The following is a 56,118-nucleotide window of genomic DNA, read 5'->3' on the forward strand; positions in this document are numbered from 1 at the left end:
CGGGACCTCGGTCAGCGGGCTGGTCGCCGGCCCCTCGAGCACCGAGCCGTCCTCGAGGGAGAAGGCGCTGCCGTGGCACCGGCACGGGATCTCGCCCTCGGAGCTCGAGCTCACCAGGCATCCCTGGTGCGTGCAGACCGCGCTGAAGCACTTGAACTCGCCCTCGGCGGGCTGGGCGACCACGAGCTTGAGGTCCGGGTAGACGGCACAGGCGCCGACCCCGATGTCCGCGGTCGAGGCGACCGCCACCCCGCTGGGCGGCGCCTCGTCCGGCACGGCGGTGTGGTCCTCCGCGGTGTCGTCGCCGTCCCCGCCGCAGGCACTGAGCAGCGGGATGCCGATCCCGGTCAGGGCGGCCCCGGCGAGGGCGGCGCGTCGGCTCGGTCCGTCGATGTTGGTTCGGGGGTTCACTTTTGACTCCTGGGGGCGATGGGCGAGAGGTGCGTTCTCCCGGCGAGGATAGGGGCCAGGAACCTGCCGGTGTGGCTCTCGGGGACGGCCGCGACCTGCTCCGGCGTGCCCGTGGCCACTACGGTGCCGCCGCGCGAGCCCCCTTCGGGGCCCATGTCGATCAGCCAGTCCGCGGTCTTGATGACGTCGAGGTTGTGCTCGATGACCAGCACCGTGTTGCCCTGGTCCACCAGCCGACCCAGCACGCCCAGGAGCTTGCGGATGTCCTCGAAGTGCAGTCCGGTGGTCGGCTCGTCCAGCACGTAGACGGTGCGTCCGGTGGACCTCTTCTGCAGCTCGCTGGCCAGCTTGACGCGCTGCGCCTCGCCACCGGACAGGGTGGTCGCGGGCTGTCCCAGCCGGACGTAGCCCAGCCCGACCTCCGTCAGTGTCTTCATGTGCCGCGCGATCGCGGGCACGGCGCTGAAGAACTCCGCGGCCTCCTCGATCGGCATGTCGAGCACCTCCGCGATGGTCTTGCCCTTGAAGTGCACCTCGAGCGTCTCGCGGTTGTACCGGGCCCCGTGGCAGACCTCGCAGGGGACGTAGACGTCGGGCAGGAAGTTCATCTCGATCTTGAGCGTGCCGTCGCCCTGGCAGGCCTCGCAGCGGCCGCCCTTGACGTTGAAGGAGAAGCGACCCTGGAGGTAGCCGCGCATCTTCGCCTCGGGCGTCTGGGCGAAGAGCTTGCGGACGTGGTCGAAGACGCCGGTGTACGTCGCCGGGTTGCTGCGCGGGGTCCGGCCGATGGGCGACTGGTCGACGTGGATGACCTTGTCGACCTGGTCCACCCCGGTGATGGTGCGGTGCCGACCGGGCACGGTCCGGGCACGGTGGAGCTGCTTGGCCAGGGAGGTGTACAGGATGTCGTTGACCAGGGTCGACTTGCCGGAGCCGGACACCCCGGTGACCGCGACCAGCATGCCGAGCGGGAACGCGACGTCGATGCCGTCGAGGTTGTTCTCCTTGGCCCCCTTGACGACGAGCTCGCGGCCCTTGGTGCGCGGACGGCGGAGCTCGGGGATCGGGATCTCGCGCCGGCCGGAGAGGTACTGGCCGGTGATGGAGTCGGGGTGCTCGTAGAGACCCTGGACGTCACCGGAGTGGATGACCTGGCCGCCGTGCTCGCCGGCGCCGGGCCCGATGTCGACGACCCAGTCCGCCACCCGGATGGTGTCCTCGTCGTGCTCGACGACGATCAGGGTGTTTCCCAGGTCGCGCAGCCGCACCAAGGTCTCGATGAGGCGCTGGTTGTCGCGCTGGTGCAGCCCGATCGAGGGCTCGTCCAGCACGTAGAGCACGCCCACCAGTCCCGCCCCGATCTGGGTGGCGAGACGGATGCGCTGAGCCTCCCCGCCCGACAGCGACCCCGACGGGCGGTCCAGCGAGAGGTAGTCCAGGCCCACGTCGAGCAGGAAGTTGAGGCGCTCCAGGATCTCCTTGAGCACCCGCTCGGCGATCTGCTTCTCACGCGGCGACAGCTCGATGTCGCGCAGGAACTCCGCGCACTCGTTGATCGGCAGCGCGCAGACCTCGGCGATCGAGCGGCCACCCAGGGTCACCGCCATCGAGACGGGCTTGAGCCGGCTGCCGCCACAGGTGGGGCAGGCCACCTCGCGCATGAAGCCCTCGAACCGCTCCCTGCTGGTGTCGGTCTCGGCCTCGCGGTGACGACGCTCGATGTAGCCGCGCACGCCCTCGAACTCGGCGTAGTAGGAGCGCTGACGCCCGTAGCGGTTGCGGGTGACCACGTGCACCTTGGTGGAGTGCCCCTCGAGCAGGGCCTTGCGAGCCTTGGCCGGGAGCTTCTCCCACGGGGTGTTCAGGTCGAAGCCGAGCTCGTCGCCCAGCGCCCCCATCAGCCGCAGGAAGTAGTCGGCGACGTGGGCTCCGGTCCAGGGCTGGATCGCACCCTCGCCGAGGGTGGCTTGGGGGTCGGGGACGACCAGCTCGGGGTCGATCTCCATCTTGGTGCCGATGCCGTGGCAGGCCGGGCAGGCGCCGAACGGGGAGTTGAAGGAGAAGGACCGCGGCTCCAGCTCGTCGTGGTCGATCGGGTGGTCGTTGGGGCACGACATCCGCTCGGAGAACCGGACCTCGCGTCCCGGGTCCTTCTCGTCGAGGTCGACGAAGTCCAGGATCACCTGGCCGTCCGCCAGCGAGAGCGCGGTCTCGATCGAGTCGGTGAGCCGCCTCTTGGCGGACTCCTTGACCGAGAGCCGGTCGACCACCACCTCGATCGTGTGCTTCTTCTGCTTGTCGAGCTTCGGCGGGTCGTCCAGGGCGTGCGTCACGCCATCGGTCCGGGCCCGGCTGAAGCCCTGGGTCTGGAGCGAGCGGTACTGCTCGACGTACTCCCCCTTGCGGCCCCGGACCACCGGGGCCAGCACCTGGAACCGGCGCCCCTCCTCCATCTCGAGGACCTGGTCCACGATCTTCTGCGGGGTCTGACGCTCGATCGGAGCCCCGCAGGTGGGGCAGTGCGGACGGCCGGCGCGGGCGTAGAGCAGTCGCAGGTAGTCGTAGACCTCGGTGATGGTGCCGACCGTGGAGCGCGGGTTCTTCGAGGTCGACTTCTGGTCGATCGAGACCGCGGGCGACAGACCCTCGATGAAGTCGACGTCCGGCTTGTCCATCTGCCCCAGGAACTGGCGCGCGTAGGCCGACAGCGACTCCACGTAGCGGCGCTGTCCCTCGGCGAAGATGGTGTCGAACGCCAGCGAGGACTTGCCGGAGCCGGAGAGCCCGGTGAAGACGATGAGGGCGTCTCGCGGCAGGTCGAGCGAGACATCCTTGAGGTTGTGCTCCCGGGCTCCCCGGATGATGAGCTGGTCAGTCACAGATTTCCTCAACACGTTGTTCGAACACGTGTTCGCCATGGTAGCAAGCCGGGGCAAGTACGCTTCAATGGCGGTCATGGATCCTCTAGACCTGCTGGCCGAGGCCACCAACGCGCTGGTGCGCAGCGTCGACGGCCTGGACGCCGACGCCCTGGGGGCACCGAGCGCCCTGCCCGGGTGGTCCCGGGGGCACGTGGTGGCGCACCTGGCCCTGAACGCCGAGGGGCTGACCAGGGCCCTGGTGGGCGTCGTCGAGGGCTCGGACGTCCCTCAGTACGACTCCAGCGCCGCCCGTGCGGCCGACATCGAGGAGCTTGCCGGGGCGCCCGAGGACGAGCTCCGCGCCAGGTTCCTGGCCAGCTGCACGCGGCTGGCGAAGGCGACGGCGGCGCTGCAGGAGGGGCACTTGGACGCGACCGTGCGACGCACCGCGTCCGGCCGCCGCACCTTCGGCGCCCGCAGCGTTCCGGGACGACGTCTGGTCGAGGTGGCGGTCCACCACGTGGACCTCGACGTCGGCCACCGCCGCACCGACTGGCCCGTGCAGACCGCCGGCGCCCTGGTCGACTCCCTGGTGCCGGACCTGGGGGCACTGGGACCACTGACGCTCCAGGGGCTGGACGCCGAGCGGACCTGGCGCCTCGGCGGCACCGACGGCCCGATCGTCCAGGGCACCACCGCCGATCTCGCCTGGTGGCTCACCGGGCGAGGCGCCGACGGCCTCGTCACCGACTCCCCGCCCCTTCCCGACGTGCCGGCTCGCTGAGACCGGCCCTCCCCCACCTCCAGGAGCACGACGTGAACGAGCACGACCCGAACGACGGCGACTACACCGGGCAGGTCCGGCCCGGTGGTCCCGCCCAGACTCGCGAGCTGACGGCGCTGAGCATCACCAAGGTCGCGGTCGACGAGCAGATGAGCAACAACTGCTACCTGCTGCGGTGCCGTGAGACCGGAGCCCAGGTCCTGATCGACGCGGCCGCCGAGGCGCCCCGTCTGCTCGACCTGATCGCACCGTCCGGACTGGACGCCGTCGTCACCACGCACCAGCACTGGGACCACCACCGGGCGCTCGCCGACGTCGTGGCGGCGCACGCTGCCACGGTCGTCGCCGGTGCCCCGGACGCGGACGCGGTCACCGAGCAGACCGGCGTGACCGTGGACCGCCGGGTGGGCCAAGGTGACACGGTCGCGGTGGGGTCCTGCACCCTGCAGGTGATCGCGGTGGCCGGCCACACCCCGGGCTCGATCTGCCTGCTCTACCTGGACCCCGCCGGGCACCCGCACCTCTTCACCGGGGACAGCCTCTTCCCGGGCGGGGTGGGCAACACCTTCGGTGACTCGGACGCCTTCGCCCAGCTCATCGACGAGGTGGAGACCAAGATCTTCGCCGAGCTGCCCGACGAGACCTGGTTCTACCCCGGTCACGGGGACGACGGCCTGCTCGGCCAGGAGCGGCCGCAGCTGGCGCACTGGCGCGAGAGAGGCTGGTGAGCCGTCAGCGGGCCTGGGTTAGGTTCGAGGCATGACGACCGTTGAGCTGACCGCAGCGACCTTCGAGAGCACCGTGACCGCCCCGGGCATCGTGCTCGTGGACTTCTGGGCGGAGTGGTGCGGACCGTGCCGTCAGTTCGCCCCGATCTTCGACGCGGCCTCGACCGAGCACCCCGACATCGTGTTCGGCAAGGTCGACACCGAGTCCGAGAGGGACCTGGCCGCGATGGCCCAGATCACCTCGATCCCCACCCTGATGGCCTTCCGCGACGGCATCCTGGTGTTCTCCCAGCCTGGGGCCCTGCCCCCCGCCACGCTGGCCCAGCTGATCTCCCAGCTCCGCGAGCTGGACATGGACGAGGTGCGGCGCCAGCTGGACGAGGCCGACGACGGCGAGCTGGACCTCGACACCTTCGCCGCGCAGCACGCGGCCGGCGGGTTCGTCCTGGACGTCCGCGAGGACGAGGAGTATGCCGCCGGCCACGTTCCCGGCGCCCACCACGTCCCGATGTCCGAGGTGCCGAACCGCCTCGACGAGCTCCCCAGGGACCGACCCGTGCTGGTCATCTGCCAGAGCGGTAGCCGCAGCCGGAACGTGGTGGAGTTCCTCACCTCCCAAGGGATCGAGGCGCTCAACGTGGCTGAGGGCACTGGCGGCTGGGCCCGTCGCGGCTGGCCCTTGGAGCGCTGAGCCCGGCCTGCTCTAACCTGCTCTGGTGCTCATCTCCGACGCTCACCGCCTGCTGTTCATCCACGTCCCCAAGACCGGCGGGGTGACCGTGGAGACCGTGGTGCGCGAAGGCGTCGACGACCTCCGCGACCTGGGCCCGCGACGCCACCCCAGGCTGCGCTGGGTGCTGACCCAGGAGCCCGGCCTCGCCGACTACTGGACGTTCGGCTTCGTGCGCAACCCGTGGAGCCGGATGGTCTCCTGGTGGTCGATGATCGATCGCTGGAACCGACGCCTCGGCCCCGCCTCGGGCAAGCCCCAGGTGGAGCACGACGGGCCCCGGGGCGGCAACCCGCTCTGGCGCGCGGTCGCCCAGTACGACGGCTTCGAGGAGTTCATCCTGCGCGGCACCGAGGAGCTCCCCCGCCTCGCCACCCCGCAGATCTCCTTCCTGCAGACCCGTGGCCGCAAGGCCGACTTCATCGGTCGCACCGAGCGTCTGGCCACCGACATCGCGGTGGTGCAGGAGCGGCTGGGCCTGCCGGTGGCCGAGCCCCCTCGTCGCAACAGCTGGTCCAAGGGGCCCTGGCAGGACTACTACGACGACCGGACCCGGCGGCGCATCGCCGAGGTGTACGAGCGAGACGTGCGCGAGTTCGGCTACGCGTTCGACTGATCCAGCGACTGATCCGGGCAGCCGGTGGACCCGTAGCCGCCCCGGAAGAACAGCAGCCCCTCCCCGGCGTCGTCGGCGACCACATGGTGCACCCGCCCGATGACGACGTCGTGGTCGCCCGCGTGGTGCACGTCCTGGATCGTGCAGTCCAGGTGCGCCAGCACCCCGGCCAGCACGGGCGACCCGGTCTGGAGGGACGGGGACCACCGGACCCGGGCGAATTTGTCGATGCCCCGCGTGGCCATGGTGTTGGACACCTCCGCCTGGTCGGCGGCCAGCACGTTGACGCAGAACGCGCCGGAGCGGCGGATCAGCGGCCACGCGGTGGTGCTCCGCGAAGGACAGAACAGCACCAGCGGCGGGTCCAGCGAGACGCTCGTGAAGCTCTGGCAGGTCATCCCGACAGGCACCCCGTCGTTCAGCGACGTCACCACGGTGACTCCGGAGGCGAACCGACCCAGCACGTCTCGGAACTCTCGGGAGGAGAAGCCCGGAGGCTGCTCCCGGAACGCCGCGTGGTCCCCCACCTGCGCCGGGAGCCCGAGCTCCCCATCACCGAGCCAGCCCTCGATCAGGTCAGGGCTGGGCCGGGTCGTGGGCCCGTGCTGGTGCCCGGACGCGCCGCGCTGCTGGTCGGTCATCTGACCATTCTCCCCCGTGGCCGGTGCCGGGCCGAAGACCGGCGTCCCGCCGGGGTGCCGGGCTCACCTGCGCGGGACCGGCGTACCAGACGGCCAGCCGGCCGTGCTCGCTGATGGCCTGCAGCCGCTGCTCGGTGGCCTCCCGCACGTCCTCTGGCACCACCAGCAGCAGGTGGTCTCCCGGACGCAGCGACGTGTGTCTGTCCGGCACCGCGATGGAGCCGTCGCGGGAGACCAGGGCCAGCACGGCCCTGGCGGGCAGCCGCAGGTCGTCGGCGAACACCCCGGCCAGCCGGGACCGCGGCGGCACCACGAACTGCACCAGGCTGGCGTCCAGGTCCTCCAGCGGCGCCGACTCGACCTCCACGTCGCGCCCGCGCTCCACCACCACTGACGTGCGCCTCGCCAGCCAGGGCAGCAACGGAGCCTGGATCAGCACGAAGGCGGTGACCAGCAGGAAGACCACGTCGAAGATCATGGTCGCGGACGACAGCCCCTCCGTGATCGGGATGGTGGCCAGCACGATGGGCACCGCACCGCGCAGTCCCGCCCAGGAGATGAAGACCTGGTGACGCCAGGGCACCCGCCACCACACGGCGCACGCCATCACCGACAGCGGTCGCGCCACGAAGGTCAGTCCGATCCCGACGATCGCGGCCGGCACCACCGCGTCGAGCAGGCGTCCCGGGCTGGCCAGCAGCCCGAGCAGGACGAAGAGCCCGATCTGCGCCAGCCACCCGAGCCCGTCGGCGAAGCCGGCGGTCGCCTGGCGGTGGGGCAGCTTGGCGTTGCCGAGCCACAACCCGGCCACGTAGATGGCCATCAGCCCGCTGGCCCCGGCCAGTCCCGCCACCGCGAAGGCCAGGAACATGATCGCGAACGTGGCCAGCGGGTAGAGCCCCGCGGCCGGCAGCGCGCTGTGGGCGAGCAGCACCTGCCCGAGCTTGGCGACCGCCAGGCCCACCAGCACCCCCACGACCAGCTGGTAGCCGATCAGCCCCGCGATCTGGAGACCGCTGGCGGTGTGCCAGGCGTCGCTGGCCACCACGGTCACCAGGATGATCACCGGCGGGTCGTTGAAGCCCGACTCCGCCTCCAGCGTGGCCCGGATGCGCGGGCGAACCGGCAGCCGCCGCATGATCGAGAAGGTCGCCGCCGCGTCGGTCGACCCCACGACGGCGCCGAGCAGCAGCGCGGTCCTGGGCTCGACGTCGAGCGCGAGGTACGCGATCCCGGCGGTCACCGTCACGCTGAGGGCGACACCGAGCGTGGCCAGCAGTGCGGACAGCCCGACCACGGGGCGGATCACGTCCCACCGGGTGCTGAAGCCGCCCTCGGCCAGGATCACCGCCAGCGCCAGGGTGCTGAGCACCATCGTCAGGTCGACGTCCTCGAACTGGATGCCGAGGCCGGCCTCACCCAGGGCGAGGCCGATGGCCAGGTAGAGGAGCAGGCTCGGCAGGCCCGCGCGGGCCGAGACCCGCACCGCGGCGACCCCGGTCAGCAGCACCAGGCTGGCGGTGAGGATCCCCAGGTCGAGGTCCATCCGCTAGCTGGTCCCGCGGTCCTGCACCAGGCGGCGCAGCTCGGTGGTGACCTCGACCTCGGCGGTGGTGACAGTGACGTGCTCCACCCGTACGCCGGGGACGAGCTGCTCCTCCTCCCAGCCCAGGTCGTCGCCGAGCCCGGGCAGCGCAGGCACGGTCCGCGTCGTGACCAGTCGCCGCAGGCGGTCCTCGACGGCGTCGGCGACGGTGGCCGCCAGCGCTTCGGGGTTGCGGGTGCGTGGCCCCTCCCAGGAGTACTCCACCTGCACGTGTGCGGTCACGCCGTCCGTGGTGGTGGCGGTGACGACAGCCCACTGGTGCCGGGCACCGGTGTCGACCGCGACGCGCGGACGCATCCTCGTCAACCAGGTGCCGACTGCCAGCGCGAGCGCCACGGGGACCAGCACGTACCAGATGTCAGGCTCCATGGTTCGAGCATGGCCGACCGTGAGGGAAGAACCCATGGGGTCCTGCACCCATTCGCCGGCCCCTGCGTCGACAGGGTCGACAGGGTCTAGCAGGGTGGTGACCATGTCACCCACCCGCGGTCTCTCGCTCTCCTCCCGGGTGATCGCGAGCAACGGCGTCGTGTTCCTCCTGGGCACCGCGGTGCTCGCGTTCTCCCCAGCGACCGTCTCGCGCCAGCCCGTGATCTCCGAGCTCGTCGTCCTCCTGGTGGGACTGGGCATCATGATCGTGGCCAACTCGTTCCTGGTCCGGGTCGCCCTCACTCCGCTGGACCGGCTGGTGACGCAGCTGGACCAGGTCAGGTCCAACGAGCCGCTGGCCCGGGTCTCCGACCCCGGCGGTGGCCTGGCGCACCGCCTCTCGCTCGCGGTCAACGACCTGCTCGACCGCATCGAGGCCGGACAGCGGCAGAACGCGGTCTCCGCCCTGGCGGCCCAGGAGGCCGAGCGGAGCCGGATCGCCCAGGAGCTGCACGACGGCGTCGGCCAGTCGCTCACCGCGGTGCTGCTGGAGCTCGGAGCGCTCTCGGGTCCGGGTCACGCCCCCGCAGAGCCTGCCCTGGCGCGCCTCCGCGAAGGGGTGCGCGCCAGCCTCGACGAGGTGCGCTCGGTGGCGCGCCATCTCCGGCCGCACGTGCTGGAGGACCTCGGGCTGCGCAGCGCGCTCGCGGCCCTGACCAACGACCTGTTCACCACCGGCGACGTGCTGGTCCGGCGCGGCATCCTGCCGGGTCTGCCCGCCCTGCCGGACGACGTCGAGCTGGTGGTGTTCCGGGTGGCGCAGGAGGCGCTGACCAACGTCGCGCGGCACGCCCGGGCTCGCACCGTGGAGCTCGCCCTGAGCACCGTGGGTGCGCAGCTGGTCCTCGTGGTCGCCGACGACGGACGCGGCCTCCCGCCCGGCGCCGCGGGGACCGGGCTGCGTGGCATGCACGAGCGGGCCGCCCTCATCGGCGCCCGACTCCACGTCGGCCGCCGCGACGGCGGCGGCACCGTCGTCGAGCTCCGCGTGCCCCTGGAGCGGCCATGACCACGACCACGAGCACGACCACGAGCACGGTCACGAGTACCGGAGCCCGGGTGCTGTTGGCCGACGACCATGCCCTGGTGCGCCGCGGCGTGCGCCTGATCCTGGACAACGAGCCGGACCTGCAGGTGGTCGCCGAGGCCGCAGACGGGGCCGAGGCGGTCCAGCTGGTCCGGGACGTGGCGGTGGACCTGGCCATCCTGGACGTGGCGATGCCCCGGATGACGGGGCTGCAGGCCGCGCGGGAGATCTCCCGGCGGGCCGACCCTCCCAAGATCCTGATGCTCTCGATGCACGACAACGAGCAGTACTTCTTCGAGTCGCTGGGGGTGGGCGCGTGCGGCTACGTGCTGAAGTCGGTGGCCGACCGCGACCTGGTGGATGCCTGCCGCGCGGCACTGCGAGGGGAGTCGTTCCTCTACCCAGGAGCCGAGAGCGCGCTGGTCCGGGACTACCTGGAGGGGCTGGCGCGTGGCGAGCGGCTGCCCCGCGCCGTGCTCACCCCACGCGAGGACGAGCTGGTCAAGCTGATCGCCGAGGGGTTCTCCTCCCGCGAGATCGCCAGGATGCTGACCATCAGCATCCGCACCGTGGAGCGGCACCGGGAGAACATCCTGGCCAAGCTGGGGATGCGCGACCGCACCGAGATCACCCGCTACGCGATCCGGGTGGGCCTGATCGAGCCCTGAGGCGCTGACTAGCATCGAGCCCATGAGCTTCTTCGGCCGTCAGGTCGTCATCGCCGCCCTCACGGCCAACGCGCTGCGTCCCCTGCGCAGCTTCCGCTCAGGGGTGATCTCCTTCCTGCTCGGCTTCGTCAGCACCGAGCTGGCTCCGCAGCTGCTGGTGGCCACCTCGCTGGACGCCGCGGCCCACCTGCCGCCGCGTCGCCGCCACGTCCCGGGACTGGTGCTGGCGTGCTTCTCGATGCTCGGAATGGGCTGGTTGGTGAGGCAGAGCCGCCGCTCGCGGGTGCTGCTGGAGGATGCCCTGGTCCAGGGACTGGGCGCGGAGAGCACGGAGCAGCTCGACGCCCCCACGCCGGCGGAGCGCGCCACCCGGTGGCGCCGGTTCCTCAACCCCTTCGGCCTGCGCGACGCGCGGGTGTCGGTGCAGCGGGACGTCGCCTACTCCGAGGGCGGTCGCCGCGCCCGGCTCGACATCTACCGACCGGCCCAGGGCGAAGGGCTGGAGCACGCACCGGTCCTGGTCCAGGTGCACGGCGGGGGCTGGACCGTGGGACAGAAGGAGCACCAGGCACTCCCACTGATGCACTACCTCGCGGCCCAGGGCTGGGTCTGCGTCGCGGTCAACTACCGGCTCGCCCCACGGCACCCGTTCCCAGCCCAGATCATCGACGTGAAGCGCGCCATCGCCTGGGTCAAGGAGCACATCGCCGAGTACGGCGGGGACCCCGACTACGTCGTGATCACCGGCGGGTCGGCGGGGGGCCACCTGGCGGCACTGGCCGCCCTCACCCCGGGCGACCCGGCGTACCAGCCGGGGTTCGAGGACAGCGACACCTCGGTGCAGGCGTGCGTGCCGGTGTACGGCGTCTACGACTTCGCCGGCGCGACGGGGCTGCGCAGCGCGACGCAGATGCGCGACCTGTTCCTGGCACCACGGGTGCTGCGGAAGCGGTGGCGCGACGCACCGGAGGAGTTCGAGGCTGCCTCACCGATCCTGCGCGTCACGCCGGAGGCGCCCGACTTCTTCGTCCTGCACGGCACCCACGACACCCTGGTCGACGTCAACCAGGCACGCCTCTTCGTCGCCGAGCTGCGGCGCACCTCGCGCGCCTCCGTGGTCTACGCCGAGCTTCCGGGGACCCAGCACGCCTTCGACTTCTTCCACTCGATCCGCTCCGGGTACATGGTCTCCACAGTCGGCCGCTACCTCACCTGGCACTGGAACCGGCATCGCGAGGGACTCGACGTCGAGGTCTCGTGAGCGACGTCCGCGGCACGGACTAGGGTTCCGTCCGTGCCCGACAACCTCTCCCCCGGCCTCGACACCCAGCTGCCGGAGGACCTGGCCGCCCTGATCCGGGCGACCAAGGGCTTCATGCCCGAGGACGAGGGCCTGCTCCTGCACCGGGTGGCCCGCGCCCAGCTGCCCCACGGCCCGGCGCTGGAGATCGGCACCTACTGCGGCAAGTCCGCGCTCTACCTCGGTGCGGCGGCGCGTGAGGTGGGGGGCACCGTGTTCACCGTGGACCACCACCACGGCAGCGAGGAGAACCAGGCCGGGTGGGAGCACCACGACCGCGAGCTCGTCGACCCGCGCACCGGCCGGATGGACACGCTGCCGTTCTTCCGGCACACCATCGAGCGCGCCGGCCTGGAGGACCAGGTGGTGGCGGTCGTGGGCACCTCGGTGACCGTCGCGCGGCACTGGCGGACCCCGCTGTCGCTGCTCTTCATCGACGGCGGCCACGCCGAGGAGCACGCGCAGAACGACTACACCGGCTGGGCGAACTGGGTCCAGGCCGGCGGTCTGCTGGTGATCCACGACGTGTTCCCGGACCCCGCCGACGGCGGGCAGCCGCCGTACCACGTCTTCCAGCGGGCGCTGGCCGGCGGAGCCTTCACCGAGGTCGAGGCCCTGGGCTCCATGCGCGTGCTGCGCAGGACCTCAGGTGACGCGGGCGCGCCCGAGGGAGCTGGCTGAGCCGCAACCGCACTCCAGGGCTATCTCGGAGAAGTCGGGCAGGCTCGTGCCGCGCATGATGTCGGAGCCGGCGGTGGCGCCGGAGAGCTGGTCCGCGGCCAGGATCACCGCGGCCGCGGTGTAGGTCGTGTGCTCCGCGGGCCAGTTGACCTCGTCGGGGTAGACGTAGCCGGTCCAGTAGCGACCCTGGTCCGACCGGAGGTGCTGCATGTCGGCGAAGAGCCGGGTGGCCCGCTCGCGCTGCCCGATGGCGTCCAGGGCCATCACCAGCTCGCAGGTCTCCGCCCCGGTCACCCAGGGGTTGGTGGAGACGCACAGGATGCCGAGGTCGGGGACCACGAACGTGTCCCACCGGTCCTCCACCAGCCGGGCCGCCGCCGGTCCACGCACCGCACCGCCCAGGATCGGGTAGTACCAGTCCATGGAGTAGCGGGACTTGTCCAGGAATTCGTCACGGTGCTCGCGCAGAGCGTGCGCGAGCCGGCCACCGGCCAGCTCCCAGCCGGGCTGCGGCTCCCCCATCAGGTCGGCGAGCGCAACCCCGGCGGCGAGCGCCTGGTGGATGCTGGAGGAGCCGGCCACGAGAGCGTCGGCGTTGACCCGTCCGGGCACGCCGTCGTGGTACTCCCTGGACCAGGCGATGCCGCCGAAGGGCAGCTGCAGGGAGACGACCCAGTCGAGGGCGCGCCGCACCGCGGGCCAGTACCGGCGTACGAACTGCAGATCCTGGCGGACCAGCCAGTTGTGCCACACCCCCACTGCCAGGTAGGCGGACATGTTCGTCTCGCCGCTGGCGTCCTCGACCTCTCCGGCCACGATCTTCATCGGCCAGGAGCCGTCGGGACGCTGCAGCTCCAGTGCCCACTCGTAGGCGCGGTCACTGGCCTCTGCCTGGCCGCCGACGAGCAGCGCCATCGCCGCCTCGACGTGGTTCCACACGTCGGTGTGCTCGCCGGTGGTCCACGGGATGGCCCCGCTGGGCTCCTGCATGGCCGCGATCGAGGCCGCCGTCTCGGCGATCTCGTGGGCGCTCAGCACCCCGGGAACGGCAGGAAGATCAGGCAGCATCAGGCTTGGTGAAGTAGAGGACCATGCTCTTGCCGATCACCGGGTCCAGCACCTTGCCGGCGAGCTGCAGCACCTTGGGCTGCTTCATGATCTCCCACACCAGGAGCCGGTGGTAGGCCCGGGCCAGCGGGTGCTGGTCGTTGTCGACGCCCACCGCGCACTTGATCCACCAGTACGGCGAGTGCAGCCCGTGGGCGTAGGAGACACCGTCGTAGCGCATCCCCGCCTTGCTGATCTTGTCGACCAGCTCCTTGTCGGTGTAGATCCGGATGTGACCGCCAGGGGTGTTGTGGTAATCGTCGGAGAGCTTCCAGTTGATGATCTCCGGCAGCCACCGGGGCACCGACACGGCCAGCGTCCCACCGGGACGCAGCACCCGGACCAGCTCCTGGATCGCCTGGATGTCGGCGGGGATGTGCTCCAGCACCTCGGCCGCCACCACGCGGTCGAACTCGCCGTCGCCGAAGGGCAGGGCCAGGGCGTCGCCCTCCTTGACGTCGGCCTCGGCACCGGCCGGCACCTCGCCGGCCTCAGCCATGGCGACGAAGAGGTCGCGGACGCCCGCGAGCTCCTCGGCGTCCTGGTCGAACGCGATCACGTCGCCCCCACGGCGGTACATCTCGAAGGCGTGACGACCGGCGCCACACCCCATGTCCAGGACCCGGTCGCCGGGACGGAGTCCCAGCCTGTCGAAGTCAACGGTCAGCACGGGGCTCTCCCTTGGGTGCCTGCTCGGCACGGTAGTCGGCGATCACTTCTTCGTAGGCCTGCGCGGTGGCGGTCGCCACCGCACGCCAGCTGAACTTCTCCAGGACCCGCCGGCGGCCGGCCTGTCCCATGCGCTCGCGGCGCGCGGGGTCGTCCAGGAGCGCTGCCAGGGCACTCGTGAGCTGTCCCACGTCCCCCGGTGTCACCAGCTGGGCACACTCACCGTCCGGCCCGACGACCTCGGGGATGGCTCCGGCGCGGGAGACCACCAAGGGGGTCGCGCAGGCCATCAGCTCGGCGGTGGGTAGCGAGAACCCCTCGTAGAGCGACGGCACGCAGGCTACCTCGGCCGAGCCCATCACCTCCACCAGCTCGGCGTCCGAGACGCCGCTGATGAACCGGACCGAGTCCTTGATGGCGAGCTTGTCGATGAGCTGCTCGGTGCGTCCTCCCGGCTCGGGGCGGGTCACCAGGAGCAGCTCGAGGTCACGCTCGGTGCGCAGCTTGGCGAACGCCTCGAGCAGAGTGGCGATGCCCTTCATGGGCGCGTCGGCACTGGCCATCGCCAGGATGCGTCCCGGCACCCTGGGCTTGGTCGGCGGGACGAAGATGTCATCCACCCCGAGGAGGATGACCTGCATGCGGGCCGGGTCGACCCCGAAGTCGTGGGCGATGTCGCGCTTGGAGGACTCCGAGGGCGTGAGGATCTTGCGCGCCTGCCGGGCCACCTTGCCCTGCATCCTCAGGAACCCGTACCAGCGGCGCAGCGAGAGCTTCTTGCGGAGCGTGGGCGCCGCGGCCAGGTCGATCCGGCGGTCGAAGGTGATCGGGTGGTGCACCGTGGTGATCAGCGGCAGCCCCATCTTCTCGATGTCCAGCATCCCGTAGCCCAGCACCTGGTTGTCGTGCACCACGTCGAAGTCGGCCACGCGCTCGGCGAGCAGCCGGGCGACCCGGGTGCTGAACGTCTTGGGCTCGGGGAACCCTGCGGTGCACATGGTGAGGAACTCCTCCACGTCCACCAGGTCGCGGAACTCGCCCAGCTTGGGCAGCCGGAACGGGTCGGGCTCCCGGTAGAGGTCCAGCGAGGGGACCTTGGTCAGCGTCACGCCCTCGTCCAGGATCGGGTAGGGCTGGGCGGAGAACACCTCCACCTCATGGCCCTGCGCGACGAGCTCGCGGCTGAGGTGCCGGATGTAGATCCCCTGGCCGCCACAGTGCGGCTTGCTTCTGTAAGACAGCAGTGCAACTCGCAACACGCGGGCCTTCCTGAACTAGTGAAACGTGTTTCTATCACGGCACCCGATTGTTAACCTGTGCAGGACCTAGCAACAGCCGGCTGCCGAAGACTGTTCCACATCGGCGCAGTCGGAAGGGACTCAGGACCCGGCCAGCGGCCCTGCGAGCACGGCCGAGGAGGGGACGGTTGAGCATGTCATCGTCACTGCCCTCACGGCCAGTGCCCGAGGCCCGGCGGCAGCGCGAGCAGCGGATCCTCGACGTGGCCGCCTCGCTGGCCTCCCAGGGCGGCTTCGAGGCGGTGCAGATGCGCACGGTCGCCGACCAGGCCGACGTGGCTCTGGGCACGCTCTACCGCTACTTCCCCTCCAAGATCCACCTGCTGGTCTCGGCGCTGCGCCAGGAGCTGCATCGTGCCGAGGCCACCCTGGCGGAGTCCGCCCCGGTCGGCCCCACCGCCGCCGACCGAGTGGTACAGGTGCTGCGCACCGCCGGCCGGCGGATGCGCCACGACCAGCACCTCGCCGAGGCGCTGGTCCGCGCTTTCATGTTCGCCGACTCCTCCGCGGCCTCCGAGATCGTCGAGGTGGAGGAGCTGCTGACCACCATGGTGGCCCGGGCCATGCACCCCGAGCAGGAGGTCCCCGGCGAGGACTCGCTCGCCGTCGCCAAGGTGATCGCCGACGTGTGGCTCGCCGCTCTCATCGCGTGGGTGACCGGTCGCAGCACGCTGGAGGAAGCCGGCGAGCACATGCGGCGCGCGGTGACGCTGGTGCTCCGCGACTGATCCGGCCCGCGCCGGGGGCTGGGTGGACTATGGCTAGTCCTCGCTGGAGTGCCCCGGGAAGACGTGCGCTGCCGGGTCCACCACCACGGCCGCGTTGTTCACCGCCGTCGCGGCCTCCCCGAACCCCACCGCGATCAGCCGCACCTTGCCGGGATACTCGGTGATGTCCCCGGCCGCGAAGACCCGCTCCACGCTGGTCCGCATCGACGAGTCGACGACCACGTGCCGCTTGCTGGTCTCCAGGCCCCACGTCTGCAGGGGACCGAGGTCGGCGACGAAGCCGAGCGCGGCCACCACCGCCTGACAGGGATGTGTGGTCGGCTCCTGCCCGTCCACGGTGATCTCGACCTCCTCCAGCAGGGACTGCCCGCGCAGTGCGGTGACCTGGGCGCGGGTGAGGATCCTGACGCTGGAGGCGCGCACCTGCTCCACGGTCCGGGCATGGGCCCGGAAGGCGTCACGCCGGTGCACCAGGGTGACCGACCTGGCGACGGGCTCGAGGTGGTGTGCCCAGTCGAAGGCGCTGTCGCCGCCGCCGACGACCACCACGTCCTTGTCCCGGTAGGGCTCGAACGAGGGGACGAAGAACTCCATGCCTCGCCCCACCCACTCCTCCCCCGCAGGCAGGGGCCGGGGGCTGAACTTGCCGATGCCGGCAGTCACCAGCACGGCGCCCGCCCGCACCGAGGTGCCGTCATCGAGGCCCACCACGACCCGGTCGCCGTCCATCACCAGGTCCGTGGCTGTCCGCTCCAGCAGGTACGTCGGCTTCGCCGTCGCCGCCTGGGCCACCAGACCGGAGACCAGGTCACGACCCTTGACCCCGGGGAACCCGGCCACGTCGAGGATCTGCTTCTCCGGATACATCGCGGTGATCTGGCCACCCAGCTCCGGGAGCGAGTCGACCACCGTGACCCGCAGGCCGCGGAAGCCGGCGTAGTAGGTGGCGAAGAGCCCAGTGGGCCCGGCACCGATGACGAGGAGGTCGGTCTCGACGGCAGTCACGCCGCTAGGTATAGCACCTGCCAGAGGCTCGTGTGACGTCGGCCACTCCAGTCCGGGTCCGGCGGCGCGCTGCGCGGCACCATCGGGCGGGTGAGCGGCTAAGGTCTGGCGCATGGGAGAGCACCGCTGATGGCGGCCATGGTCCGCCTGGTGCGCACCCACCCCTCGGGTGGACTCCTGGTGGCTCAGCTCGCTGCGGTGCTCGGCTACCCGTTCCTGGACCACACCACGTGGGGCCGGGCAGTGATCGGCGTGGTGAACATGCTCGTCGTGCTCGCCGCCGTCTACGCCGTACGTCGTACCCCGGCCTTCAGCTGGATGACCGTGGTGGTCGGGGTCCCGGCGGTGATCTTCACCGTGCTCGAGGCCAACTTCCCCACCCATGAGGGGATCGTGCTCACCTCGGCACTGCTTCATGCACCGTTCTACTTCTACGTCTCCTACGCCATGGTCCGCTACCTCTACGAGGACGACCAGGTCAGCCAGGACGAGCTGTTCGCCACCGGAGCCGCCTTCACCGTGGTGGCCTGGGGCTTCGCCTACGTCTTCGCCGCGGTCCAGGTGCTGTGGCCGGGATCCTTCATGGGTGCCGGCGGCGAGGACGAGCTCGTCTGGTTCGAGCTGCTGTTCCTCTCCTTCACCAACCTCACCAGTGTGGGTCTCTCGGACGTCCTGCCGGTGCTCGACCACGCCCGGTCGGTGGTGATGGTCCAGCAGGTCGTCGGCGTGCTGTACATCGCGCTCGTGGTGGCCCGCCTCGTCGGCCTCACCGCGGCGCGCGCCCGACGCACCCCCTGAGGACCCGGCACAGCCGCCTGCCCCCGCACCGCCGCGGCTGCTGTCAGCCGTCCCAGCCCGCGGGCCGGGCCCCGCGGGGCAGCCGGGAGACCACGAGACGGTAGGACTCGTCCACCGCGTCGAGCAGCTCCTCGTCGCTGATCGCGCCGGAGAAGTCGAGGTCGTTCCAGCCGGACCGTCCGATGTAGGCCATCGGCCGGGCCTCGTCCGGGAAGCGCTGGAGCCACTCGTCCGCCGCCTCGCGGCTGGGGCCACCCTTGATCCCGACGCTGTCGCTGCGCAGGAACACGAAGATCTTGGCCCGCTCCCCCTCCCCCACCTTGAAGACAGGGTGCTCGTGGGCCCACGGGTTGTCGGCCCAGGCTCCGGGCTTGGCGGCGCAGTGGGCGCGCAACGTCTCGACATCCATGCCGTTCGACTCCCCGTGCTCAGCCCCGGCGGTCCGCTGCGTGCTGCGGCGCCGGGCTCACCTGGTGGCCTCCATCATCTGGCGCAGCTCCTTCTTGAGGTCCCCGATCTCGTCCCGCAGCCGCGCGGCCACCTCGAACTGCAGCTCCGCCGCCGCGCCCTTCATCTGGTCGGTGAGCTGCTGGATGAGCTCGGCCAGGTCGCTGGAGGGGATGCCGGCGGTGTCCGGGGCGCGCTGGTGCAGCTCGGCGGTCTTCATCTTGGACAGGCCCGGCACCGGAGCCTTCTTCGACTTGTCCCCGCGCGCACCGGTGCCCTGCCAGGTCGCCAGCAGCTCGGCGGTGTTCTCGTCCTCGCGGGCGAGCATCTCGGTGATGTCGGCGATCTTCTTGCGCAGCGGCTGCGGGTCCAGGCCCCGCTCCTTGTTGTAGGCCACCTGCTTCGCGCGCCGCCGGTTGGTCTCGTCGATCGCCGACTCCATCGACCGAGTCACCTTGTCGGCATACATGTGCACCTGGCCCGAGACGTTGCGCGCCGCGCGACCGATGGTCTGGATCAGCGACTTGTCCGAGCGCAGGAAGCCCTCCTTGTCGGCGTCCAGGATGGCGACCAGGGACACCTCGGGGAGGTCCAGGCCCTCGCGCAGCAGGTTGATGCCGACCAGCACGTCGTACTCACCCAGGCGGAGCTCGCGCAGCAGCTCGATGCGGCGCAGGGTGTCCACCTCGGAGTGCAGGTACCTGGTGCGGATGCCGGCGTCGAGGAGGTAGTCGGTCAGGTCCTCCGACATCTTCTTCGTCAGTGTGGTGACCAGGACGCGCTCGTTCTTCTCCGCGCGCAGCCGGATCTCGTGGATCAGGTCGTCGATCTGCCCCTTGGTGGGCTTCACGATGACCTCCGGATCGATCAGGCCGGTGGGCCGGATGATCTGCTCGACGGCGTTCTCGGCGCCGCCGACCTTGTCCAGCTCGTAGTTGCCGGGGGTGGCGGAGAGGTAGACGGTCTGGCCGATCCGGTCCAGGAACTCCTCCCACTTCAGCGGCCGGTTGTCCATCGCGCTGGGCAGCCGGAAGCCGTGGTCGACCAGGTTGCGCTTGCGGGACATGTCGCCCTCGTACATGCCGCCGATCTGGGGCACCGCGACGTGAGACTCGTCCACCACGAGCACGAAGTCCTCGGGGAAGTAGTCGAGCAGGCAGTTGGGGGCGGACCCGGGGGCACGTCCGTCGATGTGCATCGAGTAGTTCTCGATCCCTGCGCACGAGCCCACCTGGCGCATCATCTCGACGTCGTAGGTGGTGCGCATCCGCAGCCGCTGGGCCTCGAGCAGCTTGCCCTGGCGCTCGAAGTTGGCCAGCTGGTCCTCCAGCTCGTGCTCGATGCCGGCGATGGCGCGCTCCATGCGCTCGGGTCCGGCGACGTAGTGGGTGGCCGGGAAGACGTAGGTCTCCTTGTCCTCGGTGAGGACCTCGCCGGTGACGGGGTGCAGCGTCATCAGCCGCTCGATCTCGTCGCCGAAGAACTCGACGCGGACCGCGTGCTCCTCGTAGACCGGGAAGATCTCCAGGGTGTCGCCACGGACCCGGAAGGTGCCTCGGGTGAAGGACATGTCGTTGCGGGTGTACTGGATGTTCACCAGCTGGCGCAGCAGCTGGTCGCGGTCCCGCTCGTCGCCGACCTTGAGCCGCAGCATCCGGTCGACGTACTCCTGAGGGGTGCCCAGGCCGTAGATGCAGGAGACCGTGGAGACCACGATCACGTCGCGTCGCGTCAGCAGCGAGTTGGTCGCGGAGTGGCGCAGCCGCTCCACCTCCTCGTTGATGGAGGAGTCCTTCTCGATGTAGGTGTCGGTCTGGGGGACGTAGGCCTCGGGCTGGTAGTAGTCGTAGTAGGAGACGAAGTACTCCACGGCGTTGTCCGGGAAGAGCTGCCGCAGCTCGTTGGCGAACTGGGCGGCCAGGGTCTTGTTGGGCTGGAGCACGAGGAGGGGTCGCTGGACCTGCTCGGCCACCCAGGCCACCGTGGCGGTCTTGCCGGTGCCGGTGGCGCCCAGCAGCACCACGTCCGGCACCCCGGCCTTGATCCGACTGGTGATCTCGGCGATCGCCGCGGGCTGGTCCCCGGCCGGCTGGTAGTCGGAGACCACGTGGAACGGCGCCACCCGGCGCTCGAGATCGGTCACTGGACGCATACCACGAGCCTACGCGGCAGCACCGACAGTCCTGGGCGGCGTGCGTGCCGGGGTGCCGGAGATGCCTCGCTAGGGTGAGCGGGTGAGCAGCCCCACTTTCGCAGACCGAGTCCTTCGGCACGCGCGCGCAGCGGTGCTGACCCTGGTCGGCACCCCGTTCCTCGTGGCGATCGGCCTCACCCTCGTCGACTCCTACCGCAGGCGGGGCAAGAAGCCCAAGCCGTTCCCACGGTCCGCGCCGAGCACGGTGACGGTGGGCGACGGCACGGTCACCACCTACACCTACGGCCAGGACCTCTACGACGCCATGCTGGCCGCGATCGACGGGGCCCGGCACCAGATCCTCTTCGAGACCTACATCTGGAAGTCCGACGAGGTGGGCGAGGCGTTCAAGCGTGCGCTGGCCGCCGCGGCGGACCGCGGGGTGGAGGTCTACTGCATCTACGACGCGTTCGCCAACCTGGTCGTCTCCCCCAGGTTCAAGAGGTTCCCCCGCAACCTCAAGGTGCTGCGCTACCCGGTCTACAACGCCGGCTTCAAGTTCTGGGCGCTGAGCCGCTACGGGCGGGACCACCGCAAGATCCTGGTGGTGGACGAGGAGGTGGGGTTCGTCGGCGGCTACAACATCGGCTCCGCCTACGCCACCGAGTGGCGCGACACCCACATCCGGATCACCGGGCCGGCCGTGTGGGACCTGAAGCGGGCGTTCGCCGACTTCTGGAACCTGCACCGCCGGCACCGCCTGCGCCCCAGCGAGCGGCCGCTGCTGCTGGGCACCAACTCCACCTGGGAGCCGCGCATCCGGCTCTCACGCAACATCCCCCGGCTCTGGATGTTCCCGATCCGCTCGATGTACCTCGAGGCGATCGACCGCGCCACCCGCAACATCTGGATGACGCACGCCTACTTCATCCCCGACCAGGACTTCGTCGACGCCCTCAAGAGGGCCGCGCAGCGCGGGGTGGACGTCCGCATCCTGCTGCCGCTGAAGTCCAACCACATCGTGGCCGACTGGATCTCGCGCGGCTACTTCTCCCAGCTGCTCGCCGCCGGGGTCCGGATCCTGCGCTACCGGGACGCGATGGTGCACGCGAAGACCTCCACCATCGACGGCAACTGGACCACCGTGGGCACCGCCAACGTGGACCGGCTCAGCCTGACCGGCAACTACGAGATCAACGTGGAGCTGATCGACGAGGAGATGGCCCACCTGATGGAGGAGCTCTTCGCCCTCGACGAGACCAACTGTCTCGAGCTCACCATCGGCGAGTGGGAGGCCCGGGACCTGCACCGCAAGTTCACCGAGTTCGTCCTCGGCCCCCTGCGCCCGCTGCTCTGAGCGAGTCAGCGCGTAACCCTGCGCGCCGGTAGGTGGGTACGCGGCGCCATCCGGGGTCCGTGCCGGGGACGGTGGCCGCGCGCGGCCATCAGGGCCGCCACGACGCGGCCGCGGTGCCCGCGCCAGGGCTCGAGGAACTCCGCCAGCTGCTCGTCGGTGAACGGGGTCCCGGCCACGGCCCAGCCGACGTCCTTGGCCACGTGGAAGTCTCCGAAACTGACGGCGTCCGGGTCGCCCAGCACCCGCGCGCGGACCTCGGCGCTGGTCCAGACCCCGATGCCGGGCAGGGTGCGCAGCTTGCGGTCCACCACCTCGGCCGGGGAGCGGGTGAGCCGCTCGAGGGAGTCTGCGACCCGGGCGGCCTGGACCAGCGCGCGTGAGCGCGCCGGGTCGACGGGCAGCGCGAGCCAGTCCCAGGACGGGATCGCGCGCAGCACCTCGGCCGGGGGCTGCACCCACAGGTCCACCTCGGCCGGACCCGGTGCCGGCTCGCCGAAGCGGCGGACCAGTCGGCGGAAGCCGGCGAAGGCCTCCTGTCCGGTGACCTTCTGCTCGATGATCGAGGGCACCAGCGACTCCATCAGCAGCCCGGTGCGCGAGAGCCGCCAGTGCGGCCTGAGGCGCAGCCCCTCGATCACCGCCGGGTGGCGCGGCTCGAAGCCGCTCGGGTCGTCCTCGGCGCCCAGCAGCGCCGGCAACGCGTCCAGGGCCCACTCGGCTCCCGGTCCCCAGGCCCGCGCGCGCACCTCGCCGTCGCCGTCCAGGGCGGACACGGCGAGCGTGGCCACTCCGGTCGGCGCGCGCAGGGCCCGCCAGGTGGTGGTGCCGACCACCCGCAGGGTCGGGTCGCCGCCCCCGCGGCGGTGCTGACCGAGCACCGACTGCACGGGGCAGGGCCAGGCGGGGCGCCAGGTGCGCTCCAGAGCTGCGGTCACCCCTCGACGGTACGCCTGTCTCAGCTGACGGCCGCGGCGGCGGCGCGGCCGGCGGCCCGGCCGGAGAACAGGCAGCCGCCGAGGAACGTGCCCTCGAGGGCGTTGTAGCCCATCATCCCGCCGCCACCGAAGCCGCTGACCTCGCCTGCGGCGTACAGCCCGGGAAGCGGCTCCCCCGTGCTGGTCAGGCACCTGCCCTGGAGGTCGGTCTCCAGACCGCCCAGCGTCTTGCGGGTGAGGATGTTGAGCCGGACGGCGATCAGCGGACCGTTCTTGGGGTCGAGGAACTTGTGCGGGGCGGCGGTGCGCACGATCTTGTCCCCGCGGTGCTGGCGGTGGGAGCGGAGGAAGGTGACCTGGGTGTCCTTGCCGTAGGGGTTGTCCAGCTGCCGGTCCCGCGACTCCATCAGCCGGCGCAGGTCCGACTCGTCGATCGTGGCGTCGGTGCCGACCTTGTTCATCCCCGCGACCAGGTCGGTCAGGTTGTCGGCCACCACGAAGTCCTCACCGTGGTCCACGAACGCCTGGATGGGGCCCGGGGCGCCCTTGCCGGTGACCCGGGAGAGCAGCAGCCGGACGTCCTTGCCGGTCAGGTCGGGGTTCTGCTCCGAGCCCGAGAGCGCGAACTCCTTCTCGATCACCTTCTGGGTCAGCACGAACCACGAGTAGTCGTAGCCGGTGGAGCGCAGGTGCGCCAAGGTGCCGAGGGTGTCGAAACCGGGGAGGTACGGCGCGGGCAGACGGCGTCCCGTGGCGTCGAGCCAGAGCGAGGAGGGCCCGGGCAGGATCCGGATCCCGTGGTTCTCCCAGATCGGGTCCCAGTTGCGGATGCCCTCCACGTAGTGCCACATCCGGTCCGGGTTGATCAGGTTGGCGCCGGCGGTGGTGGAGATCCCCACCATCCGGCCGTCGACGTGCGCCGGCACCCCGGCGACCATGGTGCGCGGCGGCTTGCCGAGCCGGGCCGGCCAGGCCTTGCGGACCAGGTCGTGGTCGCCGCCGATCCCGCCCGAGGAGACGATGACGGCCTGCGCGGAGAGCTCGAAGTCGCCCACCTCGTCGCGGTTGGTGGCGCGTCCCCGCTCCTCGGCGCTCGGTGCCAGCACCCGGCCCCGGACCCCGGTCACCGCGCCCTGGTCCAGCACGAGCTCGTCGACCCGGTGCCGGAAGGCGAAGGTGATGAGCCCGGTCTCGACGTGCTCCCGGACCCGGCGCTCGAAGGGCGCGACCACGCCGGGGCCGGTGCCCCAGGTGAGGTGGAAGCGCGGGACCGAGTTGCCGTGCCCGTCGGCGGTGCCGTCGCCACGCTCCGCCCAGCCCACGACGGGGAAGACCCGGTGTCCCATCCCGCGCAGCCAGGAGCGCTTCTCCCCTGCGGCGAAGTCGACGTACGCCTCCGCCCAGGCCCGGGGCCACCGGTCCTCCTCGCGGTCGAACTGGGCACTGCCCAGCCAGTCCGCGAGGGCGAGCTCGTGGGAGTCCTTGATGCCCATCAGTCGCTGCTCGGGGGTGTCGACCAGGAACAGGCCGCCGAGGCTCCAGTGCGCCTGTCCCCCCAGGGACTGCTCACCCTCCTGGTCGACCACGATGACCTGCCGGCCGGCGTCGGCGGCCTCTGCCGCCGCCACGAGACCGGCCAGGCCGTGGCCCACGACGATGATGTCTGCATCCATGCCCGCGATGCTCCGATCCGGGCCGGGCGGGCGTCAAGACGCCACTCACTCCCTGCGCGGCTAGGTTGTCATCCCATGAGCGTCCATCAAGCGAGTGCCGACGCGGGGCGCCGCGAGATCCGGGACGAGCTGCTCGCCGACCTGGAGGGCGTCACGGCGTGCATCGTCAAGGCGGTCACCGCCGAGATCCCGGCGTACACCGTGCTGGCGCCGGCACAGCTGGCGGAGGTCGGCGCGATCGCGGCCTGGGGCACCGCGCGGGTGCTGGACGCCTGGGTGGAGGGCACGGGCCTGGACGAGGCGGACCTGCAGCGGTTCCGCGGCATCGGGGCAGCCCGAGCCCTCGACGGGCGTCCGCTCCCAGTGGTGCTGCGGGCCTATCGGGTGGCGGGCAGCTCGGTGACCGACCTGGTAGCGGCCCGGGCCCTGGACCGGCTCTCCGTCGCCGACGCCCTCGCCCTGGCCCGGCTGTGGATGGCCAGCATCGACGCGCTCTCCGAGGCGCTGTACGCCGGGCACGCGGCGGCGACGGTCCGGATCAGCGACGACCGGGAGCTCGCCCTGGGCGATCTCCTGGCCGACCTCGTGGCAGGGCGCCACGCGACCAGGTCCGCCATCGCCGACCGCAGCCGCCAGCTGGGCGTGCGACTCCCGGAGCACCCCCTGGTCCTGGTCGCCACGGGAGGCTCGCTGGCCGAGGCGGGAGAGACGGCGTGGGCCTCCTGCCTGGCACAGGCGTGCACCCCGCAGGGGTCCGCGGCGCCCGCTCCCCCATCCGGTCCGGACCGACTGACCCGGGTCCAGGACGGCCTGGGGCTCGCCGTGCTGCCCCAGGTGCCGCGCGCGGTGCTGGCAGCAGCGCTGCGAGCACGGGGGTGGTCGGCGGTGGCCCTGGGCGGCCACGGGATCGACGACCTCCCACGCGCCTTCCGGCTGGCCGAGCACGCCCTGACCCACGCGCCGGCCCGAGCCTTCGAAGCCCGGGACCTGCTCGACGACGCCGACGCAGCGGCGCTTGCCTTCGCCTCGGGCCACCGCGACGCCGACGCCACGCGGCTGCACCGCTTGGTCCTGGGACCCCTGAGCCGGCACCCGGTGCTGCTGCACAGCCTCGACGTCTACCTGGCCACCGGCTCCGCGTCCGATGCCGCCACCTCGGCCGGCTGCCATCCGCAGACGATGCGGCAGCGCCTCCGCAGGATCGGCGAGCTCACCGGACGCGACCCGCGCCGAGGCTGGGACCGCTTCGTGCTGGAGCTCGCCAGGCTGTCGCAGCGCGACTGAGCGGGCACGCGGCTTCCGGGCAGGCCAGAATGAGGACTGTGCTGCTGAGAGAGATCGTCGAGGCGTCCGGGGCCGTGGCCGCCACCCGCTCGCGCAAGGCCAAGGTCGAGGTGCTGGCGCGCACCCTCGGCCGGGCCCGCCCCGAGCACGTGGAGGTGGTCGCCGCCTATCTGTCCGGGACGTTGCTGCAGCGACGCACCGGCCTGGGCTGGCGCTCGCTGGGCGCCCTCCCCTCCCCTGCGGCCGAGCCCACGCTGGACGTGGCGGAGGTGAACCGCGCCTTCCAAGACATCGCCGATCTCTCCGGGCCGGGCTCGCAAGGCGCCCGGGCCGCCGCGGTGGCCCAGCTGTTCTCCCGGGCCACCGAGCCCGAGCAGCAGTGGCTGCGCGCCGTGGCGCTCGGCGAGGTCCGTCAGGGCGCGCTGGACTCCCTGCTCCAGGAGGCGGTGGCGGCCGCCGCGGGGCTGCCGGTCGCCGCGGTCCGCCGGGCCGCCATGCTCTCGGGATCCACCATCGCCGTGGTGGCCTTGGCGCTGCGCGACGGCCTCGCGGCCCTGGAGTCGGTCGGTCTGGCCGTGGGCTCGCCGATCCTGCCGATGCTGGCCTCCAGCGCCCCCGACGTCGGCGCCGCGCTGGCGCGCATCGGTGGCCGCGTGGTGCCGGCTGCGGAAGAGGCGCCGGAGGGGGTGGTGGAGCCGGGGCGGACGCCGGTCGCGGTGGACGCCAAGCTCGACGGGATCCGCATCCAGGTGCACCGGGCCGAGGACGAGGTCAGGATCTTCACCCGGTCCCTGGAGGAGATCACCGCGCGCCTGCCCGAGGTGGTGGCAGCGGTTCGGGCGCTCCCGGCCAGCCGGCTCGTGCTGGACGGCGAGGCCCTGCTGGTCGACGGCGACGGCCGACCCCGCGCCTTCCAGGAGACGGCCTCCAGGGTGGCCACGGCCGGTGGCGAGGTGCACGTGACGTCGTACTTCTTCGACCTGCTGCACCTGGACGGGGAGGATCTGCTGGACCGGCCCGCCCATGCCCGGTGGGCGCGGCTGGAGGCACTGGTGCCGGAGTCCCAGCGGGTCGCGCGGCTGGTCACCGGCGACCCGGCGGCCGCCGCCGGTTTCCTGGCGAGGGTGCTCGAGGCCGGTCACGAGGGCGTGGTGGTCAAGGACCTGTCCGCGGCGTACGACGCGGGGCGCCGCGGCGCCGCCTGGGTGAAGGTGAAGCCGGTGCACACCCTGGACCTGGTGGTGATGGCGGTGGAGTGGGGCTCGGGCCGGCGCCAGGGACTGCTCTCCAACATCCACCTGGGCGCTCGGGACCCGGCCACCGGCGACTTCGTGATGCTCGGCAAGACGTTCAAGGGGATGACCGACGAGGTGCTCACCTGGCAGACCGAACGCTTCCTGGAGCTCGAGACCCACCGGGAGGGACACGTCGTGCACGTGCGACCGGAGCAGGTGGTGGAGATCGCCCTCGACGGCCTCCAACGCTCCTCGCGCTACCCCGGGGGCGTCGCTCTCCGCTTCGCCCGCGTGGTGCGCTACCGCAACGACAAGTCCGCGGCCGAGGCCGACACCCTGGAGGCGGTGCTGGCGATCAGTGGCGGCTGAGGGTTCGCCCAAACCGACTCGAGCGAGACGTCAAGTCTGAGCCCGGCGCCCCGTCGAGACGATTCTGCCTAGACTGCGCCTCATGGACGACTCGCGTGCGGCGCGCCCGCGCCCCGATGGACGACGTACCGCTGCTGCGGCACGTCGTCGGGCGCGCACCCAGGAGATCCTGACCGCGACCCGCGCGCTCTTCGACGAGCGTGGTGTCCGCGACGCCCAGATCGAGGACATCGCCAAGGCTGTGGGCATCAACCGCGCCATCGTCTACCGCCACTTCAGTGGCAAGGAGGAGCTCTTCGCCCTCACCCTGGTGGGCTACCTCGACGACCTGCGGGCCGCGCTGCAGCAGGCCGCGGACGGCGCGTTGTCCGCCCCCACCCGGCTGGGCGCGCTGGTCGGCGCGTTCGCCGACTACGGCATCGCACACCCGGCGTTCGTCGACTGCGCGCAGTCGCTGATGCGACGCACCGGTCCCGAGCTCCTCGACGAGGTGAGCGAGGACGCGGCGCTGCGTCTGGGCCGGGCCATCTCGGGCTGCCTGGTGCTCCTGACCGACGCCCTGGACGCCGGGGTGGCGGCGGGCGAGTTCGTGGTCGCCGAGCCCCGGGTGCTCGCCAACGCCCTGTACGCCAGCGGGCTCGGCGCCCTGCAGCTCGCGCGCGTCGGCATCCTGGTCAGCGAGGTCAGCCCGGGGACGCCGGCGATCGCCGAGATCTCGGCGCAGCAGGTCAAGGACTACCTCGTCAGCTCAGCGCTCGCCCTGGTCACCCGCGGCGCGTCCGGCAGGCGCTGACACCCTCTGGAGCGCGCGGTACGGCGCCATGATGGGCGGTGCTGCATGGGGTAAGGTGCCGAGCGCATGCAAGGCAGCGATCGGGGCGGGGCTCTGCGCTGGGGGCCGATAAGTAGGGACGTGTCGCAATGTCGTCGCAGGATGTAACGCCAGTCACCGGCGGGACCGCGCCGGGCGACTACGCCGAGTCCTACTACGCCCGCGTGCTGAACGGCGCCGAAGGCGAGTACACCTGGGACAACCCCTCCTGGCGCGAGCACAGCCGGAGCCTGGCCGACCGGCTCATCGCCCTCGCCAACCCCAAGACGACCCTCGACGTCGGCTGCGCCAAGGGGCTGCTGGTCCAGGCCCTGGCCGAGAAGGGGGTCGACGCCCGAGGCATCGACATCTCCGAGCACGCCCTTGCCGGCGCGCACCCCGAGGTGCGTCCCCGGCTCGAGCTCTCCTCGGCCGCGCGCCCGCTGGAGGGTCGCTTCGACCTGATCACCTGCCTCGAGGTGGTGGAGCACCTGGACCCTCGCGCGGCCAGGGCCAGCATCGACGCCATGTGCGCGGCGACCGACCGGGTCCTGTTCTCCTCCACCCCGCACGAGTCCCCCGAGGCCACCCACGTCAACGTGCGCCCCACCTCGGAGTGGGCAGCCGCGTTCGCCGAGCGCGGGTTCTACCGACGCGCCGACGTCAACCTGGACTTCCTCACCCCGTGGGCGGTGCTGTTCGAGCGCTCGGAGCTCCAGCCGCGCGACATCGTGCACCGCTACGAGTCCAGCCTGGTCCACCTCGCCGGCGAGCTGAGCGAGAAGCGTCAGGGCCTGCTGGCCCTGCAGCGTGAGCTCGACGCGCTGCACCACCCCGACCCGCAGGCGCACGAGCGGGCGGAGGCCACGGCCCAGCACGTCGCGAACCTCGAGCTGCACCTGGAGAGCGCCCGCCACGACGTGCTCACCACCCGCGACCACATCATCGGCCTGGAGGCAGAGGCGGTGCGCCTCCAGGCGACCGTGAACCGGCTCAACCTGCGCATCAAGGCCCAGCAGGAGCGCGTGCAGAAGCTGCGCGACCGGCTCCGCGGCCAGCAGAAGCGGCTGGCCCGCACCGAGGAGAGGCTGAAGAGCCTCAAGGCCTCCCGTGCCTACCGCGTCGGCAGGCTGCTCACCGGTTCGAAGTCCGAGCTCTGAGGCAGGCATGACAGCCCCGCTGTTCTCGATCGTCACGCCCGTCTACGCCCCTCCGCTCGACGTCCTGGCCGACACGGTCGCCTCGGTGCTCGCCCAGGAGTGCCAGGACTGGGAGTGGATCCTGGTCGACGACTGCTCGCCCGACCCGGGGGTGCTGGCTCTGCTGCGCGAGCACGCGGCCAAGGACCCGCGGATCAAGGTGGTCGCCCGCGAGACCAACGGCCACATCGTCAAGGCCTCCAACGACGGCATCGACGCGGCCACGGGCGAGTTCGTGGTGCTGCTGGACCACGACGACCTGCTGACCCCGGACGCGCTGGCCCGCAACGCGGCCGCGATCGAGGCCGAGGACGACGTTGACTACCTGTACTCCGACGAGGACAAGGTCGCGGCTGACGGCACCTTCTACGACGCCTTCCTCAAGCCCGACTGGTCGCCCGAGCGGCTCCGTGGCCAGATGTACACCAGCCACCTGTCCGTCATCCGCACCGAGCTGCTGCGCCGGGTGGGCGGCTTCCGCGAGGGCTACGACGGCTCCCAGGACCACGACCTGGTGCTGCGGGTCACCGAGCAGGCCCGCTCCATCGTGCACATCCCCGAGATCCTGTACCACTGGCGGGTGGTGCCCGGCTCGGCTGCGGCGGACGCCAACGCCAAGCCGTACGCCTGGATCGCCGGTCGCCAGGCCGTGCAGGACCACATGGACCGCCTCGGCCTGGCCGCGGACGTGGACTTCGGCCCCCACCCGGGCATGTACCGCCTGGAGCGCCGACTGGACCCCGCGCTCAAGGTCAGCCTGATCATCCCCACCATCGGCAAGGGCAGCATGGTGTGGGGCCTGCACCAGGTCTTCGTGGTCGAGGCCGTACGCACGGTGATGGCCAAGACCCGGCACCAGAACTTCGAGATCGTCGTGGTCTACGACCCCCCGACTCCGCAGGCCGTGCTGGACGAGCTGGCCGACCTGGCCGGCGACCGGCTGGTGCTCGTGGAGTTCGACGAGCCGTTCAACTACAGCCGCAAGATGAACATCGGCGCCCTGCGCGCCAGCGGCGACAGGTTCGTGCTGCTCAACGACGACGTCTCGATCCGCTCCGAGAGCTGGCTGGAGGACCTGGTCGGTCCCCTCGACGAGCCCGACGTGGGCATGACCGGGGCCAAGCTCTACTTCAGCAGCGACACCATCCAGCACGCCGGGCACGCCTACAACCGGGGCCACTACAAGCACCCCTACATGGGCGCGCCGGGCAGCTCGCCGGGGCACTTCGGCGATCTCGTGGTGAACCGCGAGACCAGCGGGGTCACCGCGGCCTGCGCCGCGATGCGTCGCGACACCTACTTCGAGGTCGGCGGGTTCACCGAGACCCTGCCGCTCAACTTCAACGACGTGGACCTCTGCTACAAGGTCCGCCACCACGGCCTGCGCATCGTCTGGGTCGCGACCTGCGAGCTGTTCCACTTCGAGTCCCGCACCCGCAAGCGGATCGTCGAGGCCTGGGAGAAGTCGCGCACCGTCTCACGCTGGGGTGTGCCGGCCAACGACCGCTACATGCGCGAGGCTCCGGGCCCGGCCAAGGACGGCGACGAGCAGCCGGGAACACGCGACCCCCGGTCCGTGCCGGTGCACGCGGTGGCGCCCTCGACGGGCCGGAGGGTCCTGCGGCGGATCAAGCGCACCCTGACCGTCCAGGCCTGAGCGGCGGCCGCAGCCGCCGCTCACCTGCCCGGGACGGGCGGGTCAGTCCAGCAGTCAGTCCAGGGTGTCCTTGTGTCGCATGATGTTGCCCAGGACGCCGTTGACGAACGTGGGTGAGTCATCGGTGGAGAGGTCGCGGACCAACGCCAGCGACTCAGACACCGCGACGGCGTCCGGCACGTCGGAGACGTAGAGCATCTCGTAGAGCCCCAGTCGCAGCACGTTGCGGTCCACGGCCGGCATTCGGGCCAGCGTCCAGCCCTCGGAGTACGTGGACAGGATCTCGTCGATGCGGCTCCGGTGCTCCCACACCCCACGCACGAGCTCGCCGGTGTAGGCGTTGCTCGGTCCCTCGCCGTCGGCGAGGGACCGGTCGAGGGCGTCCACCGGGCTCTCCGAGCGCATCTCGGAGGCGTAGAGGATGTCCAGTGCCCGCTTGCGGGCCTTGCTGCGCGCCGACACGGCCGCTCTCCTCGTCCTGCTCCGCCGTCAGCCCTTGACGCGGCCGAGGTAGGAGGAGTCGCGGGTGTCGACCTTGACCTTCTCGCCCGAGGTGATGAACAGAGGCACGGCGATGGTGTGCCCGGTCTCCAGGGTGGCGGGCTTGGTGCCACCGGTGGAGCGGTCGCCCTGCAGGCCCGGCTCGGTCTCGGCGATGAGCAGCTCCACCGAGGCGGGCAGCTCGATGTAGAGCACCCGGCCCTCGTTGGTCGCCACGATGGCGTCCTGGTTCTCCAGCATGAAGTTCTTCGCGTCGCCCACGACCTCGGGCGAGACCTCGAGCTGCTCGTAGGACTGGGTGTCCATGAACACGTACGAGCTGCCGTCGTTGTAGAGGTACTGCATGGTCCGCTTGTCGACGTTGGCGGTCTCGACCTTGGTGCCGGCGTTGAAGGTCCGGTCGACGGTCTTGCCCGACTCGACGTTCTTCAGCTTGGTCCGCACGAAGGCGGGGCCCTTGCCGGGCTTGACGTGCTGGAACTCCACCACGGCCCAGAGCTGCCCGTCGATGTTGAGAACCATGCCGTTCTTCAGGTCATTCGTGGTTGCCATGCGCGCGTGTCAGCCTTCGTCGTCGAGGAGGGGAACAACCGGGGAGTCTATCGTCCGTGCCCGCCGGTGGCAGAAGTGGCGTGCTCGGCCAGCAGCTCCAGGGCGCGGCGGTAGCCCGCGACACCCAGACCGACCACCGAGGCGATCGCGTGCGGTTCCACCAGCGAGGTGTGGCGGAACACCTCGGGGCGCTGGGAGGGATCGGAGATGTGCACCTCGACCAGCGGCGCCTCCAGCTGGGCGCAGGCATCGAAGAGCGCGTAGGAGTAGTGGGTCCAGGCACCGGCGTTGAGCACCACCGGGACCCGCTCGTCGGCCGCGGTGTTGAGCCAGTCGAGCAGCTCGCCCTCGTGGTTGGTCTGGCGCACCTCGACCTCGAGCGCCAGGGCCCGTCCCCACTCGGCGCAGAGCGCGGCCAGCTGCTCGTGCGTGGTGTCGCCGTAGATCTCGGGCTGGCGACGCCCGAGGCGTCCCAGGTTGGGCCCGTTGAGCACCAGCACCGGCGTCGCGCTCACGACTGCTGGCCCTGCGCTCCCCGGAGCATCGCGTCGAAGGCGGCCCGGAGCTGGGCCTCGTCTGGTCCGGCGAGGACGCGCGGGGCCGCCACGTCGTCGAGCACCAGGAAGCGCAGCTGGGACCCGCGGGCCTTCTTGTCCACCGCCATCGCCTGCCGCAGCTCGGAGAACGGGGCGCCGTCCCAGGAGACCGGCAGCCCCACCCGGGAGAAGTCCTCGCGGTGGCGCCGTACGACGTCGGCCGACAGGGTGCCCGCCAGGTGCGAGAGCTCGGCCGCGAAGACGCACCCGATGGCGACAGCCTCGCCGTGGCGCACCGTGTAGCCCGAGCACCGCTCGATCGCGTGGGCCAGCGTGTGACCGTAGTTGAGCACCTCGCGGCCGGGGTGTCCCCCGGAGCCGCCGGTCTCCTTGAGGTCACCCACGACGACGCCGATCTTGACCGCGATGGCCCGCTCGACCAGCTCACGCAGCTCCGCCGAGTGCGGGGTCAGGGCGTCGGGGTCGACCCGCTCGACGAGGTCGAGGATCGCGGGGTCGGCGATGAAGCCGCACTTGACGACCTCGCCCAGACCGGAGACCAGCTCGGCGCGGGGCAGCGTGGTGAGCAGGTCCAGGTCGCACAGCACCCCGGCGGGCTCGTGGAAGGAGCCGACCAGGTTCTTGCCGGCGCCGGTGTTGATGCCGGTCTTCCCGCCCACGGCCGCGTCCACCATGCCCAGCACCGTGGTGGGGACGTGCACGACCCGCACACCGCGCAGCCAGGTGGCGGCCACGAACCCGCCCAGGTCGGTGGTCGCTCCGCCACCGAGGGTGACCACGGCGTCGGACCGGGTGAACCCGGCCTCGCCGAGTGCCTCCCAGCAGTCCGCGGCCACCGCCGCGGTCTTGGTCTGCTCGCCGTCAGGGAGACCCAGGGCGAGCACGTCGTAGTGCGGGGCGAGCGCGTCGGCCACGGGCTGGGCGAGGGCGCCGAGCTCGCCGGCGTACAGCAGGGCGACGCGTTGCACGGAGTCGCCGAGGATCCCGGGCAGCCGCGAGGCCAGACCGTGTCCGACCACCACGTCGTACGGCGACGCACCGCCCACGTGCAGGACCGTGTCGGGCACCACGCCCGTCTCGGCAGGGGCTCCCAGGGGCTGGTCAGCGGGGGTCACGACAGGGCCTCTCTGATCTCGGCGGCGACGTCGTCGGCGCTCTTGTCGTCGGTGTCGACGCTCACGGTGGCGACCGACTCGTAGATCGGGGTGCGCTCGTCCAGGAGAGCCTTGATGCGGGAGCGCACGTTGCCCAGCAGCAGCGGGCGCCCGGTGCCGAGTCCTACCCGCTTGACGGTCTCGGTCAGCCCCACCCGCAGGTAGGCGACCCGGTGCCCGGCGAGAGCCGCACGGGTCCGCGGGTCCAGGACCGCGCCGCCCCCCAGCGCCAACACACCGGTGTGGCTGGCGAGCGCGTCGGCGACCGCGGCGACCTCGAGGGCCCGGAAGTGCTCCTCGCCGGACTCCACGAAGATGTCAGAGATGCTGCGCCCCTGGGCCTCCTCGATGTCGCGATCGGTGTCGCGCACCTCCACGCCCCAGTCCTGCGCCAGCAGGGCCGCGACGGTCGACTTGCCCGCCCCCATCGGGCCCACCAGGACCACCCGGGGGCCGGACGCCGGAGGCTGGCTCATCTGAACCTCAGCGTGTCGAGGTAGCTCTCGGCGTTGCGGCGCGTCTCGCGCACCGAGTCCCCGCCGAACTTCTCCACCACCGCGTCGGCCAGCACCAGCGCCACCATCGCCTCGGCCACGATGCCGGCGGCCGGCACCGCGCACACGTCGGAGCGCTGGTGGTGCGCCACGGCGGCCTCACCGGTCCGCACGTCCACGGTGCGCAGGGCCCGGGGCACGGTGGCGATCGGCTTCATGGCGGCACGCACCCGGAGGATCTCACCGGTGGACATGCCCCCCTCGGTGCCGCCGGAGCGTCCCGAGGTGCGGCGCAGCCCGTCGGGGGTCTGCACGATCTCGTCGTGGGCCAGCGAGCCGGGCGTGGCGGCGAGATCGAACCCGTCGCCCACCTCGACCCCCTTGATGGCCTGGATGCCCATCAGGGCGCCGGCGAGCCGGGCGTCCAGGCGCCGGTCCCAGTGCACGTGCGACCCCAGGCCCGGTGGCAGGCCGTGCACGACGACCTCGACGACGCCACCGAGGGTGTCCCCGTCCTTGTGCGCCTGGTCGATGGCGGTGACCATCGCGACCGAGGCGTCGGGGTCCAGGCAGCGGACCGGGTCCTCGTCCAGGCGCGCCAGGTCTCCCGGCTGCGGGACCGACCCGGCTGGGGCGCCCACCCCGCCGAGCTCGACGACGTGGGACAGGATCTCGACGTCGACGGCCTGGCGCAGGAAGTTCATCGCCACGCGGCCCAGGGCCACTCGGGCCGCGGTCTCGCGCGCCGAGGCGCGCTCCAGGATCGGCCGGGACTCGTCGAAGTCGTACTTCTGCATGCCAACGAGGTCGGCGTGGCCGGGGCGGGGGCGGGTCAGGGCGGCGTTGCGCGCGAGCACGTCGAGCTCGGCGGGGTCCACGGGGTCCGCGGACATCACCTTCTCCCACTTGGGCCACTCGCTGTTGCCCACCTCGATAGCCACCGGGCCGCCGAGGGTCTCACCGTGCCGGACGCCGCCGAGCACGCGCACCGCGTCGGCCTCGAACTTCATCCGGGCGCCACGGCCGTAACCAAGACGACGACGGGCAAGGGAGTCGGCGATGTCCTCGGTGGTGACCCGCACGTGTGCGGGCATGCCTTCGAGGATCGCGACCAGAGAGGGGCCGTGGGACTCGCCCGCGGTGAGCCAACGCAGCATGCGCGCAGTCTTTCACGTCGCCTCTGCGGCCTCGCTCAGGCTCCGCCCCCGGCGAGATAGGACCAGGTCCAGGGACCCACCACGACGCCCAGGAAGGCCCCGATCACCAGGAACGGACCGAAGGGCACGCCCTTGCGGTCCGCCAGGCGCAGCATGGCCAGCAGCGCACCCCCGACCCCGCCCACCAGGAACGCCGAGTAGAGGCCCGCCAGCAGCTCGCCCCAGCCGAGGTAGCCCAGGGCGATGCCGAGGATCCCCGACAGGCGTACGTCACCGAACCCCAGGCCGCGGGGATGGATGAACCACAGCACGAAGAAGCAGGCGAGGGCGATGACACCTCCCAGCCCGGCGCGCACCAGGTCGTCCAGGTCTCCGGAGACCACACCGGCGGCCACGGCGAGCACGACCAGGACCCAGTACGTACGACGGATCACCCAGGTGGGCAGGAGCCGGGTGCGCCAGTCCACGACGGCCAGCGCGATCAGCACCGGTGTCAGCGGCAGCCACAGCAGCAGGGACCAGTCCCAGCCGAGCACGGCGCCGACGAGGGCGCCAGCGGCCACCGAGGCCACGGGGACGCCGACGCGGGTCCCCCGGCCGGCAGCGATGTCGACGTAGAGCGCCTTCGGCGCCGGCTCCGGCTGCGGCACAGCCGCATCGGCGGTCGCAACCACCTCGGTCGGCCTCGTGTCCTCGACCGGCGTCGCGACCTCGACCGGCGTCGCGACCTCGACCGTCGTCGCGACCTCGAGCGGCGCCGGGTCCTCGAGCGGCGCCGGGTCCTCGAGCGGCGCCGGGTCTGGGGCCGGGTCCGGGGCCGGTTCCGGCACCCGGCGCACCAGCGACGGCATCAGCAAGCCACCTGCGCCGGCCACCAGGGCACCCAGGACGGCGGAGCCCATCACCGAGCGCCACGCTCGCTGAGCGCCCTCTCCCCCGGCGCACGCATCACCGCGAGCGGCGCCGGAAGCCCGGTGAACAGGGTGAACTGCAGCGCAGCCTGGTGGACGAGCAGGTCGAGCCCGGAGACGACCACGCCCTCGGCCGCGGCCGCCAGCGGTGTGGGCCACGGGTCGTAGAGGACGTCGAAGAGGCACGGGGCCGCGGCCAGCGCCGAGACCAGGGCCGCGTCCTGAGCCGCGGCCGGGATGGTGGAGACCACGATGTCGGCGGCTCCCAGCGCCGGCTCCGCCAGGGACTCGATCCGCACCTCGGGGCGCGACGGGTGGGCTGCCAGGGCGGCTCGAGTCTCCTCGGCGCGGTCCGCGGAGCGCACGAGCAGCGTGAACGAGGTGACGCCCAGCTCGCACAGCGCCAGCCCCACCGAGGTGGCGGTGGCTCCGCCCCCGAGCACCACCGCGCTATCCGGGGGCCGATCGGTGCGTTCGCCGATCGCGGCCATCGCGCCCGGAAGGTCGGTGTTGTGACCGCGCACCCCGTCGTCGAGCACCAGCGTGTTCACCGCTCCGCTCATCGCGGCGTGCGGCGTGACGTCAGTGACCAGCGCCATCGCCTCGCGCTTGAGCGGCATGGTCAGGGACAGGCCGCGCCACGTCTGGTCCAGCCCCGCGAGGAACGCGGTCAGCCCGCCGGCGGGCACCCGGTGCGCGTCGTAGGTCCAGTCCAGACCGAGCGCGGCGTATCCCGCCCGGTGCAGCACCGGGGAGAGCGAGTGCTCGATCGGGTCACCGAGCACGCCGCAGGTCCGGGGAGTCATCTCGACTCCCCGCACCCGAGGCTCAACACGTCTCCGGGTGGCGGTCGCAGAGCTCTTGGTCGAAGGTCAGGAACTCCTGGTAGTCGTCGGTGAACTTGGTCTCGCCGGTCTCAAGGTTCACCGTGACCCAGAAGAGCCAGGGCCCCTCGGCCGGGTTGGCTGCCGCGGCGATGGCCGCGTCACCCGGCGCCTCGATCGGGGTCGGCGGCAGACCCGCGCGGGTGTAGGTGTTGTACGGCGTGTCCTGCTGGAGCTGCTCGCTGGTCAGGCCGACGCCCAGCTCCTGGTCGAGCCCGTAGTTGACCGACGCGTCGATCTGGAGCTTGCCGTTCGTGATGCCGTTCTCCGGGTTCTCCAGCCGGTTGTAGATCGTCCGGGCGATCTTCGGCATGTCGTCGCCGCGACCCTCGGCCTCTACGAGCGAGGCGATGATCATCAGCTCGGCAGGCGTGTACCCCAGCTCGGAGGCACGCTGCTCCAGCTGCGCCGCGTCGGCGGCCTGTCGCCAACGGTCCACCATCCGCCGCAGCAGGTCGGCAGGCTGCTCCTTCGGACCGATCTCGTACGTCGCGGGGAACAGGTAGCCCTCCGGGTTGCCCCCGGCGTACTCGGGCAGACCGAGGTCCGACGACAGGGCCTTCTCCCACTTCTTGGCCGGGAAGGACGTCTCCTCGCCCAGCAGGGCGACGATGTCGGCCACTCGCAGGCCCTCTGGGATCGTCACCGTGTTGCGGACCTGGTTGGAGGGGTCCATCAGGATGTCGAGCGCGTCCACGGCCCGCATCTCCTTGGCGAGCTCGTAGGTGCCTGCCTGGATGCTGCTGGAGTTCGGGTCCGCCGAGGCGGCGTCGATGAACGCCTGGACCGAGGCGACGACCTTCTCCTTCTTCAGGCCCCGGCCCATCGCGGCCACGGTGTCACCCTCCTCGACCTGGAAGGTCACCGTGCCGGTCCCGGGGCCGGGGTAGTCCTCCACCGAGCCGAACTGGTCGGAGACGAAGTCCACGCCCTTGGTGACCCCGAGGTACAGCCCGCCCGCCAGCACCGCCAGGGCGACGAGCACGGCGAGGCACCCGGCCGGACCGCGGCGCTTCTTGCGGGCGCCGCCCGCGCGGTACTCGGCTTCATCGGACGCCGGCAGGACGCGGCTCTCATCCATCGTTGACCTCGACGATCTCTCCGGGCGCCGCACCGGAGCTTCGCTCCGTGTCCAGCGCGTGTTGCAGGATGACGACGGCTGCGGCCTGGTCGACCACCGCACGTCGATTGCTGCCCTTGCGCCCCCGGTCTCGGAGCATCGCCTCTGCCGTGACCGTGGTCAAGCGCTCGTCGCAGAGTCTCACGACCACCGGGGCTACCTTGCGCGCCAGGCCGGCCGCGAACTCCCGGGCCTTCGCGGCGGCCGGCCCCTCTGCGCCGGACAGCGAGCGAGGAAGGCCGACGACGATCTCGACGGCCTCTTCCTCGGCCGCGATCCGGGCGATCCTGCGCACATCGCCGCGCCCTCGGGGAACGGTCTCCACCGGGGTGGCCAGGAACCCCGACGGGTCGCTGCGCGCGACCCCGATCCGGGCGTCGCCGGGATCGATGCCCAGCCGTACACCGTGCCGCACGTCAGCGGCCAGCCAGGGCGCTGGCCACGGCGCCCGGGACTGCGGCGACGGCCGCGTCCACCCCGGAGGCGTCGGTGCCGCCGCCCTGGGCGAGGTCGGGCTTGCCACCGCCCTTGCCGCCGACCAGGGGGCCGACGGCGCGGACCAGGTCGTTGGCCGAGAGGCCCTGTGCCCGCGCGGCCTCGTTGGTCGCCGCCACGACCGAGACCTTGCCGCCGTCGACGCCGATCAGCACCACGACACCGGCCCGGGCCGGGTCGAGCCGGCCGCGCACGTCGGTGGCCAGGGTGCGGACGTCACCGGCACCTGCGCCGGGCAGGGCCTGGGCAACCACCGAGACTCCGGACACGTCGGTGGCGCCCTCTGCGAGCGCCGTACCTCCGGCGAGCAGCTGGCCCAGGCGGACCTTGTCCAGCTCCTTCTCGGTGGCGCGAAGCCGCTCCACCATGTCCTGGACCCGCGACACGAGGTCGTCGGGCTGGGTCTTGAGCACCCCGGTGAGCTGCTGCACCACGTCGCGCTCCCGCGCCAGGTAGGCGAAGCCCTCGATCCCGGTGAACGCCTCGATCCGACGGTTGCCCGACCCGACCGAGGACTCCCCGGTCACCACGAGGGTGCCGATCTGGGAGGAGTGGTCGACGTGGGTGCCGCCGCACAGCTCGCGCGACCACGGTCCGCCGATCTCCACGACGCGGACCAGCTCGGCGTCGTAGGTCTCGCCGAAGAGCGCGATCGCGCCCCACTCCTTGGCCTCGGCCAGGGTCATGTACTGCGCCGCGACCGCGAGGTCCTGGCGCAGGGCCTGGTTGGAGACGGTCTCGATGTCGCGCACCTGCTCGGGCGAGAGCCCCGAGCCCCAGCCGAAGTCGAGCCGGAGGTAGCCGGGACGGTTGTAGGAGCCGGACTGCAGAGCCGAGGGGCCGAGCACCTCGCGCAGCGCGGCGTGCACCACGTGGGTCCCGGAGTGCGCCTGCCGCGCCCCGAGGCGCCACTGCGGGTCCACCTGGGCGTGCAGCACCTTGGTCGCTGCGTCCACCTCACCCTCGAGCACCCGCACCTGGTGCACCACCAGCCCGCGCACGGGACGCTGGACGTCGAGCACCTCCAGCACGCCGCCGGCGTACTCGATCCGCCCGGCGTCGGCCGCCTGGCCGCCGGACTCGGCGTAGAACGGGGTGCGGTCCAGGACGATCTCTCCCACCTGGCCGGCCTCGAGCCGGTCCACGGCGTGTCCCTCGCGCAGCAGGGCGACCGGGGCGGACTCGGTCTCCAGCCGCTCGTAGGCCAGCCACTGCGTGGGTCCGTGCTCGTCGAGGATGGCGCGGTAGGCCGAGGTGTCGGCGTGCTGGCCCTTCTTGGCGCGGGCGTCGGCCTTGGCCCGCTCCCGCTGCTCGGCCATCAGGCCGCGGAAGCCGACCTCGTCGACCGCCAGGCCCTGCTCGGCGGCCATCTCCAGGGTGAGGTCGATCGGGAACCCGTAGGTGTCGTGCAGGGCGAAGGCCTGGTCGCCGGGGAGCACCGCGGCGCCGCTGGCCTTGACCTCGTGCGCGGCCAGGTCGAAGATCTGGGTGCCTGCCTGGAGGGTCTTGCGGAACGCCTCCTCCTCGGCGAAGGCCACCCGGGAGATGCGCTGCCAGTCCGAGTGCAGGTCGGCGTAGGTCTCGCCCATCTTGTCCCGGCTGATCGGGAACAGCTCGGGCAGTGCGGGGTCCTCGTAGCCCAGCAGCCGCATGGAGCGCACCGCGCGCCGCAGCAGGCGGCGCAGCACGTAGCCCCGGGCCTCGTTGCCGGGGGTGACCCCGTCACCGATCAGCATCATCGAGCTGCGGATGTGGTCGGCCACCACGCGGAACCGCACGTCGTCGACCGGGTCCGCCCCGTAGCGGCGACCGGTGAGCTCCTCGGCCCGCTGGATCACCGGGAACATGACGTCGATCTCGTACATGTTCTCCTTGCCCTGGAGCAGGAAGGCGACGCGCTCCAGGCCCATGCCGGTGTCGATGTTGCGCTTGGGCAGGCTGCCGGAGACGTCGAAGTCCTCCTTGGACCGCACGGCGCTGAGCTCGTCCTGCATGAAGACCAGGTTCCAGATCTCCAGGTAGCGGTCCTCGAGCTTGGTGGGCATCTCGGTGCGGGTCGTGGTGCCGAACTCGCCGTCCGGCCCGTAGGCCGGGCCGCGGTCGTAGAGGATCTCCGAGCACGGACCACCGGGACCGGGGACGCCCATGGACCAGTAGTTCTCCTTGCGTCCCAGCTTGACGATGCGGTCCTCGGGCAGCCCCGTGACCTTCATCCACAACGCGAGCGCCTCGTCGTCACCGTGCAGGATCGAGGGCCACAGGCGGCTCTCCTCGAGCCCGAAGCCGCCGTCGGCCTGGCTCTTGGTGACCAGCTCCCAGGCCAGGGAGATGGCGCCCTCCTTGAAGTAGTCGCCGAAGGAGAAGTTGCCGCACATCTCGAAGAACGTCCCGTGCCGGGTGGTCTTGCCGACGTCCTCGATGTCCGGGGTGCGCACGCACTTCTGGATGCTGGTGGCGCGGGCGTACGGCGGCGTCTCCTGGCCCAGGAAGTACGGCTTGAAGGGCACCATGCCGGCGTTCACGAAGAGCAGGTTGGGGTCGTCCAGCAGCAGCGACGCCGACGGCACCGCGGTGTGCGGGCCGTAGGAGGACCCGGCCTCAAAGTGCGCGAGGAAGCGGCGGCGGATCTCGGCGGTGTCCATCAGTCGGTGTCTTTCGTGTGGTCGGTCGGAAGGTGCAGGCTGGGTGGCGTCGCGGGGGCGGACGCGGTGAGCTGTGGCGTGTGGTCGGGCACGAGGCCGAAGCGCTCGCGCAGCTGCGTCTCCCGATCCTGCTGCCCGGCACGGACCTCCTCGCGGAACAGCCGGGCGCCGGCTCCCGCCCCGCGCATCCGGTCCCGGAGGCCGTCGACGCTCAGGCTCTCGGCAGCGCGACGGACCCGGGTGACGGCGTAGGCCCCGGCCCCCGCGCCGGCCACGAACCACAGGCTCCGGCTCATGCCACGTCTCCCGGCTCGCGGGCGTAGTACTGGCGCAGGGCCTCCTTGACGTCGGCCTTGCGGCGGCGCCCGGCGCGCCGGGTCTCGCGGCGCACCTCGAACCGGATCCGGTTGCGCTGCTCCGGTGCCAGCGCCCGGCGTACGCCGTGGGCCAGGGAGGCCACCTTGACCACGCCCTCGCGCAGCACGATGTCGGCGAAGAGCCGTCCCTCGATCCGGCTCGGGACGGGTGCGGGCTCGGCGGGCCCGGGAGTGCCACCGACCTCGGTGATCACGAACTCGTGAGGCTGCTCGCCGGCCGGCGCGGCCGGGCCCGTGCGCTCCAGCAGCTCCAGCCTGGCGCGCAGCTCCTGCTGCTCGCGGAGCGCGGCAGCGAGCGCCGTGCGGGTGCTGGTCCGCAGGCGCACCAGTGTCACGACCAGCGCGCAGACCACCAAGGCCGCAGCGCCGATCACCGCAGGGACCATCTGTTCGCTCACAGAGGGGAACCCTACCTGCCCCTCGACTGGCCCCTGACGAGCCGCCGCACCCGCTCCCAGCGTTCCTTCAGGGTTGCCTCGGCACCCAGGGCGGTGGGCCGGTAGTACTCGGCGTCCGCGACCACGTCGGGTGCGTACTGCTGCTGGGCGATGCCGAACGGCTCGTCGTGGGCGTACTTGTAGGTGACGCCGTGCCCGAGCTTCTTGGCGCCGCCGTAGTGGGCGTCGCGCAGGTGCGGCGGTACCGGGCCGATCTTGCCGGCGCGCACGTCGGCGCTGGCGCGGTCGATGGCCGAGATCACCGCGTTGGACTTGGGGGCGAGCGCCAGCGCGATGGTGGCCTGGGCGAGGTTGAGCCGGGCCTCGGGCATCCCGATCAGCTGCACCGCCTGCGCGACCGCCACCGCGGTGGTCAGCGCGGTCGGATCGGCCAGGCCGATGTCCTCGCTGGCCAGGATCACCAGGCGGCGGGCGATGAAGCGGGGGTCCTCCCCCGCCTCCACCATTCGGGCCAGGTAGTGCAACGCCGCGTCGGCGTCGGAGCCGCGGACCGACTTGATGAAGGCGCTCGTCACGTCGTAGTGCTGGTCCCCCTGGCGGTCGTAGCGCACGGCCGCCTGGTCCACCGCCGTCTCGGCCAGGGAGAGGGTGATGACGTGGGCGTCGTCGCCGCCGACCGAGGTGGCCGCACCCGCGGCCGCCTCGAGGTAGGTCAGCGCACGGCGGGCGTCGCCCCCGGCGAGGCGGACCAGGTGGTCCCGAGCGTCCTCCTCGAGGGTGAACCTCCCCCCGAGGCCGCGCTCGTCCTCCAAGCCGGAGGTGATCACCTCGCTGACGTCGTCGTCGGTCAGCGAGGTGAGCCGCAGCAGCAGGCTGCGCGAGAGCAGCGGCGAGATGACGGAGAAGAAAGGGTTCTCCGTGGTGGCGGCGACCAGGGTGACCCAGCGGTTCTCCACCCCCGGCAGCAGCGCGTCCTGCTGGGCCTTGGAGAACCGGTGCACCTCGTCGACGAAGAGCACGGTCTCGCGCCCGCCGCGGGAGAGCTCCGAGCGCGCCGCGTCGATCGCGGCGCGGACCTCCTTGACGCCGGCCGACACCGCCGAGACCTCGACGAAGCGCCGGTCTGTCTGGTTGCTGACGATGGCGGCGATCGTCGTCTTGCCCGTCCCGGGAGGCCCCCACAGCAGCAGTGACATCGACTGGTCGCCCTCGACCAGTCGGCGCAGCGGCGAGCCCTCGGCGCGCAGCTGCGGCTGCCCGACCAGCTCGTCCAGGGTGCGCGGACGCATCCGCACCGCCAGCGGAGCCGAGGAGTGGGTGTTGACCCCCAGGGACCCGGCGGAGGGACTCGGGGTGTCGAAGAGTCCCTCCACGTCAGTCACTGCCCCAGCCTAGGCCCAGCGCACGGGCGGGCCATCTCAGCGCTCCCCCGCGGTGTCCTCAGCTGTCGGCTTCGCGGCCGGCTTGGCGTCGACCCCGGCCTCCTTGCGCTGCTCGGGGGTGATCGGCGCCGGAGCCTCGGTCAGCGGGTCGTAGCCGCCGCCGGACTTGGGGAAGGCGATCACGTCGCGGATGGAGTCGCTGCCCGAGAGGATCGCGGCGATCCGGTCCATGCCGACCGCGATGCCGCCGTGCGGCGGGGCGCCGTACTTCAGCGCCTCGAGCAGGAAGCCGAACTTCTCCTCCGCCTCGGCCTCGTCGATGCCCATCACCGCGAAGACCCGCTTCTGCACGTCCTCGCGGTGGATACGGATGGACCCGCCGCCCAGCTCGTTGCCGTTGCACACGATGTCGTAGGCGTAGGCAAGCGCTTCGCCGGGCGCCTCCTCGAAGGAGTCGAGGAACTCCGGCTTCGGGCTGGTGAAGGCGTGGTGCACCGCGGTCCAGGCCCCGGCACCCACCGCGACGTCGCCGCTGGCGACCGCGTCGGAGGCCGGCTCGAACAGCGGCGCGTCGACCACCCAGGTGAAGGCGAAGGCGGACTCGTCGATCAGACCGCCGCGGCGCCCGATCTCCAGGCGGGCGGCGCCCAGCAGCGCGCGGCTCGACTTCGCCTCGCCGGCGCCGAAGAAGATGCAGTCTCCGGGGTTGGCGCCCACGTGGGCGGCCAGGCCCTCCAGCTCGGTCGCCGACAGGTTCTTGGCCACCGGGCCACCCAGGGTGCCGTCCTCGCCGACCAGGACGTAGGCCAGGCCCTTGGCGCCGCGCTGCTTGGCCCACTCCTGCCAGGCGTCGAGCTGCTTGCGCGGCTGGCTGGCGCCGCCGGGCATCACCACGGCGCCCACGTAGGGGGCCTGGAAGACCCGGAACGGCGTCTCGGCGAAGAACTCGGTGCACTCCACCAGCTCCAGGCCCATCCGCAGGTCCGGCTTGTCGGAGCCGAAGCGGCGCATCGCCTCGGCGTAGGTCAGCCGAGGGATGGGGCGCGGGATCTCGTGCCCGACCAGCGCCCACATCTCGGTGAGCACGTCCTCCATCAGCGAGATGACGTCCTCCTGGTCCACGAAGCTCATCTCGATGTCGAGCTGGGTGAACTCGGGCTGCCGGTCGGCGCGGAAGTCCTCGTCCCGGTAGCAGCGGGCGATCTGGTAGTACCGCTCCAGCCCGCCGACCATCAGCAGCTGCTTGAACAGCTGAGGGCTCTGCGGCAGCGCGTACCAGCTGCCGGGACGCAGTCGCGCCGGCACCACGAAGTCGCGGGCACCCTCCGGGGTGGACCGGGTCAGGGTCGGGGTCTCGACCTCGACGAAGTCGCGGCGGTCCAGCACGTCGCGGGCGGCCTTGTTGATCCGGCTGCGCAGCCGGATGGCCGCGGCCGGACCGCTGCGGCGCAGGTCCAGGTAGCGGTGCTTGAGCCGGATCTCCTCCCCCACGTCGACGTTGTCGTCGATGGGGAACGGCAGGGGCGCGGAGGTGCTGAGCACCTCGACGTCGGAGGCGATGACCTCGACCTCGCCGGTGGGGATCGCGTCGTTGGTGTTGCCCTCGGGGCGCGCGCTGACCTCACCGCTGATCTTGAGGCAGAACTCGTTGCGCAGGCTGTGGGCCACGGCCTCGTCGCGGATGACCACCTGGACGATGCCGCTGGCGTCGCGCAGGTCCAGGAAGGCCACCCCACCGTGGTCGCGACGGCGTGCCACCCACCCGGCGAGGGTGACGGTCTGGCCGACGTGCTCGGAGCGGAGCGCTCCGGCGTCATGGGTGCGGATCACGAGGTGGTCTCCTTGGGGTTGCGTGCGGTGTCTGTGTGGGTGCTGGGGCCGACGACGCGGACCTGCGGTCGCAGGTCCTCGGCGGGCGGCGTCCAGGTGTTCGGGTCGGCGGTGTGCTGGTCGCCGGTGCGGATGTCCTTCACGGTGTGCTCCGGTTCGCCGGGGAACCAGACCCAGGGGATGCCGCGGCGCTCGGCGTAGCGGATCTGCTTGCCGAACTTGCTCGCGGTGGCGGCGACCTCGCATGGCACGCCGCTGCGGCGCAGCGCCGTGGCCACCGCGTCGGAGGCGCTGCGGGACTCCTCGTCCACGAGCGCCACCAGGACCGCGCTGGGCACGCTGCGGTCGGCGGTGAGCAGGCCCTTGTTGAGCAGCGGCACCAGCACCCGGCTCACGCCGAGCGAGATGCCCACCCCCGGGTACGTCGTACGGCCGTCGGCGGCGAGGGCGTCGTAGCGTCCGCCGGAGCAGATCGACCCCAACGACTCGTAGCCGTCCAGGCGGGTCTCGAACACGGTCCCGGTGTAGTAGTCCAGGCCCCGAGCGATCTTGAGGTCCGCCTCGAGACGCACGGAGTCGGTGACCAGGTCGGCACAGCCTCGCATCAGGGCACCGAGCTCGCCGATGCCCTCCTCCAGCAGCGGGTGCTCCACCCCGAGGGCCCGCACCTGCTCGGCGAAGGAGTCGTCGGGCGTGCAGATCCGGGCCAGGGCGAGCACCTTGTCGGCACGTTCGGCGTCCAGCAGCTGGTGCTCGGTGACCAGGAGGTCCCGCACGGCCTGCTCGGGCAGCTTGTCGAGCTTGTCGACCAGCCGCATCACCTCGTCGACGTCGCTCACGCCCAGTCCGGCGTAGAAGCCCTGGAGCAGCTTGCGGTTGTTGACCTGGAGGCGGAAGCCGGGCAGGAACGAGAGCCCCTTCAGCGCCTCCACCATCACCCGGGTGATCTCGACGTCGTGGTGGAACGGCAGCTCGCCGGCGCCCACGATGTCGATGTCGGCCTGGGTGAACTCCCGGAAGCGGCCGTCCTGGGGTCGCTCGCCCCGCCACACCTTCTGGATCTGGTAGCGCCGGAACGGGAACTCGAGCTTGCCGGAGTTCTCCAGCACGTAGCGGGCGAAGGGCACGGTGAGGTCGAAGTGCAGGCCGATGCCGGAGTCCCGTCCCCCGTCGTCCTCCTGCAGGCGGCGCAGGACGTAGACCTCCTTGGAGGTGTCGCCCTTGCGCAGCAGCTGGTCCATCGGCTCGACGGCACGCGTCTCGATGCCGGCGAAGCCGTGCAGCTCGAAGGTGCGCGCCAGGGTCGAGACCACCTCGACCTCGACGCTGCGCTGAGCCGGCAGCAGCTCGGGGAACCCGCTCAGCGGGCGTGGCTTGGACATGGCTAGAGACCTCGGGTCACTCGGCCTGCGGAGCCGCCCTCGAGCAGCTCGCGCAGGTAGGGGTTGGTCGCGCGCTCGCGGCCGATGGACGTCTGCTCGCCGTGACCGGGCAGGACCACGATGTCGTCGGCGAGCGGGAGCACCTTCTCGGTCAGGCTGCGCAGCATCGTGGCGTGGTCGCCGCCGGGCAGGTCGGTGCGCCCGATGGAGCCGGCGAACAGCAGGTCCCCGGAGAACATCACCTCGGAGATGTCGCGCTGGCCCCCCACCTCGCCGTACGGCGTGCGGAAGGTGACCGATCCCTGGGTGTGGCCCGGCGTGTGGTCGACGGTGAACCGCAGGCCGGCCACCTCGAGCTCCTGCAGGTCGCTCAGCTCGCGCACGTCCTCGGGCTCGGCCCACTCGTACGACCCGCCGAGCAGCATCTGCGTCGACTCGCGCGACATGCCGGCCATCGGATCGGTGAGCAGGTGCCGGTCGCTGGGATGCACCCAGGCGGTCGCGTCGTAGGTGCCGGCGACCGGGGCCACGCACCACATGTGGTCGATGTGCCCGTGGGTGACCAGCACCGCGACCGGCTTGAGCTTGTTCTCCCGCACCACCTGATCCACGCCTGCGGCGGAGTCCTTGCCCGGGTCGATGACCAGGCACTCGTTGCCCGGACCGGTGGACACGACGTAGCAGTTGGTTCCCCAGGGACCTGCGGGGAATCCGGCGATGAACACGGTGATGGACGCTCGATTCACGACTGGGTTTTTGCGGGCAGGTGAGTCAGCCTACCGAGGCCCGCGCGGCGATTGACTAGCATGGGCGACCATGAGCGCGCAGAAGCAGTCGGAGTGGGGCCGGGTGGCCGAGGACGGCACCGTCTATGTGAAGACCACGGCCGGCGAGAGGGCGGTGGGACAGTACCCTGCGGGCACGCCCGAGGAGGCCCTGGCGTTCTTCACCGAGCGCTTCGCCGCGCTGGAGTTCGAGGTCGGGCTGCTGGCCCAGCGCATCGCCGCCGGCAAGGTCTCCCCCGAGGAGGCCGCGGCCGCCGTCAAGACGGTGCGGCAGCAGGTGAGCGAGGCCAACGCCGTAGGTGACCTGGACGGCCTGGCGGGCAAGCTGGACGCCCTCGGACCGGTGATCGCCATCCAGCGCGAGGCCCGCAAGGCGGAGCGGGCCCAGCGCGTCGCGGAGTCCAAGGACCGCAAGGAGAAGATCGTCGCGGAGGCCGAGCGGCTGGCCGAGGGCAACGACTGGCGCAACGGCGCCAACCGCCTGCGCGACCTGCTGGAGGAGTGGAAGGCCCTGCCTCGCCTGGAGAAGGGCGCCGACGACGTCCTGTGGCGCAGGTTCTCCACCGCCCGCACCACCTACACCCGTCACCGCAAGAGCCACTTCGCCGAGCAGCACGAGAAGCGCGACGCCGCCAAGACCATCAAGGAGCGACTGGCCAAGGAGGCCGAGGCGCTCGCCGAGTCCACCGACTGGGGGCCGGCCTCGGGGCGTTTCCGGGACCTGATGCGTGACTGGAAGGCCGCCGGTCCCGCGCCTCGCGAGGTCGAGGAGAAGCTGTGGAAGAGGTTCCGGGGCGCCCAGGACACGTTCTTCGGCAACCGCGACTCCGCGAACGCGGCGCTGGACCAGGAGTTCGCCGCCAACGCGGAGGTCAAGGAAGCACTGCTGGTCGAGGCGGAGGCCCTGGTGGCCGACCTGGAATCGGCCGACCTGGACGCGGTGAAGGCCACGTTCCGCGACCTGGCCGACCGTTGGGACGCCGCCGGCAAGGTGCCGCGGGACCGGATCAAGGACCTCGAGGGCCGGATGCGGGCCGTCGAGCAGGCCATCCGTGGCGTCGAGGAGGCGCAGTGGCGCCGCAGCGACCCGGAGAAGTCCGCGCGGGCCGACGACCTCGTCGGCAAGCTGGAGGCTGCGATCGCCGAGATCGAGGGCCGGCTGGAGAAAGCCCGCAGCGCTGGCGACGACAAGGCTGTTCGCGACCTGGAGGAGAACCTCGAGGGTCGTCGCGCCTTCCTGGAGATGGCTCGGAAGGCCGCCGAGGAGTTCTCCGGCTGAGGCCTCTCAGCGCGCCGTGACCTGCGACGCCTGCCGGGTCCCTACTGGGTGACCCGGTAGGCGTCGAAGACGCCCGGCACGCCTCGGACCGCGCGCAGCACGCTGTCCAGGTGCGTGGAATCGGCCATCTCGAAGGTGAACCGGCTCTTGGAGACCCGGTCCCGAGTGGTCTGCAGGGTGGCGCTGAGGATGTTCACGTGCGTGTCCGACAGAGCCATCGTGATGTCGGAGAGCAGGCGCGCCCGGTCCAGCGCCTCGACCTGGATGTTGACCAGGAACGTGGACTGGCCCGTCGGCGCCCACTCCACCCCGACCAGGCGCTCGGCCTGGCTCTGCAGGCTGGTCGCGTTGGTGCAGTCGCGGCGGTGGACCGAGACTCCCCCGCCCTTGGTCACGAAGCCCAGGATCGGGTCCGGCGGCACCGGCGTGCAGCACTTGGCGAGCTTGACCAGCACGTCGCCGCTGCCCTCCACGACCACCCCGCTGTCACCGGCCGTGGGCGTCTTGCCCCGGCCCCTGCGCCCGGTGATCGTGACGCCCTCGGCGAGGTCCTCGGCCGCTCCGTCGTCGCCCCCGTGCAGGTCGATCACCTTGCGTACGACGGCCTGCGCGGAGAGGTTGCCCTCCCCCACGGCGGCGTACAGCGCGGAGACGTCCTGGAGCCGGTAGTGGACAGCGGCCAGGGTCAGGGACTCGTGCGAGAGCAGCCTCTTGAGCGGCAGGCCCTCCTTGCGCATCAGGCGGGCGATCTGGTCCTTGCCCCGCTCGATGGCCTCCTCGCGCCGCTCCTTGGTGAACCACTGCCGGATCTTGGAGCGGGCCCGCGGCGACTTGACGAAGTTGAGCCAGTCCAGCGACGGTCCGGCGGTGGCGGCCTTGGAGGTGAAGACCTCGACCACGTCGCCGTTGTCCAACGGGGACTCCAGCGGCACCAGGCGTCCGTTGACCCGGGCCCCGATCGTGCGGTGGCCGACCTCGGTGTGCACCGCGTAGGCGAAGTCGACCGGGGTGGCCGCCGCGGGCAGGGCGATCACGTCCCCGCGCGGGGTGAAGACGTAGACCTCCGCGCGGTTCATCTCGAAGCGCAGCGACTCCAGGAACTCGCCCGGATCCTCGACGTCGCTCTGCCAGTCCATGAGCTGACGCAGCCAGGCCATGTCGTCCATGTCGCCGGCGCGGTCGGTGTCCACCCCGTTGCGGGTGTCCTCCTTGTACTTCCAGTGGGCCGCGACGCCGTACTCCGCGCGCCGGTGCATCGCGAAGGTGCGGATCTGCACCTCCACCGGCTTGCCGGCCGGGCCGATCACCGTGGTGTGCAGCGACTGGTACATGTTGAACTTCGGCATCGCCACGTAGTCCTTGAACCGCCCCAGGACCGGGTTCCAGCGCGAGTGCAGCACCCCGAGGACGGAGTAGCACTCGCGGTCCTCCTCGACCAGGACGCGGATGCCCACCAGGTCGTAGATGTCGGAGAACTCCCGGCCACCCACGATCATCTTCTGGTAGATCGAGTAGTAGTGCTTGGGCCGGCCGCTGACCTTGGCCTTGATCCGCGAGTCCTTCAGGTCGTCCTTGACCTGGTCGATGACCTGGGCCAGGAACTGGTCGCGGGACGGCGCCCGCTCGGCGACCATCCGCACGATCTCGTCGTAGATCTTGGGGTGCAGGGTGGCGAACGCCAGGTCCTCAAGCTCCCACTTGAGGGTGTTCATGCCCAGCCGGTGGGCCAGCGGCGCGTAGATGTCCAGGGTCTCGCGGGCGGTCCGCTCCTGGCTGGCCTGCGGGACGTAGCGCAGCGTGCGCATGTTGTGCAACCGGTCGGCGAGCTTGATGACCAGCACGCGGATGTCGCGGGCCATCGCCACGATCATCTTGCGGATCGTCTCGGCCTGCGCGGCGTCGCCGTACTTGACCTTGTCGAGCTTGGTGACCCCGTCGACGAGCACCGCGACCTCGTCACCGAACTCCGCGCGCAGCTCGTCCAGCGTGTACGGCGTGTCCTCGACCGTGTCGTGCAGCAGGGCCGCGACCAGGGTCGGCTCGGTCATGCCGATGTCGGCCAGGATCGTGGCGACCGCCAGCGGGTGGGTGATGTAGGGATCACCGCTCTTGCGCATCTGGGTGCCGTGCTTCTGCTCGGCCACCAGGTAGGCCCGCTCCAGCAGCGCCAGGTCCGCCTTGGGGTGGTTGGCGCGCACCGCACGGAACAGCGGCTCCAGCACCGGGTTGCCGGCCTGGCTGGTGCGGGTGCCGATCCGGGCCAGGCGGGCCCGCATCGAGCGCGCCGACACCGGGACCTCCGAGGCGCGCTCCTGCTCGGGGGCCTGGGCGCTTTCCTCGGTCATCGCACCAGTCTAGTCACGGCTCAGATGGTCAGCAGGGCGGTGCAGGGAAGGTCGCTGACCAGGCCCCGTCCCTCCAGGAAGGCGATCTCCATGAGCACCGCCAGACCGGTCACGATGCCACCGCACGTCTCCACCAGTCGGCGGGTGGCGGCCGCCGTGCCGCCGGTGGCCAGCACGTCGTCGACCAGCAGCACCCGGTCACCCGGCGCCACGGCGTCGTGGTGCAGCTCCAGGGTGGCCTCGCCGTACTCCAGGGCGAAGGACTCGGCGTGCGCCCCGCGGGGCAGCTTGCCCGCCTTGCGCACCGGCACGAACCCCGCGCCCAGGGCGAGCGCGACCGGGGCGGCGAGGATGAAGCCCCGGGCCTCCATGCCCACGACCTTGTCGACGACCGGCCGGCCGTCCGCGTCCCGTCCGGCCTGCGCCAGGGCGACCACGACCGCCTCGAAGGCGGCGTGGTCGGCCAGCACCGGGGTGATGTCCTTGAAGACCACGCCCGGCGTGGGGAAGTCCTGGACGTCGACGACGAGCTTGTCCAGGGCGCCACGGGCGCGCAGCACCTCCGGGGTCTCCACGACGCTCACACCTCTGGGGTGGTCGGCTCGGTGCCGGTGCCGGTGCCGGTGCTGGGCGACTCGACCGCTGCCACCGCACCACGAGCCACCGAGACGACAACGCCCGGTGCGATCTCCGCCGAGACCCGGTCGTCCTGCACGGCGCTGAGCGTGGCGAAGATGCCAGAGCTCAGCAGCACCCGGTCACCGGGCTTGAGCTGGGACTGCAGGCCCGCGATCGCCTTCTGCCGACGCGACGCGGGACGCACGATCAGCAGCCAGAAGACCAAGGCGATCGCTGCCAGTGACAGCCACGAGACGTACTGCTCCAACGTGCTCAACCCTCTTCGAAACTTGGTGACAGGGAGGCCGACCTCCAGGCCGGCCACGAAGCACGAGTCTACGCAGGGGTCACTCGTCGAACAGCACCTCGTCCTGGCCGTCACCGGCGGGCGGGGTGAGACCGAGGTGCACCCAGGCGGCCGCGGTCGCGACCCGCCCGCGCGGGGTCCGGGCCAGGAAGCCGTTGCGCACCAGGAAGGGCTCGGCCACCTCCTCCACGGTCTCGCGCTCCTCCCCCACGGCCACAGCCAGGGTGGAGAGCCCTACCGGACCTCCGGCGAAGCGCCGGCAGAGCACGTCGATCACGGCGCGGTCCAACCGGTCCAGGCCCAGCTCGTCGACCTCGTAGAGCTCCAGGGCGACCCGGGCCACCTCGCGCGAGAGCACCCCGTCGGCGCGGACCTGGGCGTAGTCGCGCACCCGGCGCAGCAGCCGGTTGGCGATCCGCGGGGTGCCGCGGGAGCGGGACGCGATCTCCGCCGAGCCACCCTCGGTCAGGTTCACCCCGAGCAGCCCGGCGGAGCGGTGCACGATCAGGTCGAGCTCGTGGGGCTCGTAGAACTCCAGGTGCGCGGTGAACCCGAACCGGTCGCGCAGCGGCCCGGGCAGCAGCCCGGCCCGGGTGGTGGCTCCCACCAGGGTGAACGGCGGGATCTCCAGCGGGATCGCCGTCGCGCCGGGCCCCTTCCCGATGATCACGTCGACCCGGAAGTCCTCCATGGCCATGTAGAGCATCTCCTCGGCGGGCCGGGACATGCGGTGGATCTCGTCCACGAAGAGGACATCGCCCTCGTTGACCCCGCTCAGGATGGCGGCCAGGTCCCCGGCGTGGGTGATCGCCGGTCCGCTGGTGAGCCGCAGTGGTGTGGACATCTCCGCCGCGATGATCATCGCCAGCGTGGTCTTGCCCAAGCCGGGCGGTCCCGAGAGCAGCACGTGGTCAGGTGCCCGGCCCCGCTGCCGCGCCGCCTCCAGCACCAGGCCGAGCTGGTCCCGCACGCGGGTCTGCCCGACCACCTCGTCCAGGGTGCGGGGACGCAGCGCCGCCTCGATGGTGCGCTCGTCACCCTCGGCCTCGGCGGCAGTCAGCGACTGCAGGTGCCGCTCCTCGCTGGCGGCCAGCAACTCCTCGGGGTCCACCTCAGGCCTTGCTCAGCGTCTGGAGGGCGGCTCGCATGAGGCGTCCCACGTCGGGCTGGGCGCCGGCCTCGTCGGAGACCGCCTCGACGGCCTTGTCGGCCTCCTTGGCCGACCAGCCGAGGCCGAGCAGGCCCTGGTGGACCTGGTCCCGCCAGGGCTGGGCCGCGCTGACGCCGCCCGTCGTCGCGCCGGAGCCCGTGGGCGCGCCGATGCGGTCCCGGAGCTCGAGGATGATCCGCTGCGCGCCCTTCTGACCGATGCCCGGCACCCGCGTCAGCGTCTTGACGTCGTCGGAGGAGATCGCGCGGCGCAGGTCGTCCGGGGTCAGCACCGCCAGCATGGCCTGGGCGACCTTCGGGCCCACGCCGGAGGCCGTCTGGACCAGCTCGAAGCAGCCCTTCTCGTCGTCGTCGAGGAAGCCGAACAACGTCATGGAGTCCTCGCGCACCACCATGGAGGTGGGCAGCGTGGACTCGTGGCCGGGGCGCAGGGTGGCCAGGGTGCCCGGGGTGCACATCAGCTCCAGGCCGACGCCCCCCACCTCCAGGACCGCGGACAGTGGCGTGACGGCGGCGACCCGGCCGCGGACGAAGGCGATCAACGCAGGCTCCTGGAGGTCGTCGTGGAGGTCGTCGTGACAGAGCGGACGCGGGCGGCCTGCCTGGCCACCGCCTCCTCCAGGCGGGACTGGGCGCCGCCGCGCCAGATGTGGGTGATGGCCAGGGCCAGCGCGTCGGCGGCGTCCGCCGGCTTGGGCGGGGCGCTCAGCCGCAGGATGCGCGTCACCATGGCGCCCACCTGGGCCTTGTCGGCGCGACCGCTGCCCGAGACCGCCGCCTTGACCTCGCTGGGAGTGTGGAGGGCCACCGGGAGACCCCGGCGAGCCGCCGCGACCAGCGCGATGCCGCTGGCCTGGGCAGTGCCCATGATGGTGCTGGAGTCGGAGCGGGCGAAGACCCGCTCGACGGCGACGGCGTCCGGCGCGTACTCGTCGAGCCAGGCGTCGATGCCCTTCTCGATGGTGACCAGGCGCAGCGCCACGGGCTGGTCGGCACTGGTGCGGATCACGTTGACGTCGATCAGGCTCAGCGGCCGGCCGACCTCGCCCTCGACCATGCCGATTCCGCACCGGGTCAGGCCGGGGTCAATCCCCAGGACACGCATGAGCCACCTTTTTCGTCGAACGTGTGTTCGCACGACACGCTATCCCCCGACGAGGGACCGATCACCCCGCGACACGCGCGGGGTGGAGGCCTCAGTCCTCGAGCTCGGCCAGCACCTCGTCGGGCACGTCCACGTTGGTGAACACGTTCTGCACGTCGTCGAGGTCCTCCAGCGCGTCGACCAGCTTGAAGACCTTGGGGGCAGCCTCGGCGTCCACCGGGATCTCCAGGCTCGCCACGAACTCCACGTCCGCGGAGTCGTAGTCGATGCCCGCCGCCTGCAGTGCCGTGCGCACCTGCACCACGTCGGTCGCCTCGGACTGCACCTGGAAAGACTCGTCCAGGTCGTTCACGTCCTCGGCCCCGGCGTCCAGCGTCGCCTCCAGCAGGTCGTCCTCGGTCACCTCACGGGACTCCTGGCTCTTGGGCACCGTCACCACGCCCTTGCGGGTGAACAGCCGCGAGACCGAGCCCGGATCGGCCATCGTGCCGCCGTTGCGGGTGACCGCGGTGCGGACCTCCATCGCGGCGCGGTTGCGGTTGTCGGTCAGGCACTCGACCAGGAGGGCGACGCCCTGGGGGCCGTAGACCTCGTACATGATCGTGGAGTACTCCGCGCCGCCCGCCTCGGCACCGGAGCCGCGCTTGACGGCGCGGTCGATGTTGTCGTTGGGGACCGAGGACTTCTTCGCCTTCTGGACCGCGTCGTAGAGCGTGGGGTTGCCGGAGAGGTCGCCGCCGCCCATCTTCGCCGCGACCTCGATGTTCTTGATCAGCTTGGCGAACAGCTTGCCGCGCTTGGCATCGACGGCCGCCTTCTTGTGCTTGGTGGTCGCCCATTTGGAGTGGCCAGACATCAGTCCCTCTTCTGCTCGCTGCGATGGTCTGCGGGGTCAAGCCCGGCGCACCGCGTCCACGAACAATCCGTGGACGCGCCCGTCGCCACCCACCTCGGGGTGGAACGACGTGGCCAGCACCGAACCCTGCCGGACGGCCACGATCCTACCCACGGTGTCCCGGCTCGCGTCGGGGGCCGTTTGCACCCGGGCCAGCACCTCGACCGCGGGGCCGGCCTGCTCCACCCAGGGAGCCCGGATGAAGACCGCGTGGACCGGGTCCGCGAGCCCCGCGAGGTCCAGGTCCTGCTCGAAGCTCTCGGCTTGGCGCCCGAAGGCGTTGCGCCGCACGGTGACGTCGAGCCCGCCGATGCTCACCTGGTCGCGGGTGCCCGCCTCGATCCGGTCGGCGAGCAGGATCATCCCCGCGCAGGTGCCGAGGACGGGCATCCCCTCCGCGATCCGCGCGCGCAGCGGATCCATCAGGCCGAAGGTCACCGCGAGCTTCGCCATCGTCGTCGACTCCCCTCCCGGGAGCACCAGGCCGTGGCAGGCCGCCAGCTCCTCGGGGCGGCGTACCCGCATCGCGTGGACGCCGAGGGACCCCAGGGTGGCCACGTGCTCGCGCACGTCGCCCTGGAGGGCGAACA

The 56,118-nt window shown here is 71.6% G+C and carries 55 protein-coding genes and 1 pseudogene (1 of these 56 only partly in view); 18 read left to right on the forward strand and 38 right to left on the reverse strand.

The features are described 5' to 3' along the window. Both C5H89_RS08530 and uvrA read right to left on the reverse strand, forming a co-directional pair. Window positions 1-411 (reverse strand): Rieske (2Fe-2S) protein (locus C5H89_RS08530; protein ID WP_205304930.1); only part of this gene is annotated, 411 nt, incomplete at its 3' end. Then, window positions 408-3,290 (reverse strand): excinuclease ABC subunit UvrA, encoded by a 2,883-nt coding sequence (gene uvrA, locus C5H89_RS08535; RefSeq protein ID WP_104106573.1) that lies wholly within the window; start codon window positions 3,288-3,290, stop codon window positions 408-410. The genes uvrA and C5H89_RS08530, both read right to left, overlap by 4 nt. Window positions 3,291-3,366: 76 nt before the next feature. Between uvrA and C5H89_RS08540 the strand changes: the two genes are divergently transcribed. The 5 genes and pseudogenes from C5H89_RS08540 to C5H89_RS08555 all read left to right on the forward strand — a co-directional run bounded on the left by C5H89_RS08540 (window position 3,367) and on the right by C5H89_RS08555 (window position 6,130). Further along, complete coding sequence (locus C5H89_RS08540; protein ID WP_162799288.1) at window positions 3,367-4,056, forward strand: maleylpyruvate isomerase family mycothiol-dependent enzyme; 690 nt, start codon at window positions 3,367-3,369, stop codon at window positions 4,054-4,056. Between the two features lie 32 nt (window positions 4,057-4,088). Then, window positions 4,089-4,784: an MBL fold metallo-hydrolase gene (locus C5H89_RS08545; protein WP_162799289.1), complete on the forward strand. Its 696-nt coding sequence runs from the start codon at window positions 4,089-4,091 to the stop codon at window positions 4,782-4,784. Between the two features lie 31 nt (window positions 4,785-4,815). Further along, window positions 4,816-5,169: pseudogene (trxA, locus tag C5H89_RS19110) on the forward strand (thioredoxin); the annotation flags it as partial. Next, window positions 5,146-5,475 carry a rhodanese-like domain-containing protein gene (locus C5H89_RS19360; RefSeq protein ID WP_240181799.1) on the forward strand — a complete coding sequence of 110 codons (330 nt, stop codon included), beginning with the start codon at window positions 5,146-5,148 and terminating at the stop codon, window positions 5,473-5,475. The pseudogene trxA and the gene C5H89_RS19360, both read left to right, overlap by 24 nt. Window positions 5,476-5,500: 25 nt before the next feature. Beyond that, the gene (locus tag C5H89_RS08555) at window positions 5,501-6,130 is read left to right on the forward strand and encodes a sulfotransferase family 2 domain-containing protein (protein ID WP_162799290.1); all 630 of its coding nucleotides are present in this window, start codon (window positions 5,501-5,503) and stop codon (window positions 6,128-6,130) included. On the opposite strand, the gene C5H89_RS08560 is transcribed toward C5H89_RS08555, so the two are convergent. From C5H89_RS08560 to C5H89_RS08570, 3 genes are read right to left on the reverse strand one after another with little or no spacing between them, the layout of a single operon-like run. Further along, the gene (locus tag C5H89_RS08560; RefSeq protein ID WP_104106576.1) at window positions 6,115-6,771 is read right to left on the reverse strand and encodes a flavin reductase family protein; all 657 of its coding nucleotides are present in this window, start codon (window positions 6,769-6,771) and stop codon (window positions 6,115-6,117) included. The genes C5H89_RS08555 and C5H89_RS08560 overlap by 16 nt on opposite strands. Beyond that, on the reverse strand, window positions 6,707-8,317 hold the full coding sequence (locus C5H89_RS08565; protein ID WP_104106577.1) for a potassium/proton antiporter: 1,611 nt from the start codon (window positions 8,315-8,317) through the stop codon (window positions 6,707-6,709). The genes C5H89_RS08560 and C5H89_RS08565 overlap by 65 nt, the downstream gene beginning before the upstream one ends. A 3-nt stretch (window positions 8,318-8,320) precedes the next feature. Continuing rightward, on the reverse strand, window positions 8,321-8,746 hold the full coding sequence (locus C5H89_RS08570) for a hypothetical protein (protein ID WP_104106578.1): 426 nt from the start codon (window positions 8,744-8,746) through the stop codon (window positions 8,321-8,323). A gap of 103 nt (window positions 8,747-8,849) precedes the next feature. On the opposite strand from C5H89_RS08570, the gene C5H89_RS08575 reads away from it, so the two are divergent. Genes C5H89_RS08575 through C5H89_RS08590 form a run of 4 tightly spaced genes read left to right on the forward strand, consistent with a single transcriptional unit; the run spans window position 8,850 to window position 12,482 of the window. After that, on the forward strand, window positions 8,850-9,815 hold the full coding sequence (locus tag C5H89_RS08575) for a sensor histidine kinase (protein WP_104106855.1): 966 nt from the start codon (window positions 8,850-8,852) through the stop codon (window positions 9,813-9,815). Next, complete coding sequence (locus C5H89_RS08580; protein WP_104106579.1) at window positions 9,812-10,501, forward strand: response regulator transcription factor; 690 nt, start codon at window positions 9,812-9,814, stop codon at window positions 10,499-10,501. Before C5H89_RS08575 ends, C5H89_RS08580 begins: the two co-directional genes overlap by 4 nt. A 22-nt stretch (window positions 10,502-10,523) precedes the next feature. Then, window positions 10,524-11,762 carry an alpha/beta hydrolase gene (locus tag C5H89_RS08585; RefSeq protein ID WP_104106580.1) on the forward strand — a complete coding sequence of 413 codons (1,239 nt, stop codon included), beginning with the start codon at window positions 10,524-10,526 and terminating at the stop codon, window positions 11,760-11,762. A gap of 33 nt (window positions 11,763-11,795) precedes the next feature. Beyond that, on the forward strand, window positions 11,796-12,482 hold the full coding sequence (locus tag C5H89_RS08590; protein WP_240181775.1) for a class I SAM-dependent methyltransferase: 687 nt from the start codon (window positions 11,796-11,798) through the stop codon (window positions 12,480-12,482). On the opposite strand, the gene C5H89_RS08595 is transcribed toward C5H89_RS08590, so the two are convergent. From C5H89_RS08595 to C5H89_RS08605, 3 genes are read right to left on the reverse strand one after another with little or no spacing between them, the layout of a single operon-like run. Next, complete coding sequence (locus C5H89_RS08595) at window positions 12,447-13,550, reverse strand: prenyltransferase (protein WP_104106581.1); 1,104 nt, start codon at window positions 13,548-13,550, stop codon at window positions 12,447-12,449. The two genes, C5H89_RS08590 and C5H89_RS08595, sit on opposite strands and share 36 nt — an antisense overlap. Further along, window positions 13,540-14,259, reverse strand: a complete 720-nt coding sequence (locus C5H89_RS08600) for a methyltransferase domain-containing protein (RefSeq protein WP_104106582.1) — start codon at window positions 14,257-14,259, stop codon at window positions 13,540-13,542. The genes C5H89_RS08595 and C5H89_RS08600 overlap by 11 nt, the downstream gene beginning before the upstream one ends. After that, complete coding sequence (locus tag C5H89_RS08605) at window positions 14,246-15,517, reverse strand: glycosyltransferase family 4 protein (protein ID WP_240181776.1); 1,272 nt, start codon at window positions 15,515-15,517, stop codon at window positions 14,246-14,248. The genes C5H89_RS08600 and C5H89_RS08605 overlap by 14 nt, the downstream gene beginning before the upstream one ends. A gap of 173 nt (window positions 15,518-15,690) precedes the next feature. On the opposite strand from C5H89_RS08605, the gene C5H89_RS08610 reads away from it, so the two are divergent. Then, window positions 15,691-16,284: a TetR family transcriptional regulator gene (locus C5H89_RS08610; RefSeq protein WP_104106583.1), complete on the forward strand. Its 594-nt coding sequence runs from the start codon at window positions 15,691-15,693 to the stop codon at window positions 16,282-16,284. A 33-nt stretch (window positions 16,285-16,317) separates the two neighbouring features. Here C5H89_RS08610 and C5H89_RS08615 read toward each other — a convergent pair whose 3' ends face one another. Continuing rightward, complete coding sequence (locus C5H89_RS08615) at window positions 16,318-17,289, reverse strand: NAD(P)/FAD-dependent oxidoreductase (RefSeq protein WP_240181777.1); 972 nt, start codon at window positions 17,287-17,289, stop codon at window positions 16,318-16,320. 129 nt (window positions 17,290-17,418) lie between these two features. Here C5H89_RS08615 and C5H89_RS08620 point away from each other — a divergent pair, with 129 nt between their 5' ends. Further along, entirely contained in the window at window positions 17,419-18,087 is a 669-nt protein-coding gene (locus C5H89_RS08620) for an ion channel (protein ID WP_104106585.1), read from the forward strand. A 43-nt stretch (window positions 18,088-18,130) separates the two neighbouring features. Here the strand turns inward: C5H89_RS08620 and C5H89_RS08625 are convergent, their stop codons facing one another. Both C5H89_RS08625 and uvrB read right to left on the reverse strand, forming a co-directional pair. Continuing rightward, window positions 18,131-18,496 (reverse strand): MmcQ/YjbR family DNA-binding protein, encoded by a 366-nt coding sequence (locus C5H89_RS08625; protein WP_104106586.1) that lies wholly within the window; start codon window positions 18,494-18,496, stop codon window positions 18,131-18,133. 57 nt (window positions 18,497-18,553) lie between these two features. Then, window positions 18,554-20,686 (reverse strand): excinuclease ABC subunit UvrB, encoded by a 2,133-nt coding sequence (gene uvrB, locus C5H89_RS08630; protein WP_104106587.1) that lies wholly within the window; start codon window positions 20,684-20,686, stop codon window positions 18,554-18,556. 82 nt (window positions 20,687-20,768) lie between these two features. Here uvrB and C5H89_RS08635 point away from each other — a divergent pair, with 82 nt between their 5' ends. Continuing rightward, a complete protein-coding gene (locus tag C5H89_RS08635; RefSeq protein WP_104106588.1) occupies window positions 20,769-22,025 on the forward strand; it encodes a phospholipase D-like domain-containing protein in 1,257 nt (418 codons plus the stop codon). Between the two features lie 5 nt (window positions 22,026-22,030). On the opposite strand, the gene C5H89_RS08640 is transcribed toward C5H89_RS08635, so the two are convergent. Further along, on the reverse strand, window positions 22,031-22,960 hold the full coding sequence (locus tag C5H89_RS08640) for a DNA-3-methyladenine glycosylase 2 family protein (protein ID WP_240181778.1): 930 nt from the start codon (window positions 22,958-22,960) through the stop codon (window positions 22,031-22,033). 20 nt (window positions 22,961-22,980) lie between these two features. Beyond that, window positions 22,981-24,633: an FAD-binding dehydrogenase gene (locus C5H89_RS08645; RefSeq protein WP_104106589.1), complete on the reverse strand. Its 1,653-nt coding sequence runs from the start codon at window positions 24,631-24,633 to the stop codon at window positions 22,981-22,983. 75 nt (window positions 24,634-24,708) lie between these two features. Here C5H89_RS08645 and C5H89_RS08650 point away from each other — a divergent pair, with 75 nt between their 5' ends. From C5H89_RS08650 to C5H89_RS08670, 5 genes are all read left to right on the forward strand, one after another. Further along, entirely contained in the window at window positions 24,709-25,917 is a 1,209-nt protein-coding gene (locus tag C5H89_RS08650; protein ID WP_104106590.1) for a PucR family transcriptional regulator, read from the forward strand. 38 nt (window positions 25,918-25,955) lie between these two features. After that, window positions 25,956-27,521: an ATP-dependent DNA ligase gene (locus C5H89_RS08655; protein ID WP_104106591.1), complete on the forward strand. Its 1,566-nt coding sequence runs from the start codon at window positions 25,956-25,958 to the stop codon at window positions 27,519-27,521. Window positions 27,522-27,603: 82 nt separating this feature from the next. Further along, a complete protein-coding gene (locus C5H89_RS08660) occupies window positions 27,604-28,314 on the forward strand; it encodes a TetR/AcrR family transcriptional regulator (RefSeq protein WP_104106592.1) in 711 nt (236 codons plus the stop codon). Between the two features lie 128 nt (window positions 28,315-28,442). Then, window positions 28,443-29,492: a class I SAM-dependent methyltransferase gene (locus C5H89_RS08665; RefSeq protein ID WP_104106593.1), complete on the forward strand. Its 1,050-nt coding sequence runs from the start codon at window positions 28,443-28,445 to the stop codon at window positions 29,490-29,492. A gap of 7 nt (window positions 29,493-29,499) precedes the next feature. After that, entirely contained in the window at window positions 29,500-31,188 is a 1,689-nt protein-coding gene (locus tag C5H89_RS08670; RefSeq protein WP_104106594.1) for a glycosyltransferase, read from the forward strand. A 54-nt stretch (window positions 31,189-31,242) separates the two neighbouring features. Here C5H89_RS08670 and nusB read toward each other — a convergent pair whose 3' ends face one another. From nusB to C5H89_RS08760, 17 genes are read right to left on the reverse strand one after another with little or no spacing between them, the layout of a single operon-like run. Then, the gene (gene nusB / locus C5H89_RS08675; protein WP_104106595.1) at window positions 31,243-31,650 is read right to left on the reverse strand and encodes a transcription antitermination factor NusB; all 408 of its coding nucleotides are present in this window, start codon (window positions 31,648-31,650) and stop codon (window positions 31,243-31,245) included. Between the two features lie 27 nt (window positions 31,651-31,677). After that, window positions 31,678-32,241 carry an elongation factor P gene (gene efp / locus C5H89_RS08680; RefSeq protein WP_104106596.1) on the reverse strand — a complete coding sequence of 188 codons (564 nt, stop codon included), beginning with the start codon at window positions 32,239-32,241 and terminating at the stop codon, window positions 31,678-31,680. 47 nt (window positions 32,242-32,288) lie between these two features. Continuing rightward, on the reverse strand, window positions 32,289-32,756 hold the full coding sequence (locus C5H89_RS08685) for a type II 3-dehydroquinate dehydratase (RefSeq protein ID WP_104106597.1): 468 nt from the start codon (window positions 32,754-32,756) through the stop codon (window positions 32,289-32,291). Continuing rightward, window positions 32,753-33,913, reverse strand: a complete 1,161-nt coding sequence (aroB, locus tag C5H89_RS08690) for a 3-dehydroquinate synthase (protein ID WP_345840641.1) — start codon at window positions 33,911-33,913, stop codon at window positions 32,753-32,755. The genes C5H89_RS08685 and aroB overlap by 4 nt, the downstream gene beginning before the upstream one ends. Continuing rightward, entirely contained in the window at window positions 33,910-34,428 is a 519-nt protein-coding gene (locus tag C5H89_RS08695) for a shikimate kinase (RefSeq protein ID WP_104106598.1), read from the reverse strand. The genes aroB and C5H89_RS08695 overlap by 4 nt, the downstream gene beginning before the upstream one ends. After that, window positions 34,425-35,603 carry a chorismate synthase gene (gene aroC / locus C5H89_RS08700; RefSeq protein WP_104106599.1) on the reverse strand — a complete coding sequence of 393 codons (1,179 nt, stop codon included), beginning with the start codon at window positions 35,601-35,603 and terminating at the stop codon, window positions 34,425-34,427. Before aroC ends, C5H89_RS08695 begins: the two co-directional genes overlap by 4 nt. A 35-nt stretch (window positions 35,604-35,638) precedes the next feature. Beyond that, the gene (locus C5H89_RS08705; protein WP_114149417.1) at window positions 35,639-36,505 is read right to left on the reverse strand and encodes an A24 family peptidase; all 867 of its coding nucleotides are present in this window, start codon (window positions 36,503-36,505) and stop codon (window positions 35,639-35,641) included. Further along, window positions 36,505-37,320 (reverse strand): shikimate dehydrogenase, encoded by an 816-nt coding sequence (locus C5H89_RS08715; RefSeq protein ID WP_104106860.1) that lies wholly within the window; start codon window positions 37,318-37,320, stop codon window positions 36,505-36,507. Before C5H89_RS08715 ends, C5H89_RS08705 begins: the two co-directional genes overlap by 1 nt. A 22-nt stretch (window positions 37,321-37,342) precedes the next feature. Beyond that, entirely contained in the window at window positions 37,343-38,479 is a 1,137-nt protein-coding gene (gene mltG, locus C5H89_RS08720; protein WP_104106601.1) for an endolytic transglycosylase MltG, read from the reverse strand. Further along, window positions 38,472-38,933: a Holliday junction resolvase RuvX gene (ruvX, locus tag C5H89_RS08725; protein ID WP_104106602.1), complete on the reverse strand. Its 462-nt coding sequence runs from the start codon at window positions 38,931-38,933 to the stop codon at window positions 38,472-38,474. Before ruvX ends, mltG begins: the two co-directional genes overlap by 8 nt. Before the next feature lies 1 nt (window position 38,934). Further along, window positions 38,935-41,655 carry an alanine--tRNA ligase gene (gene alaS, locus C5H89_RS08730; protein WP_104106603.1) on the reverse strand — a complete coding sequence of 907 codons (2,721 nt, stop codon included), beginning with the start codon at window positions 41,653-41,655 and terminating at the stop codon, window positions 38,935-38,937. After that, a complete protein-coding gene (locus tag C5H89_RS08735; protein WP_104106604.1) occupies window positions 41,655-41,951 on the reverse strand; it encodes a DUF6167 family protein in 297 nt (98 codons plus the stop codon). The genes alaS and C5H89_RS08735 overlap by 1 nt, the downstream gene beginning before the upstream one ends. Beyond that, window positions 41,948-42,430, reverse strand: a complete 483-nt coding sequence (locus tag C5H89_RS08740) for a hypothetical protein (protein WP_162799291.1) — start codon at window positions 42,428-42,430, stop codon at window positions 41,948-41,950. The genes C5H89_RS08735 and C5H89_RS08740 overlap by 4 nt, the downstream gene beginning before the upstream one ends. Before the next feature lie 11 nt (window positions 42,431-42,441). Next, window positions 42,442-43,803 carry a replication-associated recombination protein A gene (locus C5H89_RS08745; protein WP_240181800.1) on the reverse strand — a complete coding sequence of 454 codons (1,362 nt, stop codon included), beginning with the start codon at window positions 43,801-43,803 and terminating at the stop codon, window positions 42,442-42,444. Between the two features lie 45 nt (window positions 43,804-43,848). After that, on the reverse strand, window positions 43,849-45,642 hold the full coding sequence (aspS, locus tag C5H89_RS08750; protein ID WP_104106606.1) for an aspartate--tRNA ligase: 1,794 nt from the start codon (window positions 45,640-45,642) through the stop codon (window positions 43,849-43,851). Continuing rightward, window positions 45,639-47,024, reverse strand: coding sequence for a histidine--tRNA ligase (gene hisS, locus C5H89_RS08755; RefSeq protein WP_104106607.1), 1,386 nt, complete (start codon window positions 47,022-47,024; stop codon window positions 45,639-45,641). The genes aspS and hisS overlap by 4 nt, the downstream gene beginning before the upstream one ends. Before the next feature lie 2 nt (window positions 47,025-47,026). After that, window positions 47,027-47,749 (reverse strand): MBL fold metallo-hydrolase, encoded by a 723-nt coding sequence (locus C5H89_RS08760; RefSeq protein WP_104106608.1) that lies wholly within the window; start codon window positions 47,747-47,749, stop codon window positions 47,027-47,029. 91 nt (window positions 47,750-47,840) lie between these two features. Here C5H89_RS08760 and C5H89_RS08765 point away from each other — a divergent pair, with 91 nt between their 5' ends. Further along, the gene (locus tag C5H89_RS08765) at window positions 47,841-49,088 is read left to right on the forward strand and encodes a DUF349 domain-containing protein (RefSeq protein ID WP_104106609.1); all 1,248 of its coding nucleotides are present in this window, start codon (window positions 47,841-47,843) and stop codon (window positions 49,086-49,088) included. Window positions 49,089-49,129: 41 nt separating this feature from the next. Here C5H89_RS08765 and C5H89_RS08770 read toward each other — a convergent pair whose 3' ends face one another. From C5H89_RS08770 to pdxT, 8 genes are all read right to left on the reverse strand, one after another. Then, entirely contained in the window at window positions 49,130-51,364 is a 2,235-nt protein-coding gene (locus C5H89_RS08770) for a bifunctional (p)ppGpp synthetase/guanosine-3',5'-bis(diphosphate) 3'-pyrophosphohydrolase (protein ID WP_104106863.1), read from the reverse strand. Between the two features lie 89 nt (window positions 51,365-51,453). Beyond that, on the reverse strand, window positions 51,454-51,993 hold the full coding sequence (locus C5H89_RS08775; RefSeq protein WP_104106862.1) for an adenine phosphoribosyltransferase: 540 nt from the start codon (window positions 51,991-51,993) through the stop codon (window positions 51,454-51,456). A gap of 20 nt (window positions 51,994-52,013) precedes the next feature. Beyond that, window positions 52,014-52,319: a preprotein translocase subunit YajC gene (gene yajC, locus C5H89_RS08780; RefSeq protein WP_162799292.1), complete on the reverse strand. Its 306-nt coding sequence runs from the start codon at window positions 52,317-52,319 to the stop codon at window positions 52,014-52,016. A gap of 79 nt (window positions 52,320-52,398) precedes the next feature. Further along, a complete protein-coding gene (ruvB, locus tag C5H89_RS08785; protein WP_104106611.1) occupies window positions 52,399-53,469 on the reverse strand; it encodes a Holliday junction branch migration DNA helicase RuvB in 1,071 nt (356 codons plus the stop codon). 1 nt (window position 53,470) lies between these two features. After that, window positions 53,471-54,070, reverse strand: coding sequence for a Holliday junction branch migration protein RuvA (ruvA, locus tag C5H89_RS08790; RefSeq protein WP_104106612.1), 600 nt, complete (start codon window positions 54,068-54,070; stop codon window positions 53,471-53,473). Continuing rightward, window positions 54,067-54,624: a crossover junction endodeoxyribonuclease RuvC gene (gene ruvC / locus C5H89_RS08795; RefSeq protein ID WP_205304964.1), complete on the reverse strand. Its 558-nt coding sequence runs from the start codon at window positions 54,622-54,624 to the stop codon at window positions 54,067-54,069. The genes ruvA and ruvC overlap by 4 nt, the downstream gene beginning before the upstream one ends. A 100-nt stretch (window positions 54,625-54,724) precedes the next feature. Continuing rightward, complete coding sequence (locus C5H89_RS08800; protein WP_101524613.1) at window positions 54,725-55,489, reverse strand: YebC/PmpR family DNA-binding transcriptional regulator; 765 nt, start codon at window positions 55,487-55,489, stop codon at window positions 54,725-54,727. A 36-nt stretch (window positions 55,490-55,525) separates the two neighbouring features. Beyond that, on the reverse strand, window positions 55,526-56,118 hold the 3' portion of the coding sequence (gene pdxT, locus C5H89_RS08805; protein WP_104106614.1) for a pyridoxal 5'-phosphate synthase glutaminase subunit PdxT. Its footprint extends 25 nt past the window's final position; the window shows 593 of its 618 coding nt (coding positions 26-618); its start codon lies beyond the right edge, outside the window; its stop codon occupies window positions 55,526-55,528.

The organism is Nocardioides sp. 616 (assembly GCF_002930065.1).
Classification (GTDB): domain Bacteria; phylum Actinomycetota; class Actinomycetes; order Propionibacteriales; family Nocardioidaceae; genus Nocardioides; species Nocardioides houyundeii.

Bases quoted from the DNA above. Each gene is read 5' to 3' on its own strand.
- C5H89_RS08540 (WP_162799288.1), top strand. From the start codon at position 3,367: ATGGATCCTCTAGACCTGCTGGCCGAGGCCACCAACGCGCTGGTGCGC.
- C5H89_RS08560 (WP_104106576.1), bottom strand. From the start codon at position 6,771: ATGACCGACCAGCAGCGCGGCGCGTCCGGGCACCAGCACGGGCCCACG.
- C5H89_RS08565 (WP_104106577.1), bottom strand. From the start codon at position 8,317: ATGGACCTCGACCTGGGGATCCTCACCGCCAGCCTGGTGCTGCTGACC.
- C5H89_RS08570 (WP_104106578.1), bottom strand. From the start codon at position 8,746: ATGGAGCCTGACATCTGGTACGTGCTGGTCCCCGTGGCGCTCGCGCTG.
- C5H89_RS08575 (WP_104106855.1), top strand. From the start codon at position 8,850: ATGTCACCCACCCGCGGTCTCTCGCTCTCCTCCCGGGTGATCGCGAGC.
- C5H89_RS08580 (WP_104106579.1), top strand. From the start codon at position 9,812: ATGACCACGACCACGAGCACGACCACGAGCACGGTCACGAGTACCGGA.
- C5H89_RS08585 (WP_104106580.1), top strand. From the start codon at position 10,524: ATGAGCTTCTTCGGCCGTCAGGTCGTCATCGCCGCCCTCACGGCCAAC.
- C5H89_RS08595 (WP_104106581.1), bottom strand. From the start codon at position 13,550: ATGCTGCCTGATCTTCCTGCCGTTCCCGGGGTGCTGAGCGCCCACGAG.
- C5H89_RS08610 (WP_104106583.1), top strand. From the start codon at position 15,691: ATGTCATCGTCACTGCCCTCACGGCCAGTGCCCGAGGCCCGGCGGCAG.
- C5H89_RS08620 (WP_104106585.1), top strand. From the start codon at position 17,419: ATGGCGGCCATGGTCCGCCTGGTGCGCACCCACCCCTCGGGTGGACTC.
- C5H89_RS08625 (WP_104106586.1), bottom strand. From the start codon at position 18,496: ATGGATGTCGAGACGTTGCGCGCCCACTGCGCCGCCAAGCCCGGAGCC.
- uvrB (WP_104106587.1), bottom strand. From the start codon at position 20,686: ATGCGTCCAGTGACCGATCTCGAGCGCCGGGTGGCGCCGTTCCACGTG.
- C5H89_RS08645 (WP_104106589.1), bottom strand. From the start codon at position 24,633: ATGGATGCAGACATCATCGTCGTGGGCCACGGCCTGGCCGGTCTCGTG.
- C5H89_RS08650 (WP_104106590.1), top strand. From the start codon at position 24,709: ATGAGCGTCCATCAAGCGAGTGCCGACGCGGGGCGCCGCGAGATCCGG.
- C5H89_RS08660 (WP_104106592.1), top strand. From the start codon at position 27,604: ATGGACGACTCGCGTGCGGCGCGCCCGCGCCCCGATGGACGACGTACC.
- C5H89_RS08665 (WP_104106593.1), top strand. From the start codon at position 28,443: ATGTCGTCGCAGGATGTAACGCCAGTCACCGGCGGGACCGCGCCGGGC.
- C5H89_RS08670 (WP_104106594.1), top strand. From the start codon at position 29,500: ATGACAGCCCCGCTGTTCTCGATCGTCACGCCCGTCTACGCCCCTCCG.
- efp (WP_104106596.1), bottom strand. From the start codon at position 32,241: ATGGCAACCACGAATGACCTGAAGAACGGCATGGTTCTCAACATCGAC.
- C5H89_RS08695 (WP_104106598.1), bottom strand. From the start codon at position 34,428: ATGAGCCAGCCTCCGGCGTCCGGCCCCCGGGTGGTCCTGGTGGGCCCG.
- aroC (WP_104106599.1), bottom strand. From the start codon at position 35,603: ATGCTGCGTTGGCTCACCGCGGGCGAGTCCCACGGCCCCTCTCTGGTC.
- C5H89_RS08705 (WP_114149417.1), bottom strand. From the start codon at position 36,505: ATGGGCTCCGCCGTCCTGGGTGCCCTGGTGGCCGGCGCAGGTGGCTTG.
- C5H89_RS08715 (WP_104106860.1), bottom strand. From the start codon at position 37,320: ATGACTCCCCGGACCTGCGGCGTGCTCGGTGACCCGATCGAGCACTCG.
- mltG (WP_104106601.1), bottom strand. From the start codon at position 38,479: ATGGATGAGAGCCGCGTCCTGCCGGCGTCCGATGAAGCCGAGTACCGC.
- alaS (WP_104106603.1), bottom strand. From the start codon at position 41,655: ATGGACACCGCCGAGATCCGCCGCCGCTTCCTCGCGCACTTTGAGGCC.
- C5H89_RS08735 (WP_104106604.1), bottom strand. From the start codon at position 41,951: ATGAGCCGGAGCCTGTGGTTCGTGGCCGGCGCGGGGGCCGGGGCCTAC.
- hisS (WP_104106607.1), bottom strand. From the start codon at position 47,024: ATGTCCAAGCCACGCCCGCTGAGCGGGTTCCCCGAGCTGCTGCCGGCT.
- C5H89_RS08765 (WP_104106609.1), top strand. From the start codon at position 47,841: ATGAGCGCGCAGAAGCAGTCGGAGTGGGGCCGGGTGGCCGAGGACGGC.
- C5H89_RS08770 (WP_104106863.1), bottom strand. From the start codon at position 51,364: ATGCGGGCCCGCCTGGCCCGGATCGGCACCCGCACCAGCCAGGCCGGC.
- C5H89_RS08800 (WP_101524613.1), bottom strand. From the start codon at position 55,489: ATGTCTGGCCACTCCAAATGGGCGACCACCAAGCACAAGAAGGCGGCC.